Origin of the sequence: Pseudomonas sp. YQ_6 (genome assembly GCF_043103245.1) — a bacterium.
GTDB lineage: Bacteria > Pseudomonadota > Gammaproteobacteria > Pseudomonadales > Pseudomonadaceae > Aquipseudomonas > Aquipseudomonas alloputida.
On record NZ_JBICJR010000012.1, the window covers coordinates 1 to 55681 of the forward strand.

A 55681-nucleotide genomic window follows, 5' to 3' on the forward strand; every position below is an offset into this window, starting at 1 on the left:
AGAAAGCGACCCTAGGGTCGCTTTTTTTGTGCCTGCATTTTGTATCCATACCTGCACGCGTTTGCCGCAGCTTCAGCCACGACGTTCCTCCTCCCGCAATGTCAGCACCTCATACCCACCCTCAGTCACCGCCACGGTATGCTCCCACTGCGCCGACAAGCTGTGGTCCCGGGTGATCACCGTCCAGCCATCCTTCAACTCGCGCGTGCCGCGGCCACCCTGGTTGATCATCGGCTCGATGGTAAACACCATCCCCGGTTTCAGCTTCATGCCCATGCCGCGCTGGCCAATGTGCAGTACCTCTGGCCCTTCATGCATCTGCTGGCCAATACCGTGGCCGCAATACTCGCGCACCACGCTGTAACCCGCCGCCTCGGCATGGGCCTGCACGGCATGACCAATATCACCCAGCGTTGCCCCAGGGCGCACCTGCTCGATGCCTTTCCACAACGCGTCATAGGTGGTGTCGACCAGGCGCCGGGCTTCTTCGCTGATCTTGCCGATGCAATACATCTTCGACGAATCGGCAATGTAGCCGCCCTGTTCCAGCGTGATGTCGACGTTGATGATCGAGCCTTCCTTGAGCACCTCATCGACCTTGGGTATGCCGTGGCATACCACGTGGTCCACCGAAGTATTGAGCGAGTAAGGGAAGCCATACTGGCCTTTGCTTGCTGGCCGTGCCTTGAGCGTATCGACGATGAACGCCTCGGCGCGGTCGTTGATCTGCATCGTGGTCACGCCGGGGCGGATGAAGCTGTCGAGTTCGGTGAACACCTGGGCCAGTAGCTGGCCGGCGCGGCGCATCAGGTCGAGTTGGGCGGGGGTCTTGAGGATCACCTGGGACATGGGGGGAGGGCAGTTGCTCATGCTGAAAATTGCCCCAGCATAGCGCCAGCGGGTACCGGCTTGCCACCGCATGGTGCGTACCCTGTGCAGGCCTCTTCGCGGGCACGCCCGCTCCCACAGGTACGGCGCCGCCCTCAGGCCTTGCGATATCCCTGTGGGAGCGGGCATGCCCGCGAAAGGGCCGGTATAGCTGGCCCATAAATTGCTGATCTACCCTCATCCCGGGCTATCAACGTCGACAGCCCTCACCATTTCACGACAAAGGCGCCGTGTTGCCCCGCTTGCATCAGCATGCCGGGGCAGCCGGCGCCTTTTTGCGTTTTCCACAGGAGCCCGCCCATGGCCAACAGCGAAGTACGCAGCGTCTGCCCCTACTGCGGCGTGGGCTGCGGCATCGTCATGAGCGTTGCCGATGGCAAGGTCGGCAAGATCAGCGGCGACAAGCTGCACCCGAGCAACTTTGGCCGCCTATGCACCAAAGGCCTCACCGCACATCTGCCACTGAGTGCGAGCGGGCGCATGGCCGACGCCTATGTGCGCCAGCAACGCAGCCAGCCGCCAGTGCGCACCAGTATGGACCAGGCCATCGCTGCCACCGCCGAGCGTCTGCGCGGCATCATCGACCAGCACGGCCCAGATGCCGTGGCGCTGTACGTGTCCGGGCAAATGTCGCTGGAGGCCCAGTACCTGGCCAACAAGCTGGCCAAGGGTTTTATTCGTACGCGCCACATCGAGTCCAACTCGCGCCTGTGCATGGCCAGCGCCAGCAGTGGCTACAAGCTTTCGCTGGGCGCCGATGGCCCACCTGGCAGTTACCAGGACTTCGAGCACGCCGACGTCTTTCTGGTGATCGGCGCCAACATGGCCGACTGCCACCCGATCCTGTTCCTGCGCCTGCTTGATCGGGTCAAGGCCGGCGCCAGGCTGATCGTCGTCGACCCGCGGCGCAGCGCAACCGCCGACAAGGCCGACCTGTTTCTGCAGGTGCGCCCCGGCAGTGACATGGCCTTGCTCAACGGCCTTTTGCACCTGCTGCATCGCAACGGCCACACCAACCCCGATTTTATCGCCCGCCACACCGAAGGCTGGGACGAACTGCCGGCCTTCCTCGACGACTATATCCCCGAGCGCGTAGCCGCCATCACCGGGCTGGCCGAGGCCGATATCATCAAGGCCGCCGAATGGATCGGCAGCGCCAACAACTGGATGAGCTGCTGGACCATGGGCTTGAACCAGAGCATTCACGGCACCTGGCACAGCAACGCCATCTGTAACCTGCATTTGGCCACGGGTGCCATCTGCCGCCCCGGTAGCGGCCCGTTCTCACTGACCGGCCAGCCCAATGCCATGGGCGGCCGCGACATGGGCTACATGGGCCCCGGCTTGCCAGGCCAGCGCTCTGCGTTGGTGGACGACGACCGCGCGTTCGTCGAACGACAGTGGCAACTGCCACCCGGCAGCCTGCGAAGCGAGGGCGGCGAGGGTACGGTGGCGCTGTTCGGGCAGATGAAAGCCGGTGAAGTGAAAGCCTGCTGGGTTATCTGCAGCAACCCGGTGGCCAGTGTCGCCAACCGCCAGCAAGTGATCGACGGCCTGCGCAAGGCCGAGCTGGTCATTACCCAGGACGCCTTCCTCGACACCGAAACCAACCGTTACGCCGACATCCTGCTGCCGGCCGCGCTGTGGGCCGAAGGCGAGGGTGTGATGATCAACAGCGAGCGCAACCTCACCCTGATGCCACGCGCTGTCGAGCCCCCCGGGCAAAGTTTGCCGGACTGGCAGATCATTGCCCGCGTGGCATGTGCCATGGGCTATGCCGACGCCTTCGACTACCCCAATGCCGAAGCGGTGTATGAGGAAATACGCCGCTTCCACAACCCTGTTACCGGTTATGACCTGCGCGGTATCGGCTATGCCGAATTGCGTACACAGCCGCGCCAGTGGCCTTGTGCACCGGGCAGCGAGCAGCATCGTAGCCCGCTGCGCTACCTCAACGACGGCAGCAGCCAGGCGTTCCTGCTCGATGCCCGGGGTAGGCGGCCGGCACTGGCCTTTCCCACCGCCAGCGGCAAGGCGCGCTTCTTTGCGCGGCCCTGGTTACCGGCAGCGGAAGTGCCGGACGATAACTACCCCATGGTGCTGAACACCGGTCGCGTGCAGCACCAATGGCACACGTTGACCAAGACCGGCAAGGTGCCGGCACTGAACAAGCTGGAGCCCGGCCCCTACCTTGAGATTCACCCCGAGGATGCCGCCCGGCTGGGTGTCGCTGAAAAGGACCAGGTGGCCGTTCGCTCGCGCCGGGGGCACGCCGTGTTGCCGGCGCGCATCAGTGACCGGGTCATGCCGGGCAACTGCTTTGCGCCGTTTCACTGGAATGACCTGATCGGCGAGCAACTGGCGATCAATGCCGCGACCTGCGATGCGGTCGACCCGCTGTCGCTGCAGCCTGCCTTCAAACACTGCGCCGTAGCCCTGGAGCGGGTCGCAGGCGAGCGCATCGACGCCCTTGATCTGAACACTGCCACTGTAGAGCCTGTCCGCATGCCGACCGCCATCCTGTCCCGTCTGCTTGGCCTGCACACCCTGCCGGTTCCGGTGCTGGCCGAAGAAGAGCGACATTACCTGCAAGGTTTCCTGCTGGGTCTGGACCAGGCCCGCGCCGAGGGCGTACCCCGCTTGCCCGCCAGTGCGCCGCTGGCTGCCAGCCGTCGTTTGTTTGTCGACGGTTTGCTGGCCGGGCTGTTCGCCCAGCCTGTAACTGCGCCCATCGCGGCACAGGCCGCGCCATGGCATCAGGTGTTGTGGGCCTCGCAGACCGGCAATGGTGAGCAACTGGCCGAACGCTGTGCCGCGCGCCTGCGCGGTGCTGGTCTGAACGTGCAACTCAGCTGCCTGGAGGCGGTCAGCCCAAGCCAGCTGCAGGGTGTTGCCAGTGTGGTGTTGATCGCCAGCACCTTTGGCGATGGCGACGCGCCCGACAGCGGCGCGGCATTCTGGCAGGCCTTGCAGGGCGAGGAGGGCGCCCACTGCGCCGGGCTGCCCTATGCCGTACTGGCCTTGGGCGACTCCAGTTACGACCAGTTCTGCGGTTTTGGCCGCAAGCTCGACCAGCGCCTGGCCGAGCTGGGAGGGCAGCGCCTGCTGCCACGGGTGGACTGCGAGCCTGACTTCGACGAGGCCTTTGCCGGCTGGCTCGAAGCGTTATTGCCTGCACTGGGCAGTGCCGCGGCGCCACCTCCGGCGAGTGAACCTGCACCCGTATCGGCGTTCAGCAAGCAGCAACCCTGGATGGCCACCGTACTGGAAAACCGCCTGCTCAATGGCCCCGGCGCCAGCAAGGAAACCCGCCAGCTGGTCTTCGACCTGGGCGGCAGCGGCTTCAGTTATGCTGCCGGCGATGCCCTGGGCGTATGGCCGCGCAACTGCCCGGCCCTGGTAGAAGAGCTGCTGACGCTGATGCAGCTCGACGGCCAGGCGATGGTCGAGCTTAAAGGTCATTGCGCCATGCCATTGGCCGAAGCCCTGCAAACACACCTGGAAATTGCCAAGGTCACTGCGCAACAACTGCAGGCATTTGCCAGCAATGCGCCTGACCTGCAGCGTTTGCTGCAGCCTGAATGCAAGGCCGAGCTGCAAGATTGGCTGTGGGGCCGGCAACTGGTCGATGTGCTGCGCGCCTTCCCCCAGCAGTTGTCGCTGGCCAGCTGGCTAGAACTGCTCAAGCCATTGCAGCCGCGGCTCTATTCGATCAGCTCCAGCCCGCTGGCGCACCCAGGCCAGGTGCATCTGACGGTGTCGACGGTGCGTTATGGCGAACGTAAAGGCGTGTGCTCAAGCTTCCTTGCTGACCGTGCGCAGGTACAGAAAGTGGCGATCTTCCCGCAGGTGTCGAAGCACTTCCGCTTGCCCGAGGACGACAGCGTGCCGGTGATCATGGTGGGCCCTGGTACTGGCATTGCACCGTTCCGTGCGTTTCTCGAGGAGCGAGAGGCACGGGGGGCAAAGGGTGACAACTGGCTGTTCTTCGGTGAGCAGTACGCAGCGACCGATTTCTATTACCAGGAGCAGTTGCAGGCCTGGCAGGCGGCGGGGCACCTGCGGCTGGACACGGCGTTCTCGCGGGACCAGGTCGAGAAGATCTATGTGCAGCAGCGCATGCTCGAGCAGGGTGCGCTGCTGTGGCAGTGGCTGGAGGCGGGGGCGTATTTCTATGTGTGTGGCGATGCGCAGCGCATGGCCAGGGACGTGGATGCGGCGTTGCGGGTGATCGTCGCCGAGCATGGCCGGATGGATGCGGCGGCGGCTGCGGCTTATGTCGAAGGCTTGAGCAAGGCCAGGCGTTATCGGCGCGATGTGTACTGAAGTGCTCCAAGATGGGGTGCTGTGCACTTTGAATGTGCATTGGCTGGGCGGCCCCCTTCGCTGGTGAACCAGTGGAGGCCAGTGTAGGAGCGGGTTTACTCGCGAAGAGGCCGACACAGGCAACCCAGGCAACCCGATTGGCACGCTCCCTGCTTAACCTCGGATACAACAAAGCCCACTGATCAACGGCGATCAACCCGGGCCCCCTACCGTGATGAATACAGGCAAAGGCGCCTGGAGCTTCGGCTCCAGGCGCTTTTTTTTTGATCGAGGATCGGCTTATGAAGGCAACAGCGAGCAGCGGGCAACGAGAGCGACTGGTCATCGTCGGCAACGGCATGGTCGGCCACCATTGCGTCGAACAACTGGTCAGTCGCGGCGCCCTGCAGCGCTTCGAGGTGCGGGTATTCGGCGAAGAGCGCCAACGCGCATATGACCGCGTGCACCTGTCCGAATACTTCGGCGGCAGCTGTGCCGAAACCCTGGCCCTGTGTGAGCACGATTTCTACGACGCCAATGGCGTGCACCTGCACCTGAGTGAGGCCGTGCTGGAGATCGATCGTGAGCGCCGCGAAGTCGTCACTGCCGAAGGTCGCTATGGCTACGACCAGCTGGTGCTGGCCACCGGCTCCTATCCCTTCGTGCCGCCGATCGAAGGCTCCAGCGGCAATGCCCGCCTGGTCTACCGCACCCTGGACGACCTCGATGGCATTCGTGCTGCCGCAGCCGGTGCCCGCCGAGGGGTGGTGGTCGGCGGTGGCCTGCTTGGCCTGGAAGCGGCCAACGCCCTCAAGTCGCTGGGGCTGGAAGCCCACGTGGTGGAATTCGCCCCACGGCTGATGCCGGTCCAGCTGGACGGCGAGGGCGGTGCCGCGTTGAAGGCGCAGATCGAAGCGCTGGGTGTGGGGGTGCACCTGTCGCGCGCCACCCAGTCGGTCAGTGCCGGTGAAACCTACCGCTACCGCATGAACTTCGACGGCGGTGAGCACCTGGAAACCGACCTGATCGTGTTCTCCGCCGGTATCCGCCCACAGGATGCACTGGGCCGGGGCTGCGGCCTGGACATCGCCGCGCGCGGTGGCGTGGTCATCGACAACCACTGCCGCAGTAGCGACCCACGTATCTTCGCCATCGGCGAGTGCGCCTCGTGGAACGGCAGCGTGTTCGGCCTGGTCGCCCCGGGCTACAGCATGGCGCGCAACCTGGCTGGGCTGCTGATGGGCGAGGCGGCGGTGGCGTTCACCGGCGCCGACATGTCGACCAAGCTCAAGCTGCTGGGTGTGGATGTCGGTTCGATCGGCGACGCCCACGGTGCCACGCCGGGCGCGCGCAGCTATCGCTTCATCGATGAAGCCAACAGCGCTTACCGCCGTTTGGTGGTGGATGCCAGCGGCAAGCACGTGCTCGGCGCGGTGCTGGTCGGCGACAACAGCTATTACGACACCCTGTTGCAGTACGCCCAGAACGGCATCGCCCTGCCGGCCGACCCGGCAGCGCTCATCTTGCCGCAAGGCGGTGGTGCGCCGGCCTTGGGCGCCGATGCACTGCCTGACAGCGCGACCATCTGCTCCTGCCACAACGTCAGCAAGGGGGCGGTGTGCGCCGCGATCGACAGTGGCTGTAGCGACTTGGCTGCGGTCAAGGGCTGCACCAAGGCCGCGACCGGCTGCGGCGGTTGCGCGGCCCTGCTCAAGCAAGTCTTCGAGCACGAGCTGACGGCCCGCGGCGTGGCGGTGGACAAGAGCCTGTGCGAGCACTTTGCCTACACTCGGCAGGAGCTGTACGGGTTGGTGCGGGTGGAGGGTATCCGCACCTTCAGCGAACTGCTCCAGCGCCATGGCAAGGGCCATCTGGGGTGTGACATCTGCAAGCCGGCGGTGGGCAACATTCTCGCCTCGTGCTGGAACCAGCCGATCATGGACCCGGCGCTGGTGCCGCTGCAGGACACCAACGACACCTTCATGGCCAACATGCAGAAAAACGGCACCTATTCGGTGGTGCCGCGCATTCCCGGTGGTGAAATAACCCCCGACAAGCTCATCGTCATCGGCCAGGTGGCCAAGAAATACGACCTGTACACCAAGATCACCGGTGGCCAGCGCATCGACCTGTTCGGCGCCCAGTTGCACGAGCTGCCGCTGATCTGGGGCGAACTGATCGAGGCCGGTTTCGAAACCGGTCACGCCTATGGCAAGTCGACCCGCACGGTAAAGTCGTGCGTGGGCAGTACCTGGTGCCGTTACGGCGTGCAGGACAGTGTCGCCATGGCCCTGCGCCTGGAAGACCGCTACAAGGGCCTGCGCAGCCCCCACAAGCTCAAGTTCGCGGTATCGGGTTGCACCCGTGAATGCGCCGAAGCGCAGAGCAAGGACATCGGCGTTATCGCCACCGACAAGGGCTGGAACCTGTACGTGTGCGGGAACGGCGGCATGCGCCCGCGGCATGCCGAGCTGTTCGCCACCGACCTGGACGACGAAACCCTGGTACGCCTGATCGACCGCGTGCTGATGTTCTACATCCGCACGGCCGACAAGCTGCAGCGCACCTCGGTGTGGCGTGAAAACCTGGAAGGCGGGCTGGACTACCTGAAGCAGGTGGTCATCGACGACAGCCTGGGCCTGGCCAGCGAGCTGGAAGCGCAGATGCAGCATGTGGTCGACCAGTATGAATGCGAATGGGCCAATGCCCTCAACGATCCGGAGAAGCTCAAGCGCTTCCGTACCTTCGTCAACGACCGACGCGCCGACCCGGACGTGCACTTCGTGCGCGAACGCGAACAACGCCGGCCCGCTGCATCGCTGCACCTGATCCCAACTGTCGAGGAGGCTGTCTGATGAACCTGGCCAATGCTGCTGTGAACACGCAAGAAAACTGGCAGACGGTGTGCCAGGCGCAAGACCTGGTGGCCGATTCCGGGGTCGTGGTTTGGTTCGATGGGGCCCAGGTGGCGTTGTTCTACCTGCCGGGGCAGGCGCAGCCGTTATACGCGGTGGACAACCGTGACCCGCGCTCCGGCGCCAATATCATCGGCCGTGGGCTGGTGGGCAGCGTGCAGGGCGAACTGGTGGTGGCGGCGCCGTTGTACAAGCAGCATTTCAGCCTGCTGAGTGGGGAGTGCCTGGAGGATGCCGGGCAGAGGTTGCGGGTGTGGCCGGTGCGGTTGACGGGGGAGGCGGTGGAGCTGGCTTTGGCCTGAAAACCCTTTGCTGCCTGTGTCGGCCTCTTCGCGGGCAAGCCCGCTCCTACGGAATTTGCACCGCCTTCAAATACGGCGCTGCACCTGTGGGAGCGGGCTTTCCCGCGAGGAGGCCAGCACGAGCCGACTAGATAACCAACCCCTGCGGCGTGCGCCCGGCAAATACATCCACCAGGCTGGCCACCACCATCTCGCCCATGCGCGTGCGTGTCTGTACCGTGGCACTGGCTCGATGCGGTTGCAGGACTACATCTTCGCGCTCGAACAACGCCTCGGGCGCTCGCGGTTCATCGGCAAACACATCCAGCGCCGCGCCAGCGATCTCGCCGGCCTGCAGCGCGGCGATCAACGCAGGCTCATCTACCAGCTTGCCGCGTGCGATGTTGATCAGGTACCCCTCGCTGCCCAACGCCTGAAGCACGTCGCGATTGATCAGCGCCTCGCCCTTGTCAGCCGCCGCCGCGAGGATCAGCGCATCGCTGCCCTTGGCCAACTGCAGCAGATCTGCCTCGAACCCGTAGGGCACATCCAGCGCCTGTAGATCGGTGTAGCGGATTGGGCAACCGAAGGCTGCCGCCCGCTGTGCTACCGCCCGACCGACCCGGCCCATGCCGACGATGCCCACGCGCATGCCCGACACCTGCCGGGCCAGTGGCAGCGGTGCCAGCGGCGTGGTGCTGGTGGCCCAACGGCCGGCGCGAACGAAGCGGTCACCGGTGCAGATCCCCCGGCACAAGCCGATCAGCAGGCCGATGGCAAGATCGGCGACGTCCTCGGTGAGCGCACCGATGGTCGCCGTCACCTGGATGCCGCGATCGCGGGCATAGGCCAAGTCTACCGCGTCGGTGCCGACGCCATTGACGGCGATCACTTCGAGGTTGGGCAGGCGCGCCATCAGCGCCTGGCTGATGCCGGTGTGGCCGCCGGTAATCACGCCCCGAATGTTGTTTGCATACTGGCTGACGTAGGCATCCTTGTCGGCCTGTTCGTAGTAACGGTGTACGGTGAACAGCTGTTCCAGGCGCTCACGTATCTGTGGGATCAGGATAGGGCTCAGTTGCAGGATTTCTGGTTTCATCGGTCACTCCATCATAAACAGGGATCAGCCACGGCCAACGAACGGCATGTTGCTGGCCATCACGGTCATGTTCAGTACATTGGCGTCGAGCGGCAGCGCTGCGATGTAACGCACCGCATCGGCCACATGGCGCACGTCGAGCATCGGCTCGGCGGCGATCTCGCCATTGGCCTGACGCACACCCCGGGTCATGCGCTCGGACAACTCGGTCAGGGCGTTGCCGATGTCCAACTGGCTGCACACGATGTTGTAAGGCCGACCATCCAGCGCCAGCGCTTTGGTCAGGCCCAGCACCGCATGCTTGCTGGCGGTGTAAGGTGCGGTGAACGGGCGTGGGGTGTGCGCCGAGATCGAGCCGTTGTTGATGATCCGCCCGCCTTGCGGCTGCTGGCGGCGCATCAGGCCGAAGGCGGCGCGAGCGCACAGGAATACACCATCGACGTTGGTGGCGATGACGTTGCGCCAGTTCTCCAACGGAAGCTCGTCGACGAGTACAGCGGGGGCGTTGATGCCGGCATTGTTGAACATTACGTCGAGGCGGCCATGCACCTCCTCGATGGTGGCGAACAAGTGCGCGACGCTTTGCTCATCGCGCACGTCAGTGGGAACGGCCAAGGCCTCACCACCCGCTGCTTGCGCTTGCTCGACGACGGCTTGTAGCGGTTCGGCGCGGCGCCCGGCGAGGACCAGGCTGAAGTTGTCCTCGAGCAGGGCGAGGGCGACGGCACGGCCGATGCCACTGCCAGCACCGGTGACCAGCGCGACTTTCTTGTTTTGGCTCATCGATAGGCTCCAACAGGTTCAGGCGGCGTTGACGGTATGCCCGGCAGGGCGAGGACCGACGTGCAGGTGCAGTTCGCCGATACCGTCGATCCCGGCGTGTATCGTGTCGCCCGGGTTCAGCGGTGCCACACCGGGCGGGCTGCCGGTCATGATCAGGTCGCCCGGGCGCAGCGGCAGCTGGCGAGACAGCCTGCTGATCACTTCGGCCAATGCCCAGGTCTGCTGGCTGAGGTGTGCACGTTGGCGCTCCTGGCCATTGACCTGCAGCCAAAGGGCCGCATCCAGCGGCCAGTCGCATTCGCTGGCGGGGACGATGGCGGTCATCGGTGCCGAAGCCTCGAACACCTTGGCGCCTTCCCATGGCAGGCCCTCGGCCTTGGCCTTGCGCTGGTGATCGCGACGGGTCATGTCCAGGCCGGCGGCAAAGCCGAACACGTGCTCCAGGGCATGCTCGCGGGCGATGTTGGCGCCGCCTTTGGCGATGGCCGCGACCAGCTCGATCTCATGGCAGAACTCGTCGGTCTGCGGCGGGAAGGGCAGTTCGCCCAGGGCCTCGACCACGTTGCTTGCCGGTTTCATGAAAAACACAGGCTCCTGCGGCGCCGCGCCGTAGGATTCCGGCCACGGGTAGTTGCGGCCGAGGCAGAACACCCGGCCGACCGGGAAGCGCGCATCGCTGCCGCGGATTGGCAGGCTGACGATGGCCGGCGGGTTGAACAGGTAGGTCATGGGTGGATCCTCCGTACTGGAGTGGTCAGCGTATCCAGCGGCTGGCCGGCAAAGTTGGACGAAAGCGGGGTTGGGTTGGACTATCCAAGGCACCTGTACCGGCCTTTCGCGGCTGAAGCCGCTCCTACAGGGATAGCGTCAAACTCAGGGCCAATACCGTCCCCCCGTAGGAGCGGCTTTAGCCGCGAAGAGGCCGGTACCGTCAATACACTCCCAGGCTCAGCCCGCAGTCTTCAGCTCGATGCGATACAGCTTCCCAAGCAGCAGCGAGTAAGACAGTGTGCCCATCAACGCCACACCACCGATGAACCAGAACGCCATGGCGAACGAGCCACTGGCGTGCACGATGGCGCCGATCACGATCGGTGTGACGATGCCGCCGATGTTCGCCGCCAGGCTGGTAATGCCGCCGGTCAGGCCGATCAGCTCCTTTGGCGCCACTTCCGACACGGCAGCCCACGACGACGAGGCGATGCCCTGGGCGAAGAACGCCAGGGTCAGCACGGCGATGCACAGCACATTGGAGTCGGTGAAGTTCACCAGCACGATCGACATCCCCAGCATCGAGCCCACCACCAGCGGCAGCTTGCGGGCAAACGACAGCGAGTAGCCCTTGCGGATCAGCAGGTCGGAGACGATGCCCGCCAGGAGGATCCCGACCGTGGCACCAATGAACGGCATGACCGCGAAGATGCCGACCTTGATCAGCGTCAGCTGGCGTTCTTCGATCAGGTAGGTGGGGAACCATGTAAGGAAGAAGTACAGTGCCGAGGTGCTGGCGAACTTGCCCAGGCAGATCGCCCAGACCTGGCGATAGCGGAACAGTTCGGCGACCTGGCGCCAGTCGAAGCGGGTACGTTGCTGGCTGCTCTTAACCAGGCCACCGCCGTTCTCGATGTAGGCCAGTTCCTCCTTGCTGACCTTCTTGCAGTTCAGCGGATCGCGGTACAGCACCAGCCACACGACGCCGAACACGATGCCGACCAGACCGGTGCTGTAAAACACGTGGCGCCAGTCATAGGTGGTCGCCAGCCACAGCAGCGCGCCGGTGAACAGCGCGGTGCCCAGGTACTGGCCACATACGTAGATGCTGCTGGCCATGCCGCGCTCGCGGGCGGGGAACCACACCGTGACCGCACGGCTGTTGGCCGGGAAGGCCGGGGCCTCCATGGCGCCGACCGCCAGGCGCAGGCCGAACAGCGAGGCGAAGCCACTGGCCAGGCCCTGGGCCACGGTGACCGCCGACCAGCTGATCAGCGACACGCCATAGGTCAGGCGCGAGCCGAAGCGGTCGGCAATGAAGCCAGCCGGTACCAGGGCCAGCGCGTAGGTCCAGGCGAAGGCGGAGAAAATCAGGCCCATCTCGACCTTGTCCAGGCCCAGGTCTTTGGCCATGAACGGCGCTGCGATGGAAATGTTCACCCGGTCGACGTAGTTGATGATGGTCGCCACCAGCAGCAGCGACAGCATGAACCAGCGGCGGCGGGTAGGCAGGCGCTGGGCAGGGGCCGCGTCCAGCGTGTACGACGACGCGGCGCGGGGGGTAGGCGTGCTCGACATGAGTCGACCTCGTTTGTTGTTGTTGGTAGAGGTTGGGCTGCAGTCCCTTTTCTACAGTGGTCGTACGACGCATTGAATGCAACGGTGGTTTTAGACCGTTTTTTTTGCTCGAGGCGGGGGATGGCTGTGCTGTCCAAGAAAATCCGAAGGTGGGGTTTTGCGCGTATTTTCAGCTGTATGTCGCATTCTCAGCGGGTTGTGGGCGTTTAGGGTTGCGCGACTTTTTGCAGACAGGTTTAATTTGATGACTTTAGACATCGTACAACTTGTTGCGCCTGCTCTGGTCTCTTCGCGGCCTTGCCCGTGAAGGGGCCAGACAGCGCCATCCTTGAAGACTGGAGCCAACCCAATGCCTCCCAAGCGCGAGGTTCCGACCTACGTCATGCAGCAGCGCAGCGAGCTGATGGATTTTTACATCCGCGACCAGCGCGGGCGCCCCGCCGAGACCGCGCCGCACCGTCACGAGTATTTTCAGATCCAGGTCAATTTAGGCGGCGACACGGTGCAACACATCGGTAGCGTGCAGCGTCCGTTCAGGCGCAACACCCTGGCTTTCATCCTGCCGCACCGGGTGCACGTGATCCCGCATCCGGCGGACAGCGACTTCGTGGTGATCAATTTCTCCCAGACGTTCCTGCTGCCGCACCTGGCCTGCGACCCGATGGACCTGGAAGAAGTGTCGATCCTGCAGGCGCCGGAGTTGTCACCGTTCCGCTTTCAGGAGCATCTCGACTTTTGCCTGGGTGAAGCCGACTTTGCCCAGGCGCGGCAAATCCTCGATCGCTTGCGTGAACTGGATGCCAACCGCCGCTTCGGCACCCGCGAAATGCTCAAGGGCCTGTTGCTGCAGCTGATCGGCCAGGTCTGCGGCCTGTACGCCGAGCCGCTGCGCGAACTGGCCGACAGCAACGCGGCCCAGCTCAGCCGCCGCGCCGCGCTGGCCCGCATGAGCGACTACCTGCGCCGGCATATCGACGACCCCGATCTGAACCTGCAGAAAGTCGCCGCCGCCACCTACCTGTCGCCGACCTACCTGACCCACTGGCTGCGCAAGGAAATTGGCAAGACCTTCAGCGAGCTGGTGCTGGAGCGGCGCATGCACGCCGCACGCAACTACCTGCTCAACGGCAGCCGCCCGGTGGGCGAGGTGGCGCGGCTTTGTGGCTTTGCGGACGAGGCCTACTTCTCTCGACGTTTCCGCCAGATCCACGGCCTGCCACCTGGCCAGTTCCGCCGCCAGCAACGCGACCCGGATACGCCGCAGGTAGCGATGCGGTAAGCTTGCTGCCATGAACCTCGACACCCGCATCAAATACCGTCACTTGCTGTGCTTCCTGGAGATTGCCCGGCAGGGCAGCCTGGCCAGGGCGGCCGATATCCTGTCGATCAGCCAGCCGGCGATTTCCAAGACCCTCAAGGAGCTTGAGGACCTGCTCGAGGCGCGCCTGTTCGAGCGCAGCCGCCAGGGTGTCGAGCTGACCCTGGCCGGCACCCGCTTCATGCGTTACGCCGGGCCCAGTGTGCAGGCGCTGCGCGATGGCGTCAGCAGCCTGCGCGGTGAAGCGCGGGCGCCGTCGCAGGTGCGCATTGGCGTGCTGTCCACGGTCGAAGGGCTGCTCATGCCTGAGGTGCTGTGCCGCCTGCATCAGCGCCATGAAGCGCTGGTGATCAGCGTGGTCACCGGGGTCAGCGCGCAGTTGCTTGGCCAACTTCACCTGGGGGAGCTGGAACTGGTGGTGGGGCGCATGACCGACAGTCCACAAATCCAGGGGTTGTCGTTCGAGCACCTGTACAGCGAGTCGATGAGCCTGGTGGTGCGCCCGGGTCACCCGCTGCTGGCCAGCACGCCCGTGGAGCGGGGGCAGGTGGGGCGTTACCCGCTGGTGCTGCCACCGGCCGGTACCACCATCCGCCAGCATGCCGACAGCCTGTTTGTGCAATGCGGCATCCAGATGCCGGCCCAGCGCCTGGAAACCCTGTCGCTGGCCCTGAGCCGGCGTTACCTGCTGGGCAGCGATGGCCTGTGGGTGGCGCCGCGTGATGCCGTGCTGCTCGACCTGCGCCGTGGCGAACTGGTCGAGCTTGACCTGGGTGTGCGTGAGCCGGGAGGGTCGGTGGGGATTTGCCGCAATGCCGCCTTGCCGTTGAGTTTGCCGGGGCAGTGGGTGGGTGAGGTGCTGCGGGAGGTGGCAGGGGAATATCGAGAGGGTCGTTATCCTTGAGTTTTCGGGGGTTGCCTGGCCTGATGTTTCCGACCTCAGAACCCGCAGAAATAAAAAGCCACCAAAGCCCGGCAAACCCGGCACAAAGGGTCAATACTGGCCAATGGCTGTAAAGCTTCGATGAAGAAGCTTTTAATGACTGAACTTCCTTACGAAAACCCGCTCCTATGCCGGTAGCCATTGGTCATGGCCGCCTGATAAGCTCGCGGCTTTACCCTGATTGCCCTCATGGCGCATGAACAAGGAAATAGCATGAAACAGCATCGTTTGGCGGCTGCGGTTGCCCTGGTAGGCCTGGTACTGGCTGGCTGCGATCAACAAGCCAGCAGCCCCGAGCTGAAGACTCCGGCGCAGAAAGCCTCCTACGGTATCGGCCTGAACATGGGCAAGAGCCTGGCTCAGGAAGGCATGGAAGACCTTGATTCGAAAGCAGTCGCCCTCGGCATCGAAGACGCCGTTAGCAAGAAAGAACAACGCATCAAGGACGAAGAGCTGGTAGAAGCGTTCACCGCATTGCAGAAACGCGCCGAGGAGCGCCTGGCCAAGGCCAGCGAAGAAGCCGCTTCCGCCGGCAAGAAATTCCTCGAAGAAAACGCCAAGAAGCCAGGCGTGGTTACCACTGCCTCGGGCCTGCAGTACGAAGTGGTCAAGAAGGCCGACGGCCCGCAGCCCAAACCGACTGACGTGGTCACTGTCCACTACGAAGGCAAGCTGATCGATGGCAAGGTATTCGACAGCTCCGTAGAGCGTGGCAGCCCGATCGACCTGCCGGTCAGCGGTGTGATCCCAGGTTGGGTTGAAGGTTTGCAGCTGATGCACGTCGGCGAGAAGTACAAGTTGTTCATCCCGGCTGAACTGGCCTATGGCGCACAAAGCCCTAGCCCGCTGATCCCGGCCAACTCGGTACTGGTGTTCGACCTGGAACTGATCGCCATCAAGGATCCTGCCCAGTTGCAAGGTGCCGAGCCGCAGGCCGAAGCCCCTGAAGAAGCACCTGCCAAGTAACATTGGCTGGTTGTCGGAAACGCCCCACATTGTTGGGGCGTTTTCGTTTGTGCCGATTGGACGAACCTGCAACAGCTGATACTGTCCGAGGAAATGCAGCGTGAAGAAGTAGGATGTTTCTGACGCAAATCGTTTGCGGCGCAGGTAGTCATGGCGTGAAACGACTGTGTAAAAAACGCCCGATCTGACCGGGCCCCTTGCCTGGCAGGCACCTGGGGTCGGAAACGTCGCCCTGTTCACAAGGTTATCCACAATAAATGTGGATAACCTTTTCCTCTCGGAGGCTCCATGAGCGCACCCTGGAATTTTGCCCGTTTCCTGCCATTGGCCGAGCGCCTGCTCAGCCGCGGTCGTTTGCCGGCTTTGTTGTTCGCGGTGGCGCGCAAAGGCCCGCGCCTCGGCCAACTGCGTGAAGATGTGAAGCTGCTGCAGTCGCTGTGCCTGGCCTGGTGGAGGGGTGAGTACCGTGCCATCAGCCCCAAGGCACTGGTCACTGTCGTGGCGGGCCTGCTGTATTTCGTCAGCCCCATCGATGCCATCCCGGACTGGTTGCTGGGGGTGGGTTTCCTTGATGACATCGCGGTGCTGGGCTGGGTGCTGAAAACAGTGGCCGACGAGTTGGCACGCTTCAAGGCCTGGCGCGATAGCCAGGCACCCGAACGGCTGCGCGTGGTCGAGCGCCTGCCGGCTACCCCGGAAGCGCTGCGGCTGGAGCGCAACAAGTAATGAAACCGGCCTGAATCTCACCTCAACTGCACAGACCTCGGAGTTGGTAATATAATTGGCATAAGGGTTATGCCTACGGATTACATGCTGTAATCCTTTTTAAAGGGGTTTGTAATGGGTATTCAGGTCATCAGCCGGGACGGTCAACCCGAGTACGCCGTCGTTCCCTGGGAGCAATACCAGGCGTTGCTCAGCGCTGCAGGGCAGGCACCAGCCGAGGCGGTTTCCAGTGAGGCGCAGGGCGTTGCTGCCAGTGCCCCTCTGCCAGCCTTCAGCGAAGTCGCCCAGATTCGCCAGGCCAAGGGCATTGCACCGGAGCAACTGGCGCGCAATGTCGGGGTGAGCCCGGCGTATCTGGCCATGATCGAATCGGGTGAACGCCAGCCAGATGCTGCCATCCGCCGCGCCCTGGCCTGGCATCTGGGGGTGGCTGGCTGGAGCGAGCCATCATGAGCCAGGTCAGGATCAGCCGTCAGCACTGGGATAACCTGCTGGGCGAGCTTGACCTGGCCCGTCGTCAACGTCACTTGCTGACATACCGAGCGCTGATCGAGCGCTTGCAGCTACCCAGCCCGGCCATGCAGACGCTGACTGCCGCGCTGGAATACCTGGCGGTGCTGGATGCCCGTGCCGAACAGCCATTGCGCAGTTCGCTGGTGATCAGCCAAGGCGCCAGCCGTTTGCCGCGTACTGGCTTCTTTGAGTGTGTCGAGCGCCTGGGGCGGTTTACCGGGCCGGTCGATGGCATGGAGGCCGCCTCGTGGCATGCTTCTGAGGTGGTTCGGGTGTTCGAGTACAGCTATCCCGAAACGGCCTGAAGCGTTACCCATTCCAGCCTATTCGTTATAGGTGGTGACCTTGAGCGAAAGGGCCGGGCCTGCTGGCCAATCTCCACCCGTCGGTCACCGTTGTCGCCGCTACCGTATTCGCGGGTAAACCCGCTCCTACGCCTGATCGAAGGTGGACACATGTCTGTGGTTGGGCACAGGCCGCCGTGTAGGAGCGGGTTTACCCGCGAAAGGGCCGGGCCTGCTGGCCATTTACCACCCGCCGTTCAGTGTTGCCGCCGCTACCGTATTCGCGGGTAAACCCGCTCCTACGCCTGATTGGTGGTTGGGCACAGGCCCCCGTAGGAGCGGGTTCACCCGCGAATAGGCCGGCACAGGCAGCGCATCCCTGTGAATCAACCCGCACCCTCTGCCATCGGCATCCACCACTTCCAATGCCTCCAGGTGCTGGTATCGACCAAACAGCTCCAGCAGCTGCCCGATCGTGGCATTCAAGCGCACTGTCGGTTGTTCGGTCGGTGGCAATTGCGTCAGTGCAGGTAACAGCCCGCTGTCGCGTACCCCCCGCTCCTGTGGCCGCCCTAGCAAGTAACCCTGCACCAGGTCCACGCCCATCTCCACCAGCACCTCCAGCTCTTCCGCCAGCTCGATGCCCTCGGCAATCACCTGTGCCTTCGATGCCCGGGCGATCTGCAAGATAGAGCCAACAAACTCGCGCTTGAGCGGGTCACGGTGGATGCCGTCAATGAAGTGCCGGTCGATCTTCACGTATTCGGGGCGCAGCTCCGACCACAGGCGCAGGCTGGAATAGCCCGCGCCCAGGTCGTCGATGGCAATCGAGAAGCCCATGTCGCGATAGTGGTGCACGGCATTGGACAGCAGCTGGAAGTCGTCGGTGGGCGTGTGCTCGGTCAACTCGATCACCACCCGGCTGGGCGGCAGGCCAACCTGTTCGAGCAGTTTCAGGGTCAGGCCGGAGGGGTAGTGCGGCTCCAGCAGCGATTCGGGTGAGATGTTGAGAAACAGTTTGCCCTGCAGTTGCTGCTCGCTGAAGCGTTGGCAGGCGCTTTCTCGGCAAGCCGCTTCCAGCTCGGTCAGGCGGCCGGCCTGGCGGGCGATGGTAAACAGGTTGAGCGGCGCATGCAGCGGGCTGTTGGACGGGCCACGGCTCAGCGCCTCATGGCCGAACACCCTATGTTCGCTCAGGCACATGATTGGCTGGAACAGGCTGTGAATACTGCGCTGAGCCAGGATGGCACTCAAGGCACTGAGCTGTTCGGCAACGGTCATGATGGATTCCTGAAATATAAGGGCCGGGCATCTGCATGCCCGGCCCTTATATTTCACGACAGCACGATGACTGTTTAATGACAGGTCGCATTATTCTGCCATCATTGCTGAGGTGCCTTACTTCTTGGCCACCTTGGTGCTGGCACTGAGGTAGTCGATCAGGATGCGACCGGTTTCCGCGAGGTAAGCGTCGTCTTCCGGCTTGGTGTTTTCATCCTCGACCGGCAGAGCGTCTTCGTCCTCTTTCTTCAGCTCCTTCAGCGGTTCTTCACCCTTGGCCTTGCGGCGGGTGTTTTCCAGCGCCAGTTGCTTGCTCTCGATGCTGTCATGGCGTGCGCGGCGTTCCTGCTCGTTTAGGCTGACGGTTTTCTCGTTCATCAGCCTCTGGGTCAGGGCCAGACGGTCGCGGATGTAGGTGAACTCGGCATCCTTGTCGCTGCGCGCCTCATGCTGCGCCTTGAGCTGCGCCAGGAACGGCCTGAACGGATCGGCCGCAGGCTTGACCACCGGGCGGATGGTGTCCCACGGCATGGCCTCTGGCAGGGCGCTCTCGCCAATTTCCTTGGTGTCGATGATCGAGGGGTAGTCGATGTCCGGCAGCACCCCCTGATGCTGGGTACTCTGCCCGGAAACCCGGTAGAACTTGGCCAGGGTCAGCTTCAGCTCGCCATGGTTGAGCGGCTGGATGGTCTGCACGGTGCCTTTGCCGAAGGTCTGGCCACCGATGATCAGCGCGCGGTGGTAGTCCTGCATGGCACCGGCGAAGATCTCCGATGCCGAGGCCGACAGGCGGTTGACCAGCAGTGCCAGCGGGCCCTTGTAGAAGGCCCCCGGGTTTTCGTCTTCCAGCACGTCGACGCGGCCGTCGCTGTTACGCACCAGCACGGTCGGGCCTTTCTCGATGAACAGGCTGGTCAGCTCGGTGGCTTCCTGCAGCGAGCCGCCGCCGTTGTTGCGCAGGTCGATGACCACCCCGTCGACTTTCTCTTTCTGCAGTTCGGTGAGCAGCTTCTTCACGTCACGCGTGGTGCTCTTGTACTCGGGGTCGCCAGCGCGGTAGGCCTTGAAGTCCAGGTAGAAGGCCGGGATCTCGATGATGCCCAGCTTGTAGTCACGCCCGTCCTGCTTGAGCTTGAGCACCGACTTCTTCGCCGCCTGTTCTTCAAGCTTCACCGCTTCACGGGTGATCGACACAATCTTGCTGGTCTGGTCGCTAGGCGCATTGCTGGCCGGGATGATTTCCAGGCGCACCACCGAACCTTTCGGGCCGCGGATCAGCTTGACCACTTCGTCCAGGCGCCAGCCCACCACGTCGACCATTTCCTTGTTGCCCTGGGCTACGCCGATGATCTTGTCAGCCGGGGCCACCTGCTTGGTCTTGGCTGCCGGGCCTGCAGGCACCAGGCGCACGATCTTTACCTGGTCGTTGTCGCTTTGCAGCACTGCGCCAATGCCTTCGAGCGACAGGCTCATGTTGATGTCGAAGTTTTCGGCGTTGTCCGGCGACAGGTAGTTGGTGTGTGGGTCGTAGGACTGGGCAAAGGTGTTGATGTAGGCCTGGAAGATGTCCTCGGCACGGGTCTGGTCCAGGCGCGCCAGCTGGTTCTTGTAGCGCTTGATCAGGGTTTCCTGGATCTGTTTGGGTTCCTTGCCGGCGATCTTCTGGCGCAGCACTTCGTCTTTCACGCGTTTGCGCCACAAGTCGTCGAGCTCGGCCTGGTTCTTCATCCACGGCGCATCCTTGCGATCGATCAGCAAGGTTTCCTTGGTGGTGAAGTCAATCTTGTCCACGCCCTTGTTCAGCTCGGCCAGGGCGAAGTCCAGGCGTTGCTTGACGCGGTCGAGGTAGCGCTTGTAGATGGTGAAGCCCGGGTCCAGGTTGCCGCTCTTGAGGAAATCGTCGAATTGCGTTTTCCATTTATCGAATTCGGCAATGTCGGCAGCGGTGAAGTAGCTGCGCGCCGGGTCCAGCAGCTTGATGTAGCTGTCGTAGATAATGACCGAACGGGCATCGTCCAGGGGGGGCTTGCTGTAGTGGTGGCGCTTGAGCAATTCCACCACGTTGAGGCTGGCGACGATCTCGTCGCGGTCCGGCTGCAGGCTGTCCCACTTGTTGGCGGCCGCCGCATTGCCGCCGAGCGTGAGGCTGCCCAGGCCGATCATCACAGCCAGTGCGGTGCTTGGAAGGAAATGCTTCATGCTGATTCGACGTGGAGGCAATTGATCACGCATAGTAGGCCGTCTTTTCCGTTGCCGGTTCCATGGAGCCGGGCAAATACTGCAAAAGGCCTGAGGTAAGCGACCTCAGGCCCAGTCATGATTCAACTATGGAGGCACTGTGAAGGCATTGCAAGGCGTTGACGGACATGTGGAGTGGGTCGAGGCCGAACGCCCGACCTGTGACGCGGGCCAAGTGCGCATTCGCGTGGCCGCTGCGGGGTTGAACCGCGCCGACCTGCTGCAGATGAAAGGTTTGTACCCGCCGCCACCAGGTGCCAGCCCATACATGGGGCTGGAGTGTTCCGGGGTGGTTGAAGAAGTGGGGGCTGGTGCCGCCTGGCGCGTGGGTGACCGCGTTTGCGCCCTGCTGGCCAGCGGCGCCATGGCCGAGGAAGTGGTGGTCGACGCCCGTCATGTACTGCCGGTGCCCGAGGGCCTTGGCCTGCATGAAGCGGCAGCGTTGCCGGAGGTGTATGCCACCGCCTGGCTGAACATCTTCCAGCTCGGTGCAGTGAAGGCTGGCGAGAAGGTGCTGGTGCACGCCGGCGCCAGTGGCGTTGGCTCGGCCGCCATCCAGCTGTGCAAGGCGTTCGGCAGCCCGGTATGGGTCAGCGTCGGTTCGCAGGACCGCCTGGCCTACTGCCAAGCGCTGGGCGCTGCGGGTGGTGTGGTACGTAACGAGAACCTGGACGAGCTGGAAGGTTTCGGCCCGTTCGATGTGATTCTCGACCCCGTGGGCGCCAGCTACGGTGAGCTGAACCTCAAGCTGCTGGCCCGTGACGGGCGCTGGGTGATCATCGGCCTGATGGGCGGACGCAAGTTCGAGCTGGACCTGGCCCAAGTGCTGGGCAAGCGTCTGCAAATTACCGGTTCCACCCTGCGCAACCGTGATGACGGGTTCAAGGCCGAGCTGCTGCGCGAACTGCAGCAGCAAGTATGGCCGCTGTTCGCCGAGGGGCGGTTGTCGCCGCAGCTGGTCGACACCTATCCGGTGGAGTTTGCCCAGGCGGCGTATGCCGAGCTGGAGACCAACCAGGTGTCGGGCAAGCTGGTGATGGTGATCGACCCTAGCCTGGTGTAAGCAGGCTGGCCCCTTCGCGGGTAAACCCGCTCCTACATCGGGATCGCCACAATTTGAACACTGTGCGATGTAGGAGCGGGTTTACCCGCGAAGAAGCCGGCACAACCCACAAAGACCTTCAGCTCCAGCTCAGAATCGGCCACCCATTGATCTCGGCATGCTCGCGCAACACAGCGTCCGGGTTCACCACATGCGGGTGATCCACTCTCAACAACAACGGCAAGTCATTCCTCGAATCGGAATAGAAACTCGCGCCCTCCAGGTTTTCCTGCTCCTGATCCAGCCATTCCAGCAACCGGGTGATCTTGCCCTCACGATAGGTCAGCACCCCGTGGGTCTTGCCGGTGTACACCCCGTTCACTGCCTCCAGCTCGATGGCCAGGTACTCATCCACGCCCAGTCTCGCGGCAATCGGCCCGACCAGGTGCGTACCCGAAGCGGAAATGATCAAAATGCGATCTCCACGCTTGCGGTGCTCGGCAATGCAGCGGCAGGCGTCACCGTAGATGATCGGTTCGATCACTTCTTCGACCCACGGTGCCACCAGGTGCTCGACTTCTTCCAGGGTACGCCCGGCAATCGGCTCCAGGCTGAAGGCCATGTAGTCCTCCATTTGCAGGTGGCCCCTGCCATAGGCTTCCATCAGTTCATGGTCGCGGCGCAGGAAATCCTTGCCGTCGACCCAACCCAGCCGGGCCATCTGCTCGCTCCAGAGTGATGCGCAGTCGCCGTGGATCAGGGTTTCATCCAGATCAAAAATTGCCAGTGCCATTGTGTTGAGTCTCCTTAAGCCACTTCCCGCAGCGCAGTGGGGTCGATTGACACGCTTACCCGTTTTCCGTCTGCATGCAAGTCGGCCGGCGAGCGGTTGAGCACATCGACCACCAGCTCCACTTCGCGCACCCGCACCCGGTAGCGGATCACGTTGCCCAGCAGGCTGTGGCTGCGCACCTCGGCGTCCAGCTCGCCGTGCTCGCCAAGCGTGATCGACTCCGGGCGGATCGCCAGGCGGCTGGCCACCGGGCGCTGCAGCAGGCGGCTGGCGCTGTCGGCGTCGAGCAGGTTGTAGTTGCCGATGAAACCGGCGGCAAACAGGTCCACGGGGGCGGTGTAGAGGGTTTCGGCATCGCCACTCTGGACGATGCGCCCCTGGTTCATCAGGAAGATGCGGTCGGACATGGTCAGCGCTTCCTCCTGATCGTGAGTGACGAAGATGGTGGTCAGCCCCAGTTCGCGCTGGATGGCGCGAATCTGCTCGCGCAGGTGCTTGCGGATACGCGCATCCAGCGCCGACAACGGTTCGTCGAGCAGCAGCAGGCGCGGGCGGGTGACCAGTGAGCGTGCCAGGGCCACGCGCTGGCACTGGCCACCGGAAAGCTGGTGCGGGTAGCGCCCGGCGAACTTGCCCAGCTCAACCAGCTCCAGCACCTCGCGTACCCGCAACTGGCTTTCGTCGGCCTTGACCTTCTGCATGCGCAGGCCGAAGGCGACATTCTGCTCCACGGTCATGTTAGGGAACAGCGCGTAGCTCTGGAACACCATGCCGATGCCACGCTTTTGCGGGCTTAACGGCACGATGTCGTGGCCGTCGAGCAGTATCTGCCCGCTGTCCACCGAGGTCAGCCCGGCAATGCAGCGCAGCAGGGTGGACTTGCCGCAGCCGGACGGGCCGAGCAGGGTGACGAATTCGCCGCGTTCGATGTGGCAGTCGATGCGCTCGAACACCGGGCTGCCGGCGTAGCTTTTCTGCAGTTTCTGTACGCTGACGAAGCTCATGTCAGGTCTTGTCCTTGTTCAGGCGGTTGGCGACCCAGGTCAGTACCAGCACGAAGGCGAAGTAGGAGATGACCAGCGCGCTGTTGAAGTGGCCGCTGCTGTTGCGCATGTTGTTCAGGTACACCTGCAGGGTCTCGTAGCGGGTGCCCACCAGCAGGTTGGCAAACACGAATTCGCCGAAAAGGAACGAGAACGACAGCAGCACTGCCACCATCAGGCCCTGGCGCAGGTTCGGCAGCACCACCAGCAGTGCGGCCTGCCAGGTGCTGGCGCCGAGCAGCTGCGCGGCGTCCATCAGGTCGCGCAGGTTGATGGCCTGCAGGTTGTTGGTGATGGCCCGGTACATGAACGGCAGGGCGATGGTGAAGTAGCAGCCGATCAGGATCCACGGTGTGCCGACCATGGCCATCGGCCCGCTGCCATACAGCTGCAGCAGCCCGACCGACGAGACCACCGGCGGGACCGCGAAAGGCAGCAGGATGAGGATGTTCATCAGCGCGTCGAGCCGCGGGAAGTGGTAATGCACCACGAACAGCAGTGGCAAGATCAGCACCACCGACAGCAGCAGAGCGCCTACGCACACCAGCAGCGACTGGCCGAAGGCCGCGAGGAAGCGCGGCTCGCTCCACAGCGCCGCATACCACTTCAGGGTCAGGCCACTGGGCAGCAGGCTCGCCGACCAGCTGGTGGCCAGCGAGTAGAGGAGGGTGCCGGCCAGGGGCAGCAGCAGGATCAGGAACAGCAGGTAGACCACGAGGCGGTGGTACCAGCCGCCGGAACGGATATCAGCGCGCATGGTAGCTCCTTTTCAGCAGCCATTGATGTACCACCGTGACCAGCGTCATCAGCCCCACCAGCACCATCGCCAGGGCGCTGGCCAGGTTCGGATCGAGGCTGATGTCGCCCGCCACCAGGCCGGCGATGCGGATCGGCAGTACGTTGAAGTTGCCGGTGGTCAGTGCGTACACGGTGGCGTAGGCGCCCAGGGCGTTGGCCAGCAGGATGACGAAGGTGCCCAGCAGTGCCGGGGCCAGCACCGGCAGGCCGATGTGTCGCCAGTACTGCCAGTGGTTGGCGCCCAGCAGCGCGGCTGACTCGCGCCAGTCTTCGCGCAGGGCGTCGAAGGCGGGGTACAGTAGCAATACACCCAGCGGGATCTGGAAGTAGGTGTACACCAGGATCAAGCCGCTTTTGGAATAGATACTGAAGTCTTCCAGCAGGCCGACCTGCTTCAGCAGCAGGGTCAGCGCGCCGTTGAAGCCAAGCAGGATGATGAAGGCAAAGGCCAGCGGTACGCCGGCGAAGTTGCTGGTCATGTTGGCGAAGGCGCTGACGAAGTCGCGCAGCTTCGAGTCCACCTGGCGCAGTGAATAGGCGCCGAGGGTTGCGATGACGATGCCGAATACGCTCGACCAGAAGCTGATTTCCAGGCTGCGTTGCAACGCCTGTCGGTAGAACTTCGAGGCGAACACCTTGCTGAAGTTGTCGATGCCCCAGCCGGCCTCCGATTGCAGGCTGTTGATCGCCACCCAGGCCAGCGGGGCGACCTGGAAGATGACGAAGAACACGGCGAACGGCAGCAGGCAGAGCAGGGCCAGGTAGCGGCCACGCATGCCGCCATTCACTTCAGCAGCTCCCGGCAAACCGTCTTGTCGTGCGCGGCGCCCAGCAGCTCGCAGATGGTGCCGCACAGTTCGGTTTGCAGCGGTTTGGCGGCTGGGTCCAGGCTGAAGGCGTCGCCGAAGACGAACAGCGGTACTTCACGTTCTTCAGCCAGCAGGCCGTTGTGCGAGCGGTCGTTGTTCATGCCGTGGTCGGCGGTGACCAAAACCTGATATCCCTCTTCGAGCCAGCCAGGCAGGTAGTCGGCCAGCAGGATGTCAACGCTGCGCGCAGCGTTGCGATACTGGCTGCTGTCCAGGCCGTGGCGGTGACCCACGTCGTCAACGCTCATCGGATGCACCAGCAGGAAGTTGGGCGCGTGGCGGCGGCGCAGGTACTCGCCATCGGCCAGAAGGTGCGAATCGGGGTAACGGTCGTCCCAGTAGAACAGCCCGTGCTGTATCGGCAGCTTCGGCGCGTGGGTGTGGCGGTCGCGCTGCGGATCGAAGGGCGAGCGGTTGTACAGCTCGCTCATCCAGTGATATGCCGCCGCCGCGGTGCCCAGGTTGGCCTCGCGGGCGTAGTGAAACACGCTGCGTTGGTTGGACAGGCGGTTGATGTTGTTGTGCACGATACCGCTGTCGATCGGTGGCACGCCGGTGAGGATGCATTCGTACAGCGGCCGCGACAGCGATGGCAGCTCGCATTCCACGCGGTACAGAGCGGCACGGTCGGCCTCGACGTAGGCGTGCAGGTGGCCCATCGCATGGTGAGCGACCTGATAGTTGAGGCCGTCGAGCAGGACCAGGATGACGTTGTGTTGCATGTTTTCTCCAGTCATGAACCGCGTTGGCATCTTCGCGGGTAACCCGCTCCTACATGTATCGCGTATCCCTGTGTAGGAGCGGGTTTACCCGCGAAAGGGCCGGATCAGGCGCTACAAAGCCCAGACCCTTATTCCATCTCGATGATCACCTGCTCCTGCCACATCTGCGGCAGTTTCTTCGAGGTGGCTTCCCAGGCTTCGGCATTCTTGATCGGCTGGGCGGCACCGTACTGGTCGTTGGGCAGCAGCTTGGCCTGCACATCCGCCGGCAGCTTCAGGTGCTCGGCCCGGATCGGCCGCGCATGGCCCTTGGCCAGGTTGATCTGCCCGGCGTCGCTGAAGATGTATTCACGCGTCAGCTTGGCCGCGTTGGGGTGCTTGGCGTACTTGTTGATGACCGTGGTATAGCCGGAAATCACCGAACCATCCGAGGGGATCAGCACTTCAAAACGTTTTGGGTCGATCTGTTCACGGTAGCTCAGGCCGTTGAAGTCCCACACCACGCCAACTTCCACTTCGCCCTTTTCCAGGGTCTGGATGGTCGGGTTGGCCAGTGACAGGCGCTTCTGCTGCGCCAGCTTGGTGAACAGCTGCAGGCCCGGCGCCACGTTGGTTTCGTCACCTTTGTAGGCGATGGCCGCAGCCAGCACACCGTTGGCGGCCTGGGCGGCGGTGCCGACGTCACCGATGGCGACCTTGTACTTGCCTTTTTCCAGGTCATGCCAGGTTTTCGGGCGGTCGCCTTCCTTGACCAGGTCCTTGTTGATGATGAAAGCGATGGTGCCGGTATAGGCCAGCGCCCAGTGGCCGTCCTTGTCCTTGGCCCATTCCGGCACCTGGTCCCAGGTGCTTGGCTTGTAAGGCTGGCTGACGCCCTTGGTCACCGCGATCGGGCCGAAGGCGGCACCCACGTCACCGATGTCGGCGCTGGCGTTGTCCTTCTCGGCTTCGAACTTGGCCAGTTCCTGGGCCGAGCTCATGTCGGTGTCGCTGTGCTTGAGGCCGTACTTGCTGGCCAGGTCTTCCCAGGTGCCTTTCCAGTTGGCCCAGGCGTCGGGCATGCCCACGCTGTTGACAGTGCCTTCCTTGCGGGCGGCGTCTTCCAGGGCCTTGAGGTCAGTGCCGGCGGCCATGGCCGTGGTGCACAACGCGATGGCCGAACCAAGCAGTGACGCCATGAAGAACTTTTTCATCCGAAGCTCCTTTGGGTGGGTGCCTTTGCGATCGTTGTTCTGGGTAAAGCCGTTGCAAGCCTTTGACTGGCACCTTTGGTCTAGGTCAGCAAACCTTGAGCCAAGGTAGGCTGCTTGCGTGACAGTTTGATGTAGGGAGGGGGCCGGCAAGGGCCCTGAAGCTACAGCGTAGACCAGGTAATCGCCCCGGTTCTGCTGGCTTGGCGCGTTTCTGGCAGTGCCTGGCCCAAGCTTTGTCACAGGATGTTCATCAGCCCTGCCTAGGCTTGCACTATTCTCAAACTGCCCTGTGATGGGGCTGGACTAGTCCAGATAGGTAACCTTTCGATGCAGTCGACGCCCCCGCGTGCGGTAACAGCCATCTGCCATGCCCTGCAGGAGCAGATCGAGCATGGCCTGCTGGCGCCTGGCGGCAAGCTGCCGGCCGAGCGGCGGCTCAGTGAGGTGTTCGACACCACGCGCATTACCCTGCGTGAGGCGTTGGTGCAGCTGGAGGCCCAAGGCTTGATCTACCGTGAAGAGCGCCGAGGCTGGTTCGTTGCACCGCAGCGCTTGACCTACGACCTGATCGAGCGCAGCCATTTCCATGCCATGGTGCGCGATCAGGGGCGGGTGGCCAGTACCGAACTGCTGTCGGCGAGGCTGCAGCCGGCTTCGGCGGCCATCTGCGCACGCTTGCAGCTGCCGGCGTTGTCCAGCGTGGTGCGCGTCTGCCGGTTACGGCGGATTGACGGGCGGGCGGTGCTGTATGCCGAGCATTACCTCAACCCCCGGTACTTTTCAGGCATTCTCGAACACGACCTGGCGCAGTCACTGACCGAGATTTATGGGCGGGTGTATGGCATCGAGTACGGGCAGGTGTGCTTCGAGATCCTGCCGACAGCGTTGCCGGTGGAGGCGGCAAGCGCCTTGAAAGTGTCGGCGGGCAGCCCGGGGTTGCACATTACCCGGGTCAACAGCGACCAGCATGGGCACTTGATCGACTGTGACCTCGAGTATTGGCGGCATGATGCGATCCGCATTCGTGCCCAGGCTGGATGAGGTGTTGCCTTCTTCGCGGGTAAACCCGCTCCTACGAGCCGGCCTCTGTCATCCCACCCCCACCGGCTGTCACCACCTGCACCGACAACCGCGGCGTCGCCAGGTCCAGCCCGGCTTCATCCAGCTGCCGCTTCAAGGCCAGGTTGAACGCTCGCGACACCTCCCACTGCTTGATCGGCGCGGTCTTGAACCGCGCCCGCAAGATCGCCGACCCTGACTCGAAGCTCTCCACCCCCTGTAGCTCCAGCGGCGACCAGATATTGCGGCGCATCAGCGGGTCATTGCGCAGCTTCTGCCCCACTTCGCGAACCAGCGAGATCGCCTGGTCGATGTTCATGCTGTGCGGGATTGCCACGCGGAAGATCGCGTAGCCGAACTCCCGCGAGTAGTTCTTGATGCTCTTGATTTCGCTGAACGGGATGGTATGCACAATGCCGTCGATGTCGCGCAGGCGCACGGTACGAATGGTCAACCCTTCCACCGTGCCCAGGTGGCCGCCGACATCCACGTAATCGTCGATGGCCAGCGAATCTTCGATGATGATGAACAGGCCGGTGATCAGGTCGGCCACCAGCGACTGTGCGCCAAAACCGATGGCCAGGCCGATCACACCGGCACCGGCCAGCAGCGGGGTGACATTCATGCCCATGTTGGCCAGGGCGACGATGACCGCGATGATGAAGATGACCACGAACATCACGTTGCGGATCAACGGCATCATGGTTTGCGCACGGGCGTTGGCCAGCCCCCGGCGCGAGCGCACCAGGGCATGGTGTACGGCGGTGTCGGCAAGGATCCACACCAGCCAGGCCACGATCAGCGTGCCGGCCAGGCCCAGCAGGCGAAGGCTGATGTCATGGCCGTCGCCCTCGGCGAAGCTGATCATCGACACGCCCCACACGCGCAGGCCCAACTCGATGAACACCAGCCAGATGAACAGGTGCACCAGCAGGTAGCCGAAGTTGCGCAAGCGCTCGGTGTACACCGCCTGGCGCTTGCTGGCCCGCTTGGGGTTGGCGGCATGGCGGCGCACCAGGCCGTTGAGCACCATGCACACCACCACCAGCACCGTGCACATCAGCGACTGGCGCAGGGCGGTGCTCGTGTCGCCGGCGGAGACGAAGGTGGCGAACAGAGAAATGGCCACCAGTATCAGCGCCGGAATGAACCAGAAGCTGCCGAGGATCTCGATGGTATCGCTGAGGGTACGTCGGGTCAGGCGTCGCGACAGTGGCTGGTTGCGGATCAGATGGGCGATCGGCCGGCGGAAGCGCAGGATGAACAGCCCGGTACACAGTGCCGCAATCACATTGGCCAAGGTTGCCAGGGCGTGGGCCAGGTGGGTGCCGAGGGCAACCAGCATGCGCGGATCGCTCATCGCCTCGCCAAACGCGGCGAAGCTGCCAATCAGCCACAACGGGCGAAACGCCTGGCGCCGCAGGATGTGCAGGGCGCGGTGGCGGTGTGGGCCGTCCAGCAAGGAAAAGGCGATGACGCAAATGGCCGAAAAGCACGTACCGACCACCAGTGCGTAGGCCAGCACCATGGCCAGGGATTTGCCCAGTGATGGCGGCAGCACGAAACTCAGGTACACCGTGAACACCAGCGCTACCAGCCAGGGGCCGAGCTTGCGCAAGGCAAAGCGCACCAGGTCCCAGGTCCGCGGGTGCTGTGGCAGTTCCTCGCTCAGGCCAAAGCGCAGGCGGACCCGATGGCCGACCCAGTTGAAGGCATAGGCCAGCACACTCCACACGGCAATCACTGCAGCAAAACCGAACAGGATCGCCGGCCACTGGTGCACGGGCACCACCAGTTCCGCCAGTTCGGCCTGGGCCTGTTCGATTTCCGCGGCCCAGCGGTGGAATGGACTGGCATCGCCGCTGAACTGCTTTTCAAAGTCATGCAGGGCACCGCCGATCAGGCCGAGTACGCCCTGTTCAACGCTGGGTTGCGATTGCCGGGTGGCGTCGCGCAGTTTTTTCAGGTCGGCCAGCAGCTTGGCCCGTTGCTGGTCGTTTTCGAGGTTCTTGATCACCTCGTCCAGCGACTTGCCCAGCGGCTCGGTGGCCTCTGGTTGCGCGGGCGCACTGCCGCCCAGCAGGCCAGGCAAGCCCGCCGCTTGTACCGGGGCAATGAAAAGCAAGAGCAACAGGAACAGGTAACGCGGGAGGGCAGGCACTGGAAAATCTACCTCAGGTCAAACGATTGACCGAGTGTAGAGGTTTATGTCGGCAGTTTCTCGAGGATCTTCCAGCAGGTGAGGCCGAAAATACCCAAGGTGCCGACCCACATCATCAGTACACCGATGTTGCGTTCGCGCATGCTGAAGCCGATGGTCAGCAGCATCAGGAACAGGAACACCGGGACGAACAGTGACAGGAACGGGGACATGGACAGCAATCCTTTTGCAGTGGGGCCATGTAACAAGCATAGCGCTTGGCAAGCGAGGCGTGATTGACCTTGAGCACGCTTAAGCGGGACCGGCCTATTCGCGTCGAACCGCCGCGAATAGGCCGGGCCTGCTTACATCAAGGCAGTTCGCGGCTACGGTAGAACGCGGTCAGTACCTTCACCAGGTGCGCCAAGTCATGGCTGCCGCACAGCTCGCGAATGGAGTGCATGGCAAATGTCGGCAAACCGATATCTACCGTGCGCACACCCAGGTGGCTGGCGGTGATCGGCCCGATGGTCGAGCCACAGCCCATGTCGCTGCGCACCACAAAGCTCTGCACCGGTACTTCCTCGGCCATGCACAAGTGGCGGAAGAACCCGGCAGTCTCGCTGTTGGTGGCGTAACGCTGGTTGTTGTTCACTTTGATCACGGGCCCGGCGTTGAGCTTCGGGCCGTGGTTGCCGTCATGCTTGTCGGCGTAGTTGGGGTGCACGCCGTGGGCGTTGTCGGCCGATACCATCAGCGAACGCTGGAGGGTGCGCACATAGGTGTCGCCATCGGGCAGCAGGCGCTGCAGGGTCTGCTCCAGCATCGGACCATCGGCACCACAGGCCGAGCAACTGCCGACTTCTTCGTGGTCGTTGCACACCAGCACACAGGTTTCGTCGCTGTCGGCGGCCAGCAGGGCCTGCAAACCGGCGTAGCACGACAGCAGGTTGTCCAGGCGGGCGCCGGCGATGAAGTCGCCATTCAGACCGATCAGCGCGGCGTCCTGCGTGTCATAGAAGCTCAGCTCGTAGTCCAGCACCACGTCGGCGATCAACTCGTGCTCGCGGGCCAGTTGCTCGGTGAGCAGGGCGCGGAAGTCGATGCGTTCGTCACCGGCCACTTGGGCGAGGATGGGGGGTAGTTCGTTCTGCGGATTGATCGCCCAGCCTTCGTTGGCGGTGCGGTTCAGGTGGATCGCCAGGTTGGGGATGATCGCGATTGGCAGCTTGAAGTCGATCAGCTGGCTTTCGACCTTGCCGTCACGGCGGTAGGTGACGCGGCCGGCCAGCGACAGGTCGCGGTCGAACCAGGGGGCCAGCAACGCGCCGCCATACACTTCCACGCCCAGTTGCAGGAAGCCCTGGCGCTGCAGCTCGGGCTGAGGCTTGACCCGCAGGCACGGGCTGTCAGTGTGGGCGCCGACCATGCGGATGCCATTGAGCAGCGGCGACTGCTTGCCCAGTTTGATGGCGATGATTGAAGAATCGTTGCGGGTGACGTAGTAGCGGCCGCCAGTCTCGGGGTCCCAACTGTCGCGCTCGTCCAGGCGCTTGTAGCCGGCCGCCTCAAGGCGCTGGACCAGGCTGGCGGTGGCATGGAAGGGCGTGGGGGAGGCCTTGAGAAATTCGATGAGGCCGGTATTCAGTGCGTCGCGCATAGCTCACTCCAGACAGCAGTGGCGCGAGTTTAACGCAGAATGTCGACAATTTGTGTCTGCATCTTCGCGGCTAACCCCCGCTACCACAGGTATTGCACAGCCTCTGAGCGCAGTGCGGACCTTGTAGGAGCGGCTTTAGCCGCGAAGACGCCGGTTCAGGCCCTGCGGAATCAGAACGGTGCCGGGCACTCGAACTTCAACCGCTGCCCGGACACCGGGTGGGTAAAGCTCAGCATCGAGGCATGCAGGCACAGCCGCTCATGGGCCGCGAGGGCTTGCGGGTTGGCGTACAGGCGATCACCCAGCAGCGGGTGCCCGATCGACAGCATGTGCACGCGCAGCTGGTGCGAACGCCCGGTAATCGGCGTCAGCTCCACCCGACAGTGATCGCCGCAGCGCTCGACGATACGCCAGAAGGTCAGGGCGTGCTTACCCTGCTCGTGGTCCACCACATGCCGTGGTTTGGTCGGTGGGTCGTAGCGCAGTGGCAGGTCGATGCTGCCGCTGTCCAGCGCCGGCTGGCCCCAGCACAGTGCGGTGTAGGCTTTTTCGGTTTCACGGTCGTGGAACTGGCGCGATAGCTCGCGGTGGCTATCGGCATCGCGGGCCAGCAGGATGATGCCGGAGGTTTCCCAGTCCAGACGGTGCACGATCAGCGCATCGGGGTAGCCGTTTTCCTGCAGGCGGGTGATCAGGCAGTCCTTGTTGTCCTCGGCACGGCCAGGTACCGACAGCAGCAGGGTCGGTTTGTTGATCACCAGGATGGCGGTGTCTTCGAAGAGGATCTGGACATTCGACAGCGGCATTGCAGGTCTCACGAAAATAGCAGTAAACGCTGGGGCCGCTTTGCGGCCCTTCGCAGGCAAGCCCGCTCCTACAAAGGATATGCGTTCCCCTGTAGGAGCGGGCTTGCCCGCGAAGGGCTGCAAGGCAGCCCCAAATTGTCGACTACGCGGATCAGCGATCCGGCAGGGTGATGTTCAGCTCCAGAATCGAGCAGCTGCCCTGGTTTTCCAGCTCGATATGCACATCATCGTTGCCGATGTTCACATATTTGCGGATTACTTCCAGCAGTTCTTTCTGCAGCGCGGGCAGGTAGTCCGGTTCGCTGCGTTGGCCGCGCTCGTGCGCCACGATGATCTGTAGACGCTCTTTCGCTACCGACGCGCTGGTCTGTTTCTGTCTGCCACGAAAGAAGTCAAAAAGGTTCATGTTTTATTTGCTCCCGAAAATGCGCTCGAAGAATCCCTTCTTCTGTACATCGATGAAGCGCATCGGCTTCTCTTTGCCCAGCAGGCGGTCGACCGCATCACTGTAGGCCTGGCCGGCATCGCTCTGGTCATCGAGAATGACCGGGATACCCTGGTTGGACGCCTTGAGGACGGCCTGCGATTCCGGGATCACACCCTTGAGCTTGATCGACAGGATTTCTTCCACGTCGGCCACGCTCAGCATTTCGCCTTTGACGACGCGCTCCGGGTGGTAGCGGGTGATCAGCAGATGCTCCTTGATCGGCTCTTCACCGTTTTCGGAGCGGCGCGACTTGCTCGACAGAATGCCCAGCATGCGGTCGGAGTCACGTACCGACGAAACTTCCGGGTTGGTCACCACGATGGCTTCGTCAGCGAAGTACATGGCCAGGTGAGCACCTTTTTCGATACCGGCCGGCGAGTCGCAGATGACGTACTCGAAGTCCTTCTTCAGGTCCATCAGTACCTTTTCCACGCCTTCCTGGGTCAGTGCGTCCTTGTCACGGGTCTGGCTGGCGGCCAGCACGTACAGGTTCTCGAGGCGCTTGTCCTTGATCAGGGCCTGTTGCAGGTTGGCTTCGCCGTTGACAACGTTGACGAAGTCGTACACCACGCGGCGTTCGCAGCCCATGATCAGGTCGAGGTTACGCAGGCCCACGTCGAAGTCGACAATGACGGTCTTGTGGCCGCGCAGTGCGAGGCCGGTACCAATGGCGGCGCTGGTAGTGGTCTTGCCCACACCCCCCTTGCCGGAAGTAACCACGAGAATCTTGGCCAAGGTGTTTCACCCCTAAAAATAGTCGGGACACTTGTCCCTGCAAAAAACTGAAAATAGCTAAATAAAGGCAACGGTAAAAAAGTTGCTCTAAAAATGCTGGCAAGTATCCGTTAAAGACGGGTGATGTTCAACACGTCACCAGACAGGCTGACTTGCACGCTGGTCCCCCACAGTGGATCCCGGCGCAGGTCTTCGCAGACTTTGTACTGGCCGGCGATCGAGACCATTTCGGCGGTCATCTGCTGGCAGAAGATACGCGCCTTGGTGTTGCCTTTGATGCCAGCCAGGGCGCGGCCGCGCATGGCACCGTACACATGGATGTTGCCATCGGCCAGAAGTTCCGCACCTGGGCTGACCGAAGCAGTCACAACCAGATCACCGCCCTGAGCATAGATCTGTTGGCCACCGCGTACTGGTGAAGTAATGATGCGGGTCGGGCGTATTTCGGGTTCGGGGGGCGGTGGTGGCGCCGGGGCCGGTTCGGGCTTTTTGATCACCTCGGGCTCGGGCTCCAGCGGCCGCTCGCGGGCCCCGGAGGGCGGCAGCACCGGCAGGTCGATGGCGATGGCGGCGGCGATGTCCTCGATGCGGTTGGCGCGGATGGCCAGGGTACGCAGGCCGTGGTGTCGGCAGATCCGCATCAAGCCGGGCAGGTCGATCGCCCCTTCGTCGGCCGGCAGCTTGTCCAGCGCCAGTACCAGCGGTGTATTGCTGAAGAAGTTCGGGGCCTGGGCGACTTTGGCCGCCAACTGGCGGTCGAGGGCTTCAAGGTCATTGCGCGCCAGTTCCAGTACCGTAATGGCGAGCATGCTGCCCTTGAGCTGGAACACGGAGGCGGTGTCGGGTGTGTGGTTTGGGCTCATGGTCTGCATAGACGGCTTGTTGCGAAAAAAGTGCCCTGACTTATAACGAGAACACCGGTTGCCCGCAACATGCGCTGATCCGTTGTAGAATGCGCGGCCTTTGTCTTTCCGGATGCATCAATGGACCGCCCGCGTTTTCGTCCCTATTTCCTTCACCCCAAGTTCTGGGGCCTGTGGCTGGGCCTGGGCCTGTTGTGGCTGGTGGTCCAGTTGCCGTACCGGGTGCTGCTGAAGATCGGTGCCGCGCTGGGCGCCGTCATGTATCGCTTTGCCGGTGAACGTCGGCGCATCGCCGCGCGCAACCTGGAGCTTTGCTTCCCGGAGCTGTCGGTCGACGAACGGCAACGTTTGCTCAAGGCCAACTTCGCCTCCACCGGCATCGCCTTCTTCGAAATGGCCATGAGCTGGTGGTGGCCCAAGGCCAGGCTGGCGCGCCTGGCCCATATCGAGGGCCTTGAGCACCTGCAGGCCGCCCAGCAGGCGGGGCAGGGCGCAATCCTCATGGCGGTGCACTTCACTACCCTGGAAATCGGCGCCGCGCTGCTCGGCCAGCAGCACACCATCGACGGCATGTACCGCGAACACGGCAATGCACTGTTCGACTTCATCCAGCGCAGTGGCCGCGAGCGTCACAACCTCGATTCGCTGGCGGTGGAGCGCGAGGACGTGCGCGGCATGCTCAAACTGCTGCGTTCGGGCCGGGCGATCTGGTACGCACCGGACCAGGACTACGGCGCCAAGCAGAGCATCTTCGTACCGTTGTTTGGCATCCCCGCAGCGACGGTGACCGCTACCACCAAGTTTGCCCGGCTGGGCAAGGCGCAGGTGATTCCGTTCACCCAGAAGCGCCTGGAGGATGGCAGCGGCTATCGGCTGGTCATCCACCCGCCGCTGGCGGATTTCCCCGGCGAGAGCGAGGAAGCCGACTGCCTGCGCATCAACCAGTGGGTTGAACGTGTGTTGCGCGAGTGCCCCGAGCAATACCTGTGGGCGCACCGGCGGTTCAAGTCGCGGCCCGAAGGGGCGCCGCGGCTGTATGACAAGAAGAAGCGCTGAAAACACATCAACTCCAGGAAGGACGCCATGGCACCACCCCCGGTAACCGGTCTCATCCTGTCTGGCGGCGGCGCCCGCGCCGCCTACCAGGTCGGTGTGCTGGCGGGCATCGCCGAGTTGCTGCCCGCCGGCGCGCACAACCCTTTTCCGGTCATCGTCGGCACCTCCGCCGGGGCCATCAACGCTGTCACTCTGGCCAGTGGTGCGGTGCACTTCAGCGACGCCGTGCAGCGGCTCACTGCCTTCTGGCAGAATTTCCGCAGCCATCTGGTCATCCGCAGCGACTGGCCCGGGGTGGTGCGCCAGGCCAGCCGTTTCGTCGGCCACAACCTGCTTGGGCTGGGTGGCCAGGCCCCCGTGGCGTTGCTCGACAGCAGCCCGTTGCGCAGCCTGCTGCAAACGCACCTGAACCTGGATGGTATCGGCCACGCCTTGGCCGCCGAGCAACTGCGCGCCGTGGCGGTGACCGCCTTTGGCTACGAGTCTGGCCAGGCAGTGACCTTCTACCAGGGCCGCGGCACCATCGAGGCCTGGCTGCGCCACCGGCGTATCGGCGTACCCGCACCGTTGACCATCGACCACTTGCTGGCCAGTGCGGCGATCCCGCTGCTGTTCGCCCCGGTGCAACTGGGCGGCGAGTATTACGGCGACGGTGCAGTGCGCCAGTCGGCGCCGATCAGCCCGGCCTTGCACCTGGGCGCCAGCCGGGTGCTGGTGGTCGGGGTGAGCGGAAACCCGCAGCGGCCAGCGCCACCTGTACCGCCCCAGCGTGTGTTCAGCGGGCAGCAGCCGAGCCTGGCGCAGATCGGCGGGCACATGCTCAACAGTACGTTCATTGACAGCCTGGAAGACGATATCGAACTGCTGCAGCGCCTCAACCACTTGAGCGGGCTGTTGCCGGCGCACCTGGATGCCCGGCGCCTGGGGCTGGCACCGATCGACGTGCTGGTAGTGGCGCCCAGCCAGCCGCTGGATGAGATTGCCGCTCGGCACCGCCGCGAGTTGCCGGCGGCGTTACGCCTGTTCTTACGGGGGCCTGGGGCGACGCGCACCAGCGGGGCGGGGGTGTTGAGCTATTTGCTGTTCGAGGCCAGCTATTGCAGTGAACTGATCGAGCTGGGGCGGCGCGATGCCCTTGCCAAGAAGCGCGAGCTTTGCGAATTCCTGGGGATTTGATGGTGCCTGTGCGGGCCCTTTCGCGGGTGAACCCGCTCCTACAAGGGGTTGTGCAATACCTGTGAAGGCGCGAAAGGGCCGCGGCAGGCTTATTCGGCTATCTGCAACTTGCGCGCCTGGGTATACACATACCGCACCTTTTCATACTCGAACGGCGAATTCAGCTGGCCGTAACGGAAGTTGGTGGTGTAGCGCTTGTCCACCACACGCAGGGCGAAGATTTCCGGGTGATCGGTGCTGGCTTCGGCCACGTTCAGGTAGTTGACCGCCTGCTCTCCCGCATAGTCCACCACCAGCCCGGTGGTATCGCGCAGGTTCGATGGGCCTAGCACCGGCAGCATCAGGTACGGCCCATCCGGCACGCCATAGAAGCCCAGGGTCTGGCCAAAGTCCTCGCTCTGGCGCGGCAGGCCCATGCTGGTCGCCGGGTCCCACAGCCCACCCACGCCGATGATCGTGTTGAACATCAGTCGCGCGGTGATTTCTGCCGAGCGCTTGGCTTTGAGCTGCAACACGCTGTTGAACAGGTTCGGCACATCGCCAAGGTTGTTGAAGAAGTTGCTCACCCCCGTGCGCACGAACTTTGGGGTTACATACTGATAGCCACTCACCAGCGGCAGCAGCACCCATTGGTCCAATCGGTAGTTGAAGTGGTAGATGCGCCGGTTGATCGATTCCAGCGGGTCGTACACGTTCAGCGCCTGCAGGGTTGAGCGCTCGAACTCGCGCTGGTCCAGCCCCGGGTTGAATTTCAGCTCACGCAGCGGGTCGAGGAAGCCATCGGCTTCGGGCACCAGTGGCGCGGTGCCGATCACCTGCGGGTCGGCCTCGACCACACTGGCTCGGGGTGCGGTTTCGGCGGCCAGGGTGTGGCCAGCGGCAAGCAGGGCAGTGGCGAAGAGGAGTTTGTTAACCACGGAAGAACTCCAGCATGGCGTCACTGTTGACGCGGTAGTTGAGGTTGCCGCAATGGCCGCCATGGGGGTAGAGGGTCAGCCGTTCACCGAATACCTTGCGCAGGAAGCCAATGTCGCCCGGGCCGAGAATGACGTCGTCGGCGTTGTGCATCACGGCGATCTTGTCACTGCTGCGCAGGTAGTCTTCCAGGGCATACAGGCTGACCTGGTTGACCAACTGCAGGATGCTGTTGCCGTCGGTGCGGGCGCGCCACATCGGAATCACCTGTTCGGTCATGTAGCAGTCGAAGTCGCACTGCAGGGCGCGCTTGAAGAACGGCGTGAGGCTACTGCCTTCGGTGATCGGGAACCTCGGCGGAATGATCAGGCCACGGCGGTTGATCAGGTCGGACGTGAAGGCGATGTCGGCTGCCGAGAAGCGGAACGAAGTGCCGATCAGCATGGCCATCTGTTCGTTGGACAGGTGCTGGCGCGACTGCTGGAAGTCGTACAGCAGGGCGTCGTTCAGGTCGATGTAGCCCTTGTCCTGGAAGTAACGGGTGAGTTTTTCCAGCATCAGCTCGTAGAACGTGGTGCTGCGGTCGATGCCCTTGACCTGGGTCTGCACCAGCTTGTCGAGGTTGTTGATCGAGGTGTAGAGGTTGACCGGTGGGTTGAGCAGCAGTACACGCTTGAAGTTGAAGCTGCGGCGGGTTTCGTCCAGGTGGCTGACAAAGGCGGCGTCGAGCGCACCCAGGCTGTAACCGGTGAGGTAGAAATCACTGACCGGCAGGCGTGGATGCTGGGCGCGCACGGCCTGCATCACCCGGTACATGTCTTCGGCGTCTTCCTGGCTGATGCCGGGGGTAGCAAAGCGCGAGGCTGCACTCATGAAGTCATAGCTGGTGGGCGATGACAGTTGCACCACGTGGAAGCCGGCCTGGTAGAACAGCTTTTTCAGGTATTCATTGATGCTGCTGCTGTAGGGCGCACCGGTGCCGGCGATGATGAAGATCAGCGGTGCTTCGCGATCCTGGCGGGCCAGGCGGTACTTGAGCTTCTTCACTGCCCAGAAGTTGTCGGGCAACGTGAACTCACGTTCCGGGCGCAAGTTCAGGCTGTAGTCGGACTGATTGATTTCATCGTCGCTGGGCAGCTCAGGGCGCTTGTCCGGCGGCGTTGTGGCGATGGTGGCCTCGAACGGGTTGGTAAGAGGGTAGCCATAGCTGGCAGCGTCGATATCCCGCGCTGAAGCGGCCACAGCCATGAGCAAGCTGCCGAGCAGGGCAGCGAGGCGCAAAGATCGAAGCATGTAATCCCCCAAAAGAACGCAAGGTCGAGCAGTGTGCAGGCTAGGACCACAGCCAGGCGGGCAAAGTTGCCCGCTGCGGTGGCATTTGGCGTACTCGCTATCTGCAACATAGCTGCCGGGGTGTGATTTTGCCTTAGAAACGGGCATAAGCGATCATGGATGCTTTCGATTACCGCTATTGGAGAACAGGATGTCTCGTTCGCTGCCGACGGCGCTGTTGCTGCTGTTCCTGGGGGGTTGGCTCGCGGCCAGTTATGGCGTGCGTTATGGTCTGATGGAGGATGGCCAGTGGGTAGGGCTGTGCGCAGTGCCGACCGCCTATTGGCAGTGCGAGGTGCGTTCGCTGCTGGGGTTGGGCATTCACCATCAGGTCATGGCCTGGGGCGGATTGGGCCTTGCGCTACTGGCCCAGTTCGTTTCCGCGCGTGCCGGCTGGTGGCTGGCAGTGTTGGCACTGGTGTTCGCAGTGCCGGCGCTGGTGCTGTACACCGCCAGCATTGCGGTGTTTGCGCTGGTACTGGCGGGGTTGCGCCTGGTCAGGCAACCCCCATTGTAAGCAGCTGCGCGTACCTTGTGGGAGCAACTGTCTTGCTCCCACAAGGTACGCGCCGGGCTCGAGGGATATGCAGTATCAAGCCTGTCGCATCCGTAAGCTTCGCCACAACGCCGCTGTCATCAGCACACTCACCACCGCCCAGCCCCAGGCCTGCTGGTTCTCCAGCCCTTCCACGAACAACTGCGGCGCCACCCCGGCGCCCACGATGAACGCCAGCAACGCCACCTCCGCCCGCCGCGCCCGCACCGGCCACAGCACATACACCAGCGCCGGCAACGCCAGCGCCGCGCTGGGGAAGTTGCGGTAGCGCGGGTCGAACACCATTGTCAGCATGCTCACCGCCGCAGCGAAGCCCGCCGCCAGCAACAGCCAGCCGGCTCGCACCTGCAGCCAGGCGAACAAGCGTTCACGCCAGCCGGCCCGCCGCGCCAGCGCCAACAACGCATGGGCCAGTACCAGCAGGTTAAGCCCGGCCAGCATCAGTGCCCACAACCATTCCCCGGCGAAGCGCGCATGGGTGCGCATCAACTCGCCCCACAGGCCCAGGCAAGCGGCGCCAAACGCTGCCAGCAGTGGCAGCAGCAAGGCGGCCATCGGTGTAGCGGGGCGCCCGGCCAGCACCAGCATGATCACCGTCAGCACGGCGCTGGCCAGCAACCACTGCGGCCAGTCATGCAGGTTGCTCACTGGCCCTTCGAGCACACCCTTGTCCTGCCGGTCCGCGTCGTATAGCCCCCAGTAACCACCCACCGCGCCCTCATTGGCGCGTTTCCAGGGCTGATCGAAGGCTTCGATCAGGTTGTATTGCCAGCCATTGCGCTCGGCCATGGCCACGAAGCCACGGATGAAGCGCGCCTCATTGACCCGGCTGGGCACCGCCGTTTCGCGTTGGCGGCCTTCGCTGGGCCAGCCGGTTTCGCCAATCAGTATGTCCTTGGGCGCGAAGCGTGTGCCGAACACCCGGCGCACATCGGCAACGTGGGCCAAGGCATCGTCGATGCCACGCGGATCGTCCTCCCAGTAGGGCAGCAGATGAATGGTCAGGAAGTCCACTGCCGAGGCCACCTGCGGGTGCTGCAGCCAGAACTCCCAGACATCGGCGTAGGTCACTGGCACCTTGACCTGGCGCTTCACCCGCGCGATCAATTTGGCCAGGTGGGCACCCGTCACCTCCTTGCGCAACAGTGTCTCATTGCCGACGATCACCGCGCTGACCACGTCCGGGTTGGCGTTGGCAGCAGCGATCAGCAGGTTGATTTCCTTCTCGGTGTCGGCCGGGTGGGCGTTCACCCAGGCGCCCAGCATCACCTTCAGCCCATGCTTGCGTGCCAGCGCCGGGATTGCCTCAAGACCGCTCATGGAATAGGTACGGATGCACTGAAACCGCTCGGCCAGTAACGCCAGGTCGGCGTCCATCCGCGCTGGGCGCAGGCGAAACGGCTGGTCGTAAGGCGACTGGTCTTTGTCAAACGGCGTGTACGAAGCGCATTGCAGCTTGTGTGCAGGGCTGGCCGCATCGGGCAGGTGCACAGGCTTGCCCAGCCCGTACCAGAGCGCCCCCAGCCCGAGCAGGGCCAGCAGGCAGGCAAGCAGGTACAACGGCAATAACAAGCGGCTACAACTGGGCATGTGGCGGTCCATCGTCTGGCACAAAAGGTTAGATAGTAGCCCGGCGCCAAACCTTTGGCATGCAAGGATCGCGCAGGCCGAGGTAGGCCGATGGCGCTAATGGCATAGTGCTGTCGCATATGGGGCGGGTGCAGGTCGCAGCTGGATCAGGTCGACTTGTGTTGCAGGAAGATGATGCAATCTCCAAGACCTGACGAGGGGATGCTTTGATGGCAACTTTGAAGAAAATGCGACGTTTCCTGGGTGTGGGCACCGCCCTGGTAATGGCCATGAGCACTGCACAGGCTATGGCCAAAGAAGTAAGCATTGGTTACGTGGATGGTTGGGCCGACAGCGTGGCGACCACCAACGTGGCCGCCGAAGTAATCAAGCAAAAACTCGGCTACGACGTGAAGTTGCAGGCCGTGGCCACGGGGATCATGTGGCAGGGTGTGGCAACTGGCAAGCTCGATGCCATGTTGTCGGCCTGGTTGCCGGTGACCCATGGTGAGTACTGGGCCAAGAACAAGGACAACGTGGTCGACTACGGCCCGAACTTCAAGGACGCCAAGATTGGCCTGATCGTCCCCGAGTACGTCAAGGCAGTGAGCATCGCCGACCTCAAGACCGATAACAGCTTCAAGGACAGGATTGTCGGCATTGACGCAGGCTCCGGTGTGATGCTCAAGACCGACCAGGCAATCAAGGACTATGGCCTGACCAGTTACAAGTTGCAGGCCAGCTCGGGTGCGGCGATGACTGCGGAACTGGGCCGTGCCTATGCCAAGCAGCAGTCGATTGCGGTGACCGGTTGGGTTCCGCACTGGATGTTCGCCAAGTGGAAGCTGAAGTTCCTCGAAGACCCGAAAGGCGTATATGGCGCGGCAGAAACCGTGAACAGCATCGGCAGCAAGGAACTGGCCACCAAGGCACCGGAAGTGGCGGAGTTCCTGAAGAAGTTCAACTGGCAGTCCAAGGACGAGATTGGCGAGGTGATGCTGGCGATCCAGGAAGGGGCCAAGCCTGAAGCGGCCGCCAAGGACTGGGTTGCCAAGCACCCTGATCGTGTGAAGGAGTGGACTGGCAAGTAATCACCTTCCAGGGCCAATAGGGTTTCTTCGCGGGTAAGCCCGCTCCTACAGGATCGGGTTTACCCGCGAACGGGTCATTACTTTGTTACGCAATCGGTAAAACACCGTTGCATCTAAGACTAAGGTCGTCTGGTTGGCGTCCATCGGCAGCATAAAGTAAGGGTGTGGGTTCCATCCCGTATCTGTGCTGCTAGGACAAAAACAATGAACGACAGCATTTACCTCTCGATACAAAACAGCCCCCGTTTCAAGGAGCTGGTCACCAAACGCGAACGGTTCGCCTGGATTCTCTCGGCGATCATGCTCGGCCTGTACTGCGCCTTCATCCTCCTGATCGCCTACGGTCCTCATGTGCTGGGCGCCAAGCTCAGTCCTGAGTCATCGATTACCTGGGGCATTCCCCTGGGCGTCGGCCTGATCGTTTCGGCATTCGTCCTGACCGCCATCTACGTGCGCCGCGCCAACGGCGAATTCGATGAGCTGAACAAGGAAATCCTGAAGGAGGCGCAACAATGATTCGCCAAGTCAAAGCCCTGGCCGTATTGGCCTGCGGAGCCTTCGCACCCGCCGTGTGGGCCGCCGATGCCCTGACCGGCGAGGTGCAGAAACAACCGCTGAACGTTTCCGCCATCGCCATGTTCGTGGCCTTCGTCGCCTTCACCCTCGGCATCACTTACTGGGCCTCCAAACGCAACAAGTCGGCATCGGACTACTACGCCGCCGGCGGCAAGATCACCGGCTTCCAGAACGGCCTCGCGATTGCTGGCGACTACATGTCGGCCGCCTCGTTCCTGGGTATTTCCGCGCTGGTGTTCACCTCGGGTTACGACGGCCTGATCTACTCGATCGGCTTCCTGGTTGGCTGGCCGATCATTCTTTTCCTGATTGCCGAACGCTTGCGCAACCTGGGCAAGTACACCTTCGCCGACGTGGCCTCGTACCGCCTCGGGCAAAAGGAAATCCGTACCCTGTCGGCTTCCGGTTCGCTGGTGGTGGTGGCGTTCTACCTGATCGCACAGATGGTCGGCGCCGGCAAGCTGATCGAGTTGCTGTTCGGCCTGGACTACCATGTAGCGGTGATTCTGGTGGGTATCCTGATGTGCCTGTACGTGCTGTTCGGCGGCATGCTGGCCACCACCTGGGTACAGATCATCAAGGCTGTGCTGCTGCTGTCCGGTGCCAGTTTCATGGCGCTGATGGTCATGAAACACGTGGGCTTTGACTTCAACACGCTGTTCTCCGAAGCCATCAAGGTACACGCCAAGGGCGAGGCGATCATGAGCCCCGGCGGCCTGGTCAAGGACCCGATCTCGGCATTCTCCCTGGGCCTGGCACTGATGTTCGGTACTGCTGGCCTGCCGCACATCCTGATGCGCTTCTTCACCGTCAGTGACGCCAAGGAAGCGCGCAAGAGCGTGCTGTACGCCACCGGCTTCATCGGCTACTTCTACATCCTCACCTTCATCATTGGCTTTGGCGCGATCCTGCTGGTCAGCACCAACCCGGAATTCAAGGACGCCGCAGGCGCTCTGCTGGGCGGTAACAACATGGCCGCGGTGCACCTGGCCAATGCGGTGGGTGGCAGTGTGTTCCTCGGCTTCATCTCGGCGGTGGCCTTTGCCACCATCCTGGCGGTGGTGGCTGGCCTGACCCTGGCCGGTGCCTCGGCGGTGTCCCACGACCTTTACGCCAGCGTCTGGCGCAAGGGCAAAGCCAACGACAGGGACGAGATCCGCGTATCGAAGATCACCACTGTCGCCTTGGGTGTACTGGCGATCGGCCTGGGGATTCTGTTCGAGAAGCAGAACATCGCCTTCATGGTCGGCCTGGCGTTCTCCATTGCGGCCAGCTGCAACTTCCCGGTACTGCTGCTTTCGATGTACTGGAAGAAGCTGACCACCCGCGGCGCCATGATCGGCGGCTGGCTGGGTCTGGTGAGTGCGGTGACGCTGATGATCCTTGGCCCGACCATCTGGGTACAGATTCTCGGCCACGAGAAGGCAATCTACCCGTACGAGTACCCGGCGCTGTTCTCGATGGCCATTGCCTTCGTCAGCATCTGGTTCTTCTCGGTCACCGACAAGTCCAAGGCGGCTGAGGATGAGCGCGCGTTGTTCTTCCCGCAGTTCGTGCGTTCGCAGACTGGCCTGGGTGCCAGCGGGGCGGTCTCACACTAACGTTTACGCGTTGCAATAAAAAACGCCCCGCCTGTCGGGGCGTTTTTTATTGCATGCAGTAAGTCAGAAATCCCCTACATACGCATTGATGTCCTGCTCGTACAGTTCCCTCATGTCGTAATTGCTCTATAGATGCCGGCACATTTGGGGAATGTTCAATGAAGTTACGCTGTTTAATCACCTTCGCTCTCCTTGGCGTGGCGGGCACTGCCGGGGCGAAGGAAATACCGCAGGATATCAGTGTCCAGGCTGTCGTGTCGGTACCTGAATTTCAGGTGGCATCCGTTGGCAATTGGTGGGAAGACGTACTTCAGGCTGAATATGACCCGGACCGGGGCGTCTTCAAGCAAATTGAAAAAGAAGTGTTTGTAAAAAGCACCTACGGCCCGATTTACGCGAAAACAGACCGTTCGGAGTATCGGTTCACGCGGGTGGGCGGTGCGGTAGCGCCCCGTCGATACCACATCATGTTGAATCGCAAAAAAATGGGCACGGCGCCGGTTGAAATCGTCAGTGCTGCTGAAGCTGCTCAGGGAAAAAGCATTCAATTCAGGTTCTATCCGATGTCGGAATCGTCGTCGACTCGCATGCCTGGTACTTACACTACGCAAGCCACCTTGATGTTTGAAACAGGGGCGCCCTGATTCGCAATTTCATTCGGGTGCCCCAGGGTGTCCGCTATTTGATGTGCAACCGTTAAAGGAAGTTTGATGTGAAATCCTATGTATTGGCTGTCCCGTTCCTTGCATTGTTTGCCGGTGCCGCTGTCGCGTCCGCCCCTGAGCCGATCAGCCAGAATATTTCAGTGACGGCGGTCATTCCCGGGAATGATTTTTCAGTGGCACCCGTAGGGGACTGGCTGGAGAAAGGCGTGACGCTTGAATATGAGCCGGAGCGCGAAGACTTCAAGGCGGTCAGTGAAAAGTTCTCGGCACAGAGTGATGTCGGTGCTATTCAGGCCCACCTGCTGCACACAGCAGCGCTGCAAGACCCACAAACCGACCAGCGGATTGATCTTGTCATCTCTGTTGGGGGTAAAAAGTTGGAGTTGACGCCCACGGAGGTCATGAGCGCGGAAGATGCTAAAGGCGGCAATGAACTTCCCATTACGTTTAGTGCCATAAAGCCCGACAATGGTTATTTGAAGGGTGAGTATACCGGGACAGTGAGCGTGTTGTTTGAAACTTCTTCCACCAGCCTTTGATTGAAGCAGAGTCGCCTGCCTCAACTTACTGGATGTCTACCAGTGTCGAGGCAGGTGTTGAAGTGGATTGAATCATGTTCCAGTTTGCTGCACCCGGCCGTGCACTCGCTGTCTGGCTGCTGGGTGCTGCCTGCCTTTTACCCCTCGAAGTGTTGGCCGAGCGCGCGTCCAGTGCCATTGACCTGAAGACATTCGGGCGTTTGCCAGAAGACTTCGAGGCGCACTTTTTCGATGTGCCGCTTGCCGTGCGAGTGGAGCTGGATCAGCGCTACCTCGGCGATGCCATGGTGGTGCTGAGCCGTGATAACCGTGTGCAGTTGCTGGCGTTTACCGACACTGAGCAGAGCGCAGAGCCGGCCACACTCAGGCAGTTATGGCAACAGCGCCTGGAGGGCGGGCGCATGCTGGGCGACTGCCTGCAAAACTGCCCGGACGGGTTGCAGGCTATCCATTACAGCCTGGCCAATTCCCAGTTGTCATTGCTGACGTCCAATGCCGAGAAGCTGGAGCAGGACACGCTCTTCCACCGCCTCCCGGAGCAGAGCGACGCTGGGTTGCTGCTGCGTAACCAGCTCAACCTGGTCAATGATGGTAATCAGACCACGGGCAGAATCGGCCTGCTCGGTCAGGGCAACCTGCATAACTGGACGACGCTTGCCGATGCACGCGTGGAACGCACCCCAGCTGAGCAAGGCGATATGCGTTACCGCATGAACCAGCTTTACGCGCAGAGCCTGCATGAAGCGCATTTCTTTCGGCTGGGTTACTTCTCCACTGACACACAAGGCCTGGTGCGCCAGCCAGCGCTGCTGGGGCGTCGCCCTGATAGCACGCTTGGCTTGATGCTGGGCAGCAGTGACAGCCTGCTGGTCGACAATGGCCAAGCCAGCGCCATCCCGGTCTACGTCACGCCGAACCGCCCGGGTATCGTCGAAATCTATCGCAATGGTTCGCTGATCAACAGTCAGCCGGTACAGCCGGGTTTGCAGGCGATCGACACGCGGATATTGCCCGGCGGCATCTACGATGTGGAGCTGCGTTTGCTCGAAGACGGCCTGGAGACCTCGCGCAGCGAAGTGTCCATCTACAAGCCCAGCCGGTGGCAGAACATGGATAACCGCTGGCGCTACAACCTGTACCTGGGCCAGCAGGTCGAGCTGCTGAGCAACTCGGATGGCAATCGTGAACAGAGCCCGGTGTTCGGTGCCCTTTCCAACTACCTGATGCATCCTTCTGCGGTGCTGGGGTTGTCAGTGCAACAGGTCGATGCTGACCTGCAGTTGGGTACCTCGCTGGACTGGGACGTGCATGAACGGTTCAAGCTTTACGCCAGCCTCAATCAGACCCAGGGCCTGGGCAACGGCGGCGATCTGCAGTTGACCTATACCCACCCTTGGGGCTCGTTGTTGCTGAGCCACAACCAGACCTGGCTGGAGCCTGGCAGTAGCGGTCGCGACGATACTTCACAGCGCCAGGTGCGCAGCCGCACCGCCTTTTCGATCAACCAGCGGGTAACCTCGCGCAGTTCAGCGACACTGCGCCTGGAACACAGTGCGGGCTCGGCAAGCGGCCTGGGTGCCGACCTGAGCTGGGCGTTCTACGGAAAACTGCGGGGGCATCAGAGCAGTGTTCGCCTTTCACTCTTCGACAGGCCTGGAACGCGCAGCAGCGCTGGTGTGCGGAGCCGCGGCGTTAACGTCGCTGTAAGCATGAAGCTTGAGCGCGATGGCAGGCAGCTTGGGGTCGATGTGGGTAGCCGTGCCTCGCGTGAGGGCGGTAATGACCCCTACGCTTCGCTGTGGTATCGGCAGAACGTCGACCTGGGCCCTGTGCACAGCCTGGGGGGCAGCGCGACGCTCGATGGCTATGGCACCAGCCTGGCGGCCAATGGGCGGTTCCACAGTCAGGAACTGCAGGGCGATGCATATGCACAGACGTCTTCCTTCAACAATAACCTCAGCGGTGGCCTCAACCTGGAAAGCACCCTGGCGCTGGGCGCGGGGAAGCTGGCCATGGGAGGCAGCAACCTGCCGCTCGAAGCCGGCTTGATCATCGATGTCGAAAGCGATCTGCACGGTGTGAAGCTACGCGCCAACGATGGCCAGGGCATGAGTGCAGTGCTGCACCCCGGGCGCAATATCGTGCCGGTGACGGCGTTCAAGTCTGGCCATGTGCGCTTCGACTTCGACACCAAGGACGTGCCGCCAGCACAGATCCAACCCCTCGCTGTGGACTATCACCTCAACCGCGGTGGGGTGGGGTATCACTCGGTGAAGGTCATGCGAACGGTGACTGTGTTTGGCCGGCTGCTCGACGGGCAAGGCCAGCCACTGCACGGCGCGCATGTGGTCAATGATGCCGGGCGCACGGTTGTCGAGGCGGATGGCTATTTCAACGTGGAAATGAGTGAGTCACGGCCCACCCTGGAAATTCGCCATGGCACGGCAGGCAACTGCCTTCTGACATTAACGCCGGACAACTTTGATCGCGAGGATGACCTGCTGATCGTGGGTGATCAGCGGTGTGTGCCCAGTGTGGGCTGAGCCGGCTTTCGGCATGACGCTGTAGAGGGCCCGATACCCGGGTCGATGGATTGGATGTTGAGTAAACAGAGGTTGAAGATGCACAGGTTCACATTTCACTTGTCACCCTTGTTGTTCGTTGCGCTGATGCTGCCGTGGTTTGCCCAGGCCGGGCCACAGCTGGATGTCGGCGCGCTCTATGACTACCTCGAGCCAGGCAAGGGCACTTATGCCAAACGCATCTACAACCGGGGGGACAGTACTGCGTTCGTCAAGGTCAGCGTGCTGGAGCTGGTCTACGACGGCCAGGCCGAACCCCGTGAGGTGGAAGTCGATGAGCTGCCCTTTGACCAGCGCAGCGTTGTTGCCAGCCCGGCGCGGATGATCATCCCGGCACGCGGCATGCAGGCCGTGCGGTTGCTGTATCGCGGTGAACGGAACCAGGAGCGTTACTACCGGCTGCGCTTCGTCCCGGTGGTGCCGGAACAGGATGACAGCTTTGCACTGGATGAAACGGAGCTTGATGCTTACCGCAAAGAACTCAGTGCCGGTGTGCAGTTTCTGGCCGGCTACGGCACCATTTTGATTACCAAGCCTGCTGCCACGCGGTACCAGACCTCGATTGAGCGCGCCGGGGGGAAATGGACCGTGCGCAACGAGGGCAATGCGACGGTGCTGCTCGACAACGTCGAGGCCTGTGTGCTGGTCGAGGACGAGTGTGATCCTCCGGCCAAGCACCATCTTCGCCCCGGGCGTACGCGCGAGTTCGTCGAGAAGCCCGGTGTTGAATATCGCTTCGAACTGGTGGAAGGCGATGCGCGCAAAGCCATGAACTTCAAGGCAGAGTGAGAGGTAGAGGCATGTTTCGCAAGTGTGCAATGCTGGTACTGCTGTCGGGCGTGTTGGGTTCGTCGTGGGCGCAAGCGGCCGACATTACGCTCAAGCTGCGTTACCGCGGCGAGACCCGGCAATTTGAAAACCTGACACCCCGGTCGTCACCTGTCTGTACTCAGTTGCCGCAGCTTTGTGGCGATCCGCTGCAGGATCTGCTGGATGTGGGGGTCGAATACTCGAAAACAGTCGATGGCGAAGGCACCGATGGCTTCTACCTCTCGGCCCCTGTCCAGCCAACTGCGCTAATGATGGTCCGTGACAAGACCGGCGAGCAAGTCAGCATGGACTTTGCCATTACCCACCTGGGCGGTGCGGTAACTTCGGACGATGGGGCACCTACGCTTACGGCGCGCACGGGCCTGGACTCGAGTGGTTGCCAGGTTGCGTTGGCGAGCGCGGCGCATCGCCTGTTTCTGTGGTCGCCAGCCAGCAACGGGTGCTGGGCCAACCTCAACGCGGCAAATGCGAGCACTTACCATGTGAGTCACCTTACGCTGGGCTACAGGCTGAAGACGCCTTTGCCGGCGAGCTTGAAGTCGGGCGTGTACCGCGGGCGCGTGGTCTATTCGATAGGCCCCGACAGGGATATTGGCCTGGGTTCGAGCCGAACGGTCGCCGGGCTCACGGCCGATTCAGTGGCGATCAACGTCGAACTGGAGGTGGTGCATGACCTTGAGGTGCGTTTTGAGCCGGGTTCCGAGCAGGTGATACTGGTGCCGCAGCAAACGCACGGGCATGGTAGCCGAGGGCGGGGTGTGGCAGAGAAACTGGAAAAAGACGTGGGCTTCAGCCTGACTGCCAGTGGGCCATTCAACGTCTGGGCGCTGTGCAGCACCGGGCTGGATAGCACGTGCAATCTACGGTCGGCCAAAGGCCATGGCATACCGCTGCACCTGGCCATGACCTTGCCTGGGGTTTCCTACAATGGCCGTACGCTCTATCGTCAGGCAATGTCCTTTGGCGGAGTTGAGAACGCCATGAGCCTTCAAGTCCCGCCAGAGGGTGTGACCGGCAGCCAAGGGCAGTTGCATTTTCATGTGTACCCTCGCGGCCACACCCGGGATCAGGACATGTTGCCTGGTATCGAGTATCAGGCCGTCGTGACAATGGTGTTCGACGCGAACCTGTAAATGGCAACCGGGTGTTGCGACCCGCTTGCCATTCACCTCAAGTGACTGTTTGAAGTGGCTATCCGCAGCGCGTCATATCATCCCAAGCAACAGTAATACCAACAGAATCACCAACACCACGCCGATTATGCCGGAAGGGCCATAGCCCCAGCTGCGCGAGTGGGGGAAGACCGGTAAGCCACCGATCAGCAGCAGAATCAGGATGATGATAAGGATCGTGGTCATGTCAAAGTCCTTGCGTGATTAGGGGGCAAGAGCCTGAGAATGCTGGCCTCTCGATAATTCGGACCGGTGCGGGTTGGTAAAGATTCCATCCCCGTGCAGCCGTCTACCCAATCATGCCCGCCCATTCACTGCCCTGATGAATCCTCCCGGATGGCGACGCCTTGATTAGACTCACCGGACTCCCTGTCAAAACAAGGCCTGCGACCATGCAAAAACGCATCATGATCACCGGCGCCGGGTCTGGCCTCGGCCGCGAGATCGCCCTGCGCTGGGCCCGTGAGGGCTGGCGCCTGGCATTGGCCGATGTCAACGAAACCGGCCTGCGCGAAACGCTGGAGCAGGTTCGCCAGGCCGGTGGCGACGGCTTCGTCCAGCGCTGCGATGTGCGCGACTATAGCCAGCTGACGGCCCTGGCCCAAGCCTGCGAAGAGAAGTTCGGTGGGGTCGATGTGATCGTCAACAACGCCGGCGTCGCTTCGGGCGGGTTCTTCGCCGAACTGACGCTGGAAGACTGGGACTGGCAGATCGCGGTCAATCTGATGGGCGTGGTCAAGGGCTGCAAGGCCTTCCTGCCGCTGCTGGAGCGCAGCAAGGGGCGCATTATCAACGTCGCCTCGATGGCCGCACTGATGCAGGGCCCGGGCATGAGCAACTACAACGTGGCCAAGGCCGGTGTGCTGGCCTTGTCGGAAAGCCTGCTGGTGGAGTTGCGCCAGGTGGAGGTGGCGGTGCACGTGGTGTGCCCGTCGTTCTTCCAGACCAACCTGCTGGACTCGTTCCGCGGGCCGAACCCGGCGATGAAGGCGCAGGTGGGCAAGCTGCTCGAAGGTTCGCCGATCAGTGCGGCGGACATTGCCGACTATATCCATCAGCAGGTCGCTGCAGGCGAGTTCCTCATCCTGCCTCATGAGGCAGGACGCCAGGCCTGGCAACTGAAACGCCAGGCCCCTGAGCGGCTGTATGACGAGATGGCCGACATGGCGGTGAAAATGCGGGCAAAAGCCCCGTCGCGATGATTGGTCTGTAGGGGAAGTTACTCAAAAGTGTAAGGGCTTTCTGAATCACAGTGGAGCTATTGAGTAGCTGAATACCTACGGGGCAGGCTCCGGTTTTCCCTTTCGCAGGAGGATCGGAACATGCTGGTAATTGGGCGCGAAGTTGGGGAAGTCATCATGATTGGCGATGACATCCGGATCGTCGTGGTGGAGACCCGGGACGGCGTGGTGCGCTTTGGTGTGGATGCTCCGCGTCAGGTGCCGGTGCATCGAGCCGAAGTTCACAAGCGCATCAAGGCGTCCAAGCAGAGCAAGGCCTGAAGAGGCCTGACCTGCTATTCGAGCAGCTCGCGGGGCACATCATGCTTGGCCAGTAACTGGCATTGCTGGCTTTCCAGGTCGAACAGGATGAAAGCCTGGCCTTTGGCCAATGCCTGGCGTACCCGCAGCACGCGGGTTTCCAGCGGGGTGTCGTCGCCGTTGTCAGTGCCGTCGCGGGTGACGAAGTCCTCGATCAGGCGGGTCAGGGTTTCGGCTTGCAATTGGTCGTAGGGGATCAGCATGGTCGGGCGGTGTCTGAAATAGGTATGGGCATGCTACGCGAAACATTCGAGGTGTTGGGGCCGCTTTGCAGCCCCAAGTGCGTTTAGCCTTTGTTTCCGACCAGGCTGTCCACGGCCGGTACCCGCGTGTCGCTCTCCATCTGCGCATCATGCTCCAGCTGGTGGCTGAAGCGCTCAAGCGATGCATTGGCCGGCTGCGAGTCGCTGGCAAACACTGGCGGGCTCAGCAGGTAGGCTGACAACAACCGGCTCAGCGCTGCCAGGCTGTCGATATGGGTGCGCTCGTAACCATGGGTGGCATCGCAACCAAAGGCCACCAGCGCGGTACGAATATCGTGCCCGGCAGTCACCGCCGAATGGGCATCGCTGAAGTAATAGCGGAACAGGTCGCGCCGCACCGGCAGGTCATGGTCGCCGGCCAGTTTCAGCAGGTGCCGGGACAGGTGGTAGTCGTAAGGCCCCGACGAGTCCTGCATGGCCACACTGACCGCATGCTCGCTGGAAGCCTGCCCAGGCGCCACCGGGGCGATGTCGATGCCGACGAACTCGCTGACGTCCCAGGGCAGGGCGCCGGCTGCACCCGAGCCGGTCTCCTCGGTGATGGTGAACAGCGGGTGGCAGTCGATCAGTGGCTGGCGGCCGCTTTCCACCACAGCCTTCAGTGCCGCCAGCAATGCCGCTACGCCAGCCTTGTCGTCCAGGTGACGGGCGCTGATGTGGCCGCTTTCGGTGAACTCGGGCAAGGGGTCGAAGGCCACGAAATCACCAATGCTCACGCCCAGTGCCTCACAGTCGGCGCGCGTGGCGCAGTAGGCGTCCAGGCGCACTTCCACGTGGTCCCAGCTGATCGGCATCTGGTCGATGGCCGTGTTGAAGGCATGCCCGCTGGCCATCAGTGGTAGCACGCTGCCACGGAATACTCCGGTATCGGTGAACACGCTAACCCGGCTGCCCTCGGCAAAACGGCTGGACCAGCAGCCGACGGGCGCCAGGGCCAGGCGGCCATTGTCCTGCAACTGACGTACGCTGGCGCCGATGGTATCCAGGTGGGCAGAAACGGCGCGGTCGGGGGTGGCCTGCCGGCCTTTGAGGGTGGCGCGAATGGTGCCGCGGCGCGTCAGCTCGAAGGGGATGCCCAGTTCGTCAAGGCGTTCGGCCACGTAGCGCACGATGGTGTCGGTGAAGCCGGTGGGGCTGGGGATTGCGAGCATTTCCAGCAGCACGCGTTTGAGGTAGTCGAGATCGGGTTCGGGGTATTGCTCGGACATGGTTGGGGACTCCTTTAATCCTGTGCCGGCCTCTTCGCGGGTGAACCCGCTCCTACAGGTACAGCGCTGCCTTCGCGGGTGACCCGCTCCTACAGGTACAGCGCTGCCTTCGCGGGTGACCCGCTCCTACAGGTACAGCGCTGCCTTCGCGGGTGAACCCGCTCCTACAGGTACAGCGCAACCTTCAAGGGCGGTGATATCCCTGTGGGAGCGGGCTTGCCCGCGAAGAGGCCGGCACGGGTTTACGCCAAAGGCCGGCTATGGGGAAACAGCAGGTCAATAAAACGCTCGGCCGTGGGCTGCGGTTCATGGTTGGCCAGGCCAGCACGTTCGTTGGCCTCGATGATCACGTACTCCGGCTGCCCGGCATCGCGCACCATGAAGTCCAGCCCAACCACCGGAATTTCCAGTGCCCGTGCCGCCCGCACGGCAGCATCGGCCAGCACCGGGTGCAGGCGTTCGGTGACGTCTTCCAAGGTGCCGCCGGTGTGCAGGTTGGCCGTGCGCCGCACGGCCAGGCGCTGGCCGGCCGGCAACACGTCGTCATAGCCAACGCCCGCTGCGCGCAAGGTGCGCTCGGTTTCGTCGTCCAGCGGAATGCGGCTTTCGCCACCGGTGGCGGCCTGGCGGCGACGGCTCTGGGCTTCGATCAACTGGCGCACGCTGTGCTTACCGTCGCCCAGCACCTGCGCCGGGTGGCGAATGGCGGCGGCCACCACTTCGTAGCCGATCACCACGATGCGCAGGTCGAACCCGGCATGAAAGCTTTCCAGCAGCACGCGGCTGTCGAACTGGCGGGCATGCGCCACGGCACGGGTGATGTCGTCGATGCAGGTCAGGTTCACCGCCACGCCCTGGCCTTGCTCGCCATCGACCGGCTTGACCACCACCGCGCCATGCTCTTCGAGAAACGCCAGGTTGTCATCGGCATTGCCCGCCAGCTGTTGCGCGGGCACCTGCAGTCCGGCGTTGTGCAGCGCGTGCTGGGTCAGGCGTTTGTCCTGGCACAGGGTCATGGTCACGGCACTGGTCAGGTCGCTGAGCGATTCCCGGCAGCGAATGCGCCGCCCGCCCAGGCTCAGGGTGAACAGGCCGCCAGCGGCGTCGTCCACCTGCACTTCGATGCCCCGGCGCAGGGCCTCGTCGACGATGATGCGAGCGTAGGGGTTGAGGTCGGCTTGCGGGCCAGGCCCGAGGAACAGTTGCTCGTTGATACCGTTCTTGCGCTTGACTGCGAAGGTGGGCAGGTTGCGAAAACCCAGTTTCTGGTACAGGCGCTTGGCCTGGCGGTTGTCGTGCAGCACTGACAGGTCCAGGTAGGCCAGGCCACGGCTCATGAAGTGTTCGATCAGGTGGCGCACCAGCACTTCACCCACGCCGGGGCGTGTGCAGTGCGGGTCCACCGCCAGGCACCACAGGCTGCTGCCATGCTCGGGGTCATCGAACGCCTTGGTGTGGTTCAGGCCCATGACGCTGCCGATAATCGCGCCGCTGTCTTCGTCTTCCGCCAGCCAGTACACCGGGCCACCCAGGTGCCGGGGGGTAAGCAGCTCGGCGTCAACGGGGAGCATCCCGCGCGCCTGGTACAGCGTGTTGATCGCCTGCCAGTCGGCGGGGTTCTGTGCCCGGCGCACGCGGAAGCCGCGAAATACCCGCTGCGCCGGGCGGTAGTCGGTGAACCACAGGCGCAGGGTGTCGGACGGGTCGAGGAACAGCTGCTGGGGGGCCTGGGCCAGCACCTGCTGCGGTGCGGCCACGTACAGGGCGATATCGCGTTCGCCCGGGTGCTCGTCCAGCAGATCCTCGGCCAGGGAAGCCGGGTCGGGGTAGGTGTGGCCTATCAGCAGCCGGCCCCAGCCGCAGTGCACGGCACGCGGTTGGTCATGGGGCTGGCTGCCGTCGCCGGCCAGGCGCGCTTGCAGGCGCTCGTAGGACGGCGTCTGGCCGCGCAGCAGGCGCTGACCATAAG

At 62.7% G+C, this 55681-nt stretch carries 51 protein-coding genes (1 of these 51 cut by a window edge); 24 read left to right on the forward strand and 27 right to left on the reverse strand.

Going from position 1 to position 55681, the window contains the following annotated elements; genetic code table 11:
• Window positions 1–72 precede the first annotated feature (72 nt).
• A complete protein-coding gene (map, locus tag ACF8FG_RS03480) occupies window positions 73–870 on the reverse strand; it encodes a type I methionyl aminopeptidase (protein WP_012053431.1) in 798 nt (265 codons plus the stop codon).
• A gap of 318 nt (window positions 871–1188) precedes the next feature.
• Between map and ACF8FG_RS03485 the strand changes: the two genes are divergently transcribed.
• From ACF8FG_RS03485 to nirD, 3 genes are all read left to right on the forward strand, one after another.
• Window positions 1189–5214 (forward strand): bifunctional nitrate reductase/sulfite reductase flavoprotein subunit alpha, encoded by a 4026-nt coding sequence (locus ACF8FG_RS03485; RefSeq protein WP_134697496.1) that lies wholly within the window; start codon window positions 1189–1191, stop codon window positions 5212–5214.
• Window positions 5215–5495: 281 nt separating this feature from the next.
• Window positions 5496–8048, forward strand: a complete 2553-nt coding sequence (gene nirB, locus ACF8FG_RS03490) for a nitrite reductase large subunit NirB (RefSeq protein WP_318077808.1) — start codon at window positions 5496–5498, stop codon at window positions 8046–8048.
• A complete protein-coding gene (gene nirD / locus ACF8FG_RS03495; RefSeq protein WP_014592070.1) occupies window positions 8048–8410 on the forward strand; it encodes a nitrite reductase small subunit NirD in 363 nt (120 codons plus the stop codon). The genes nirB and nirD overlap by 1 nt, the downstream gene beginning before the upstream one ends.
• 127 nt (window positions 8411–8537) lie before the next feature.
• Here the strand turns inward: nirD and ACF8FG_RS03500 are convergent, their stop codons facing one another.
• The 4 genes from ACF8FG_RS03500 to ACF8FG_RS03515 form a co-directional block, all read right to left on the reverse strand.
• Complete coding sequence (locus ACF8FG_RS03500) at window positions 8538–9488, reverse strand: 2-hydroxyacid dehydrogenase (RefSeq protein WP_318077807.1); 951 nt, start codon at window positions 9486–9488, stop codon at window positions 8538–8540.
• Between the two features lie 24 nt (window positions 9489–9512).
• On the reverse strand, window positions 9513–10271 hold the full coding sequence (locus ACF8FG_RS03505; RefSeq protein WP_318077806.1) for an SDR family oxidoreductase: 759 nt from the start codon (window positions 10269–10271) through the stop codon (window positions 9513–9515).
• Window positions 10272–10289: 18 nt separating this feature from the next.
• Complete coding sequence (locus ACF8FG_RS03510) at window positions 10290–11000, reverse strand: fumarylacetoacetate hydrolase family protein (protein WP_076403604.1); 711 nt, start codon at window positions 10998–11000, stop codon at window positions 10290–10292.
• Between the two features lie 219 nt (window positions 11001–11219).
• Window positions 11220–12560, reverse strand: a complete 1341-nt coding sequence (locus ACF8FG_RS03515) for an MFS transporter (protein ID WP_070384226.1) — start codon at window positions 12558–12560, stop codon at window positions 11220–11222.
• 349 nt (window positions 12561–12909) lie between these two features.
• On the opposite strand from ACF8FG_RS03515, the gene ACF8FG_RS03520 reads away from it, so the two are divergent.
• From ACF8FG_RS03520 to ACF8FG_RS03545, 6 genes are all read left to right on the forward strand, one after another.
• Entirely contained in the window at window positions 12910–13839 is a 930-nt protein-coding gene (locus tag ACF8FG_RS03520; protein ID WP_014592065.1) for an AraC family transcriptional regulator, read from the forward strand.
• Window positions 13840–13849: 10 nt separating this feature from the next.
• Window positions 13850–14782: a pca operon transcription factor PcaQ gene (gene pcaQ / locus ACF8FG_RS03525; RefSeq protein WP_014592064.1), complete on the forward strand. Its 933-nt coding sequence runs from the start codon at window positions 13850–13852 to the stop codon at window positions 14780–14782.
• A 252-nt stretch (window positions 14783–15034) separates the two neighbouring features.
• Window positions 15035–15787 carry an FKBP-type peptidyl-prolyl cis-trans isomerase gene (locus ACF8FG_RS03530; protein WP_010952765.1) on the forward strand — a complete coding sequence of 251 codons (753 nt, stop codon included), beginning with the start codon at window positions 15035–15037 and terminating at the stop codon, window positions 15785–15787.
• A gap of 288 nt (window positions 15788–16075) precedes the next feature.
• The gene (locus tag ACF8FG_RS03535) at window positions 16076–16513 is read left to right on the forward strand and encodes a YkvA family protein (protein WP_010952766.1); all 438 of its coding nucleotides are present in this window, start codon (window positions 16076–16078) and stop codon (window positions 16511–16513) included.
• A gap of 114 nt (window positions 16514–16627) precedes the next feature.
• Window positions 16628–16966 carry a helix-turn-helix transcriptional regulator gene (locus tag ACF8FG_RS03540; RefSeq protein WP_004577645.1) on the forward strand — a complete coding sequence of 113 codons (339 nt, stop codon included), beginning with the start codon at window positions 16628–16630 and terminating at the stop codon, window positions 16964–16966.
• Window positions 16963–17331 (forward strand): hypothetical protein, encoded by a 369-nt coding sequence (locus tag ACF8FG_RS03545; RefSeq protein WP_003252539.1) that lies wholly within the window; start codon window positions 16963–16965, stop codon window positions 17329–17331. Before ACF8FG_RS03540 ends, ACF8FG_RS03545 begins: the two co-directional genes overlap by 4 nt.
• A gap of 222 nt (window positions 17332–17553) precedes the next feature.
• Here ACF8FG_RS03545 and ACF8FG_RS03550 read toward each other — a convergent pair whose 3' ends face one another.
• Together ACF8FG_RS03550 and ACF8FG_RS03555 are read right to left on the reverse strand one after the other, a co-directional pair.
• Window positions 17554–18591, reverse strand: coding sequence for an EAL domain-containing protein (locus ACF8FG_RS03550; RefSeq protein ID WP_014592063.1), 1038 nt, complete (start codon window positions 18589–18591; stop codon window positions 17554–17556).
• A gap of 117 nt (window positions 18592–18708) precedes the next feature.
• A complete protein-coding gene (locus tag ACF8FG_RS03555) occupies window positions 18709–20790 on the reverse strand; it encodes a carboxy terminal-processing peptidase (protein ID WP_019436774.1) in 2082 nt (693 codons plus the stop codon).
• Window positions 20791–20929: 139 nt separating this feature from the next.
• Here ACF8FG_RS03555 and ACF8FG_RS03560 point away from each other — a divergent pair, with 139 nt between their 5' ends.
• Complete coding sequence (locus ACF8FG_RS03560; RefSeq protein WP_070384223.1) at window positions 20930–21892, forward strand: NAD(P)H-quinone oxidoreductase; 963 nt, start codon at window positions 20930–20932, stop codon at window positions 21890–21892.
• Between the two features lie 118 nt (window positions 21893–22010).
• Here ACF8FG_RS03560 and ACF8FG_RS03565 read toward each other — a convergent pair whose 3' ends face one another.
• From ACF8FG_RS03565 to ACF8FG_RS03590, 6 genes are all read right to left on the reverse strand, one after another.
• Window positions 22011–22664, reverse strand: coding sequence for an HAD family phosphatase (locus tag ACF8FG_RS03565; protein WP_003252546.1), 654 nt, complete (start codon window positions 22662–22664; stop codon window positions 22011–22013).
• A gap of 14 nt (window positions 22665–22678) precedes the next feature.
• Window positions 22679–23668 (reverse strand): ABC transporter ATP-binding protein, encoded by a 990-nt coding sequence (locus tag ACF8FG_RS03570; protein ID WP_010952771.1) that lies wholly within the window; start codon window positions 23666–23668, stop codon window positions 22679–22681.
• 1 nt (window position 23669) lies between these two features.
• The gene (locus ACF8FG_RS03575; RefSeq protein WP_003252553.1) at window positions 23670–24464 is read right to left on the reverse strand and encodes an ABC transporter permease; all 795 of its coding nucleotides are present in this window, start codon (window positions 24462–24464) and stop codon (window positions 23670–23672) included.
• The gene (locus ACF8FG_RS03580) at window positions 24454–25281 is read right to left on the reverse strand and encodes an ABC transporter permease subunit (RefSeq protein WP_177410809.1); all 828 of its coding nucleotides are present in this window, start codon (window positions 25279–25281) and stop codon (window positions 24454–24456) included. Before ACF8FG_RS03580 ends, ACF8FG_RS03575 begins: the two co-directional genes overlap by 11 nt.
• Window positions 25282–25289: 8 nt before the next feature.
• A complete protein-coding gene (locus ACF8FG_RS03585; protein ID WP_003252558.1) occupies window positions 25290–26096 on the reverse strand; it encodes an alkaline phosphatase family protein in 807 nt (268 codons plus the stop codon).
• Between the two features lie 128 nt (window positions 26097–26224).
• Window positions 26225–27289: an ABC transporter substrate-binding protein gene (locus ACF8FG_RS03590; protein WP_003252561.1), complete on the reverse strand. Its 1065-nt coding sequence runs from the start codon at window positions 27287–27289 to the stop codon at window positions 26225–26227.
• Between the two features lie 327 nt (window positions 27290–27616).
• On the opposite strand from ACF8FG_RS03590, the gene ACF8FG_RS03595 reads away from it, so the two are divergent.
• Entirely contained in the window at window positions 27617–28330 is a 714-nt protein-coding gene (locus ACF8FG_RS03595) for a UTRA domain-containing protein (RefSeq protein ID WP_318077799.1), read from the forward strand.
• Between the two features lie 31 nt (window positions 28331–28361).
• Here ACF8FG_RS03595 and ACF8FG_RS03600 read toward each other — a convergent pair whose 3' ends face one another.
• The 7 genes from ACF8FG_RS03600 to minC form a co-directional block, all read right to left on the reverse strand.
• Window positions 28362–30509 carry a mechanosensitive ion channel domain-containing protein gene (locus tag ACF8FG_RS03600; protein WP_110159852.1) on the reverse strand — a complete coding sequence of 716 codons (2148 nt, stop codon included), beginning with the start codon at window positions 30507–30509 and terminating at the stop codon, window positions 28362–28364.
• 44 nt (window positions 30510–30553) lie between these two features.
• Window positions 30554–30721, reverse strand: a complete 168-nt coding sequence (locus ACF8FG_RS03605; RefSeq protein ID WP_003252566.1) for a hypothetical protein — start codon at window positions 30719–30721, stop codon at window positions 30554–30556.
• Between the two features lie 137 nt (window positions 30722–30858).
• Window positions 30859–32148, reverse strand: a complete 1290-nt coding sequence (locus tag ACF8FG_RS03610) for a M18 family aminopeptidase (RefSeq protein WP_012053413.1) — start codon at window positions 32146–32148, stop codon at window positions 30859–30861.
• A 170-nt stretch (window positions 32149–32318) separates the two neighbouring features.
• Window positions 32319–32954, reverse strand: coding sequence for an RluA family pseudouridine synthase (locus tag ACF8FG_RS03615; RefSeq protein ID WP_119713366.1), 636 nt, complete (start codon window positions 32952–32954; stop codon window positions 32319–32321).
• Window positions 32955–33105: 151 nt separating this feature from the next.
• Window positions 33106–33360 (reverse strand): cell division topological specificity factor MinE, encoded by a 255-nt coding sequence (gene minE, locus ACF8FG_RS03620; RefSeq protein ID WP_003252572.1) that lies wholly within the window; start codon window positions 33358–33360, stop codon window positions 33106–33108.
• A 3-nt stretch (window positions 33361–33363) separates the two neighbouring features.
• The gene (minD, locus tag ACF8FG_RS03625; RefSeq protein WP_003252574.1) at window positions 33364–34176 is read right to left on the reverse strand and encodes a septum site-determining protein MinD; all 813 of its coding nucleotides are present in this window, start codon (window positions 34174–34176) and stop codon (window positions 33364–33366) included.
• Window positions 34177–34286: 110 nt separating this feature from the next.
• Window positions 34287–35048: a septum site-determining protein MinC gene (gene minC / locus ACF8FG_RS03630; protein ID WP_014592055.1), complete on the reverse strand. Its 762-nt coding sequence runs from the start codon at window positions 35046–35048 to the stop codon at window positions 34287–34289.
• A 111-nt stretch (window positions 35049–35159) separates the two neighbouring features.
• On the opposite strand from minC, the gene ACF8FG_RS03635 reads away from it, so the two are divergent.
• Window positions 35160–36095: a lipid A biosynthesis lauroyl acyltransferase gene (locus tag ACF8FG_RS03635; protein ID WP_014592054.1), complete on the forward strand. Its 936-nt coding sequence runs from the start codon at window positions 35160–35162 to the stop codon at window positions 36093–36095.
• 27 nt (window positions 36096–36122) lie between these two features.
• Window positions 36123–37271, forward strand: a complete 1149-nt coding sequence (locus ACF8FG_RS03640) for a patatin-like phospholipase family protein (protein WP_014592053.1) — start codon at window positions 36123–36125, stop codon at window positions 37269–37271.
• Between the two features lie 89 nt (window positions 37272–37360).
• On the opposite strand, the gene ACF8FG_RS03645 is transcribed toward ACF8FG_RS03640, so the two are convergent.
• Together ACF8FG_RS03645 and ACF8FG_RS03650 are read right to left on the reverse strand one after the other, a co-directional pair.
• Entirely contained in the window at window positions 37361–38107 is a 747-nt protein-coding gene (locus ACF8FG_RS03645; RefSeq protein ID WP_049870156.1) for a VacJ family lipoprotein, read from the reverse strand.
• A 73-nt stretch (window positions 38108–38180) separates the two neighbouring features.
• Window positions 38181–39479 carry a serine protein kinase PrkA gene (locus ACF8FG_RS03650; RefSeq protein ID WP_014592051.1) on the reverse strand — a complete coding sequence of 433 codons (1299 nt, stop codon included), beginning with the start codon at window positions 39477–39479 and terminating at the stop codon, window positions 38181–38183.
• A 190-nt stretch (window positions 39480–39669) separates the two neighbouring features.
• Here ACF8FG_RS03650 and ACF8FG_RS03655 point away from each other — a divergent pair, with 190 nt between their 5' ends.
• Window positions 39670–40035, forward strand: coding sequence for a hypothetical protein (locus tag ACF8FG_RS03655; protein ID WP_014592050.1), 366 nt, complete (start codon window positions 39670–39672; stop codon window positions 40033–40035).
• A gap of 75 nt (window positions 40036–40110) precedes the next feature.
• Here ACF8FG_RS03655 and ACF8FG_RS03660 read toward each other — a convergent pair whose 3' ends face one another.
• Window positions 40111–41676, reverse strand: coding sequence for a beta-1,6-glucan synthase (locus tag ACF8FG_RS03660; protein ID WP_019437026.1), 1566 nt, complete (start codon window positions 41674–41676; stop codon window positions 40111–40113).
• Window positions 41677–41873: 197 nt separating this feature from the next.
• On the opposite strand from ACF8FG_RS03660, the gene ACF8FG_RS03665 reads away from it, so the two are divergent.
• The 8 genes from ACF8FG_RS03665 (at window position 41874) to ACF8FG_RS03700 (ending at window position 50661) form a co-directional block, all read left to right on the forward strand.
• Window positions 41874–42734 carry a glycine betaine ABC transporter substrate-binding protein gene (locus ACF8FG_RS03665; protein WP_014592048.1) on the forward strand — a complete coding sequence of 287 codons (861 nt, stop codon included), beginning with the start codon at window positions 41874–41876 and terminating at the stop codon, window positions 42732–42734.
• Window positions 42735–42938: 204 nt separating this feature from the next.
• Window positions 42939–43250, forward strand: coding sequence for a DUF485 domain-containing protein (locus tag ACF8FG_RS03670; protein WP_010952786.1), 312 nt, complete (start codon window positions 42939–42941; stop codon window positions 43248–43250).
• Window positions 43247–44911, forward strand: a complete 1665-nt coding sequence (locus ACF8FG_RS03675) for a cation acetate symporter (RefSeq protein ID WP_318077793.1) — start codon at window positions 43247–43249, stop codon at window positions 44909–44911. Before ACF8FG_RS03670 ends, ACF8FG_RS03675 begins: the two co-directional genes overlap by 4 nt.
• 158 nt (window positions 44912–45069) lie before the next feature.
• Window positions 45070–45555, forward strand: coding sequence for a hypothetical protein (locus tag ACF8FG_RS03680; RefSeq protein WP_019437317.1), 486 nt, complete (start codon window positions 45070–45072; stop codon window positions 45553–45555).
• Between the two features lie 68 nt (window positions 45556–45623).
• The gene (locus ACF8FG_RS03685) at window positions 45624–46115 is read left to right on the forward strand and encodes a CS1 type fimbrial major subunit (protein ID WP_019437318.1); all 492 of its coding nucleotides are present in this window, start codon (window positions 45624–45626) and stop codon (window positions 46113–46115) included.
• Between the two features lie 74 nt (window positions 46116–46189).
• On the forward strand, window positions 46190–48658 hold the full coding sequence (locus ACF8FG_RS03690; protein ID WP_144179964.1) for a CS1-pili formation C-terminal domain-containing protein: 2469 nt from the start codon (window positions 46190–46192) through the stop codon (window positions 48656–48658).
• A gap of 54 nt (window positions 48659–48712) precedes the next feature.
• Window positions 48713–49486: a hypothetical protein gene (locus ACF8FG_RS03695; protein ID WP_014592043.1), complete on the forward strand. Its 774-nt coding sequence runs from the start codon at window positions 48713–48715 to the stop codon at window positions 49484–49486.
• An 11-nt stretch (window positions 49487–49497) separates the two neighbouring features.
• Entirely contained in the window at window positions 49498–50661 is a 1164-nt protein-coding gene (locus ACF8FG_RS03700; protein WP_070384220.1) for a hypothetical protein, read from the forward strand.
• Between the two features lie 72 nt (window positions 50662–50733).
• Here ACF8FG_RS03700 and ACF8FG_RS03705 read toward each other — a convergent pair whose 3' ends face one another.
• On the reverse strand, window positions 50734–50886 hold the full coding sequence (locus ACF8FG_RS03705; protein ID WP_003252624.1) for a DUF3309 family protein: 153 nt from the start codon (window positions 50884–50886) through the stop codon (window positions 50734–50736).
• 206 nt (window positions 50887–51092) lie between these two features.
• Here ACF8FG_RS03705 and ACF8FG_RS03710 point away from each other — a divergent pair, with 206 nt between their 5' ends.
• Entirely contained in the window at window positions 51093–51902 is an 810-nt protein-coding gene (locus tag ACF8FG_RS03710) for an SDR family oxidoreductase (RefSeq protein ID WP_014592041.1), read from the forward strand.
• A gap of 120 nt (window positions 51903–52022) precedes the next feature.
• Complete coding sequence (csrA, locus tag ACF8FG_RS03715; RefSeq protein WP_014592040.1) at window positions 52023–52202, forward strand: carbon storage regulator CsrA; 180 nt, start codon at window positions 52023–52025, stop codon at window positions 52200–52202.
• Between the two features lie 14 nt (window positions 52203–52216).
• On the opposite strand, the gene ACF8FG_RS03720 is transcribed toward csrA, so the two are convergent.
• From ACF8FG_RS03720 to ngg, 3 genes are all read right to left on the reverse strand, one after another.
• On the reverse strand, window positions 52217–52444 hold the full coding sequence (locus tag ACF8FG_RS03720) for a YheU family protein (RefSeq protein WP_004575803.1): 228 nt from the start codon (window positions 52442–52444) through the stop codon (window positions 52217–52219).
• 83 nt (window positions 52445–52527) lie between these two features.
• Window positions 52528–53712, reverse strand: coding sequence for an osmoprotectant NAGGN system M42 family peptidase (locus ACF8FG_RS03725; RefSeq protein WP_019437322.1), 1185 nt, complete (start codon window positions 53710–53712; stop codon window positions 52528–52530).
• Between the two features lie 242 nt (window positions 53713–53954).
• Window positions 53955–55681: the 3' portion of an N-acetylglutaminylglutamine synthetase gene (ngg, locus tag ACF8FG_RS03730; protein WP_070384218.1), read on the reverse strand. The gene runs 19 nt beyond the window's last position; 1727 of the gene's 1746 nt are visible here — the last part of the coding sequence; its start codon lies off the right edge, out of view — the gene reads right to left on this strand; its stop codon occupies window positions 53955–53957.

What these genes read in the sequence shown, in the direction of transcription:
- ACF8FG_RS03530 (WP_010952765.1), top strand. Translation starts at nt 15,035, where the DNA reads ATGAAACAGCATCGTTTGGCGGCTGCGGTTGCCCTGGTAGGCCTGGTA.
- ACF8FG_RS03695 (WP_014592043.1), top strand. Translation starts at nt 48,713, where the DNA reads ATGTTGAGTAAACAGAGGTTGAAGATGCACAGGTTCACATTTCACTTG.
- ACF8FG_RS03595 (WP_318077799.1), top strand. Translation starts at nt 27,617, where the DNA reads ATGCAGTCGACGCCCCCGCGTGCGGTAACAGCCATCTGCCATGCCCTG.
- nirD (WP_014592070.1), top strand. Translation starts at nt 8,048, where the DNA reads ATGAACCTGGCCAATGCTGCTGTGAACACGCAAGAAAACTGGCAGACG.
- ACF8FG_RS03705 (WP_003252624.1), bottom strand. Translation starts at nt 50,886, where the DNA reads ATGACCACGATCCTTATCATCATCCTGATTCTGCTGCTGATCGGTGGC.
- ACF8FG_RS03690 (WP_144179964.1), top strand. Translation starts at nt 46,190, where the DNA reads ATGTTCCAGTTTGCTGCACCCGGCCGTGCACTCGCTGTCTGGCTGCTG.
- ACF8FG_RS03665 (WP_014592048.1), top strand. Translation starts at nt 41,874, where the DNA reads ATGGCAACTTTGAAGAAAATGCGACGTTTCCTGGGTGTGGGCACCGCC.
- minC (WP_014592055.1), bottom strand. Translation starts at nt 35,048, where the DNA reads ATGCAGACCATGAGCCCAAACCACACACCCGACACCGCCTCCGTGTTC.
- ACF8FG_RS03635 (WP_014592054.1), top strand. Translation starts at nt 35,160, where the DNA reads ATGGACCGCCCGCGTTTTCGTCCCTATTTCCTTCACCCCAAGTTCTGG.
- ACF8FG_RS03570 (WP_010952771.1), bottom strand. Translation starts at nt 23,668, where the DNA reads ATGAGCTTCGTCAGCGTACAGAAACTGCAGAAAAGCTACGCCGGCAGC.
- ACF8FG_RS03540 (WP_004577645.1), top strand. Translation starts at nt 16,628, where the DNA reads ATGGGTATTCAGGTCATCAGCCGGGACGGTCAACCCGAGTACGCCGTC.
- ACF8FG_RS03580 (WP_177410809.1), bottom strand. Translation starts at nt 25,281, where the DNA reads ATGCGTGGCCGCTACCTGGCCCTGCTCTGCCTGCTGCCGTTCGCCGTG.
- ACF8FG_RS03575 (WP_003252553.1), bottom strand. Translation starts at nt 24,464, where the DNA reads ATGCGCGCTGATATCCGTTCCGGCGGCTGGTACCACCGCCTCGTGGTC.
- nirB (WP_318077808.1), top strand. Translation starts at nt 5,496, where the DNA reads ATGAAGGCAACAGCGAGCAGCGGGCAACGAGAGCGACTGGTCATCGTC.
- ACF8FG_RS03555 (WP_019436774.1), bottom strand. Translation starts at nt 20,790, where the DNA reads ATGAAGCATTTCCTTCCAAGCACCGCACTGGCTGTGATGATCGGCCTG.
- ACF8FG_RS03650 (WP_014592051.1), bottom strand. Translation starts at nt 39,479, where the DNA reads ATGCTTCGATCTTTGCGCCTCGCTGCCCTGCTCGGCAGCTTGCTCATG.
- ACF8FG_RS03565 (WP_003252546.1), bottom strand. Translation starts at nt 22,664, where the DNA reads ATGGCACTGGCAATTTTTGATCTGGATGAAACCCTGATCCACGGCGAC.
- ACF8FG_RS03675 (WP_318077793.1), top strand. Translation starts at nt 43,247, where the DNA reads ATGATTCGCCAAGTCAAAGCCCTGGCCGTATTGGCCTGCGGAGCCTTC.
- ACF8FG_RS03500 (WP_318077807.1), bottom strand. Translation starts at nt 9,488, where the DNA reads ATGAAACCAGAAATCCTGCAACTGAGCCCTATCCTGATCCCACAGATA.
- ACF8FG_RS03510 (WP_076403604.1), bottom strand. Translation starts at nt 11,000, where the DNA reads ATGACCTACCTGTTCAACCCGCCGGCCATCGTCAGCCTGCCAATCCGC.
- map (WP_012053431.1), bottom strand. Translation starts at nt 870, where the DNA reads ATGAGCAACTGCCCTCCCCCCATGTCCCAGGTGATCCTCAAGACCCCC.
- ACF8FG_RS03700 (WP_070384220.1), top strand. Translation starts at nt 49,498, where the DNA reads ATGTTTCGCAAGTGTGCAATGCTGGTACTGCTGTCGGGCGTGTTGGGT.
- ACF8FG_RS03660 (WP_019437026.1), bottom strand. Translation starts at nt 41,676, where the DNA reads ATGGACCGCCACATGCCCAGTTGTAGCCGCTTGTTATTGCCGTTGTAC.
- ACF8FG_RS03545 (WP_003252539.1), top strand. Translation starts at nt 16,963, where the DNA reads ATGAGCCAGGTCAGGATCAGCCGTCAGCACTGGGATAACCTGCTGGGC.
- ACF8FG_RS03655 (WP_014592050.1), top strand. Translation starts at nt 39,670, where the DNA reads ATGTCTCGTTCGCTGCCGACGGCGCTGTTGCTGCTGTTCCTGGGGGGT.
- ACF8FG_RS03725 (WP_019437322.1), bottom strand. Translation starts at nt 53,712, where the DNA reads ATGTCCGAGCAATACCCCGAACCCGATCTCGACTACCTCAAACGCGTG.
- ACF8FG_RS03605 (WP_003252566.1), bottom strand. Translation starts at nt 30,721, where the DNA reads ATGTCCCCGTTCCTGTCACTGTTCGTCCCGGTGTTCCTGTTCCTGATG.
- ACF8FG_RS03610 (WP_012053413.1), bottom strand. Translation starts at nt 32,148, where the DNA reads ATGCGCGACGCACTGAATACCGGCCTCATCGAATTTCTCAAGGCCTCC.
- ACF8FG_RS03680 (WP_019437317.1), top strand. Translation starts at nt 45,070, where the DNA reads ATGAAGTTACGCTGTTTAATCACCTTCGCTCTCCTTGGCGTGGCGGGC.
- ACF8FG_RS03550 (WP_014592063.1), bottom strand. Translation starts at nt 18,591, where the DNA reads ATGACCGTTGCCGAACAGCTCAGTGCCTTGAGTGCCATCCTGGCTCAG.
- ACF8FG_RS03515 (WP_070384226.1), bottom strand. Translation starts at nt 12,560, where the DNA reads ATGTCGAGCACGCCTACCCCCCGCGCCGCGTCGTCGTACACGCTGGAC.
- ACF8FG_RS03710 (WP_014592041.1), top strand. Translation starts at nt 51,093, where the DNA reads ATGCAAAAACGCATCATGATCACCGGCGCCGGGTCTGGCCTCGGCCGC.
- ACF8FG_RS03535 (WP_010952766.1), top strand. Translation starts at nt 16,076, where the DNA reads ATGAGCGCACCCTGGAATTTTGCCCGTTTCCTGCCATTGGCCGAGCGC.
- ACF8FG_RS03670 (WP_010952786.1), top strand. Translation starts at nt 42,939, where the DNA reads ATGAACGACAGCATTTACCTCTCGATACAAAACAGCCCCCGTTTCAAG.
- ACF8FG_RS03505 (WP_318077806.1), bottom strand. Translation starts at nt 10,271, where the DNA reads ATGAGCCAAAACAAGAAAGTCGCGCTGGTCACCGGTGCTGGCAGTGGC.
- ACF8FG_RS03640 (WP_014592053.1), top strand. Translation starts at nt 36,123, where the DNA reads ATGGCACCACCCCCGGTAACCGGTCTCATCCTGTCTGGCGGCGGCGCC.
- pcaQ (WP_014592064.1), top strand. Translation starts at nt 13,850, where the DNA reads ATGAACCTCGACACCCGCATCAAATACCGTCACTTGCTGTGCTTCCTG.
- ACF8FG_RS03585 (WP_003252558.1), bottom strand. Translation starts at nt 26,096, where the DNA reads ATGCAACACAACGTCATCCTGGTCCTGCTCGACGGCCTCAACTATCAG.
- minE (WP_003252572.1), bottom strand. Translation starts at nt 33,360, where the DNA reads ATGAACCTTTTTGACTTCTTTCGTGGCAGACAGAAACAGACCAGCGCG.
- ACF8FG_RS03615 (WP_119713366.1), bottom strand. Translation starts at nt 32,954, where the DNA reads ATGCCGCTGTCGAATGTCCAGATCCTCTTCGAAGACACCGCCATCCTG.
- ACF8FG_RS03520 (WP_014592065.1), top strand. Translation starts at nt 12,910, where the DNA reads ATGCCTCCCAAGCGCGAGGTTCCGACCTACGTCATGCAGCAGCGCAGC.
- ACF8FG_RS03720 (WP_004575803.1), bottom strand. Translation starts at nt 52,444, where the DNA reads ATGCTGATCCCCTACGACCAATTGCAAGCCGAAACCCTGACCCGCCTG.
- ACF8FG_RS03485 (WP_134697496.1), top strand. Translation starts at nt 1,189, where the DNA reads ATGGCCAACAGCGAAGTACGCAGCGTCTGCCCCTACTGCGGCGTGGGC.
- ACF8FG_RS03590 (WP_003252561.1), bottom strand. Translation starts at nt 27,289, where the DNA reads ATGAAAAAGTTCTTCATGGCGTCACTGCTTGGTTCGGCCATCGCGTTG.
- csrA (WP_014592040.1), top strand. Translation starts at nt 52,023, where the DNA reads ATGCTGGTAATTGGGCGCGAAGTTGGGGAAGTCATCATGATTGGCGAT.